General features: G+C 63.4%; 60 protein-coding genes (1 of these 60 running past the window's edge). 26 read left to right on the top strand and 34 right to left on the bottom strand.

Annotated features, from left to right (window positions below; translation table 11 throughout):
* The 9 genes from Q0U08_RS00705 to Q0U08_RS00665 all read right to left on the bottom strand — a co-directional run.
* Window positions 1–757: the 5' end (the start) of a cytochrome c biogenesis protein DipZ gene (locus Q0U08_RS00705; RefSeq protein WP_298089107.1), read on the bottom strand. 977 nt of this gene lie to the left of the window's left edge; the window shows 757 of its 1,734 coding nt (coding positions 1–757); it begins with the start codon at window positions 755–757; the stop codon falls past the left edge of the window.
* A 119-nt stretch (window positions 758–876) separates the two neighbouring features.
* Window positions 877–1,233, bottom strand: coding sequence for a response regulator (locus Q0U08_RS00700; RefSeq protein WP_298089125.1), 357 nt, complete (start codon window positions 1,231–1,233; stop codon window positions 877–879).
* A 19-nt stretch (window positions 1,234–1,252) separates the two neighbouring features.
* On the bottom strand, window positions 1,253–2,857 hold the full coding sequence (locus Q0U08_RS00695) for a GAF domain-containing protein (protein ID WP_298089105.1): 1,605 nt from the start codon (window positions 2,855–2,857) through the stop codon (window positions 1,253–1,255).
* Between the two features lie 104 nt (window positions 2,858–2,961).
* Complete coding sequence (locus Q0U08_RS00690) at window positions 2,962–4,035, bottom strand: NADP-dependent oxidoreductase (protein WP_272781586.1); 1,074 nt, start codon at window positions 4,033–4,035, stop codon at window positions 2,962–2,964.
* Between the two features lie 10 nt (window positions 4,036–4,045).
* The gene (locus tag Q0U08_RS00685; protein ID WP_298089104.1) at window positions 4,046–5,311 is read right to left on the bottom strand and encodes a thiolase family protein; all 1,266 of its coding nucleotides are present in this window, start codon (window positions 5,309–5,311) and stop codon (window positions 4,046–4,048) included.
* Window positions 5,312–5,390: 79 nt separating this feature from the next.
* Window positions 5,391–6,410 (bottom strand): NADP-dependent oxidoreductase, encoded by a 1,020-nt coding sequence (locus Q0U08_RS00680; RefSeq protein ID WP_272781588.1) that lies wholly within the window; start codon window positions 6,408–6,410, stop codon window positions 5,391–5,393.
* A gap of 72 nt (window positions 6,411–6,482) precedes the next feature.
* The gene (locus Q0U08_RS00675; RefSeq protein ID WP_272781589.1) at window positions 6,483–7,229 is read right to left on the bottom strand and encodes a ferredoxin reductase; all 747 of its coding nucleotides are present in this window, start codon (window positions 7,227–7,229) and stop codon (window positions 6,483–6,485) included.
* Window positions 7,222–7,827: a sulfite oxidase-like oxidoreductase gene (locus Q0U08_RS00670; protein WP_272781590.1), complete on the bottom strand. Its 606-nt coding sequence runs from the start codon at window positions 7,825–7,827 to the stop codon at window positions 7,222–7,224. Before Q0U08_RS00670 ends, Q0U08_RS00675 begins: the two co-directional genes overlap by 8 nt.
* 401 nt (window positions 7,828–8,228) lie before the next feature.
* Window positions 8,229–9,152: a VPGUxxT family thioredoxin-like (seleno)protein, type 2 gene (locus Q0U08_RS00665; protein WP_298089103.1), complete on the bottom strand. Its 924-nt coding sequence runs from the start codon at window positions 9,150–9,152 to the stop codon at window positions 8,229–8,231.
* 316 nt (window positions 9,153–9,468) lie between these two features.
* Between Q0U08_RS00665 and Q0U08_RS00660 the strand changes: the two genes are divergently transcribed.
* From Q0U08_RS00660 to Q0U08_RS00645, 4 genes are read left to right on the top strand one after another with little or no spacing between them, the layout of a single operon-like run.
* Window positions 9,469–9,942: a peroxiredoxin gene (locus Q0U08_RS00660; RefSeq protein ID WP_272781592.1), complete on the top strand. Its 474-nt coding sequence runs from the start codon at window positions 9,469–9,471 to the stop codon at window positions 9,940–9,942.
* A gap of 3 nt (window positions 9,943–9,945) precedes the next feature.
* Window positions 9,946–10,434, top strand: coding sequence for a DM13 domain-containing protein (locus Q0U08_RS00655; protein WP_272781593.1), 489 nt, complete (start codon window positions 9,946–9,948; stop codon window positions 10,432–10,434).
* 52 nt (window positions 10,435–10,486) lie between these two features.
* Window positions 10,487–11,491, top strand: a complete 1,005-nt coding sequence (gene gnd / locus Q0U08_RS00650) for a phosphogluconate dehydrogenase (NAD(+)-dependent, decarboxylating) (protein ID WP_298089102.1) — start codon at window positions 10,487–10,489, stop codon at window positions 11,489–11,491.
* 31 nt (window positions 11,492–11,522) lie between these two features.
* Entirely contained in the window at window positions 11,523–12,857 is a 1,335-nt protein-coding gene (locus Q0U08_RS00645; protein WP_298089101.1) for an MFS transporter, read from the top strand.
* A gap of 19 nt (window positions 12,858–12,876) precedes the next feature.
* On the opposite strand, the gene Q0U08_RS00640 is transcribed toward Q0U08_RS00645, so the two are convergent.
* The 7 genes from Q0U08_RS00640 to Q0U08_RS00610 all read right to left on the bottom strand — a co-directional run bounded on the left by Q0U08_RS00640 (window position 12,877) and on the right by Q0U08_RS00610 (window position 17,879).
* Window positions 12,877–13,326: a hypothetical protein gene (locus tag Q0U08_RS00640; RefSeq protein ID WP_298089100.1), complete on the bottom strand. Its 450-nt coding sequence runs from the start codon at window positions 13,324–13,326 to the stop codon at window positions 12,877–12,879.
* 76 nt (window positions 13,327–13,402) lie between these two features.
* Complete coding sequence (locus tag Q0U08_RS00635) at window positions 13,403–13,975, bottom strand: hypothetical protein (RefSeq protein ID WP_298089099.1); 573 nt, start codon at window positions 13,973–13,975, stop codon at window positions 13,403–13,405.
* A 94-nt stretch (window positions 13,976–14,069) separates the two neighbouring features.
* Window positions 14,070–15,038 (bottom strand): magnesium and cobalt transport protein CorA, encoded by a 969-nt coding sequence (locus tag Q0U08_RS00630; protein WP_298089098.1) that lies wholly within the window; start codon window positions 15,036–15,038, stop codon window positions 14,070–14,072.
* Entirely contained in the window at window positions 15,035–15,739 is a 705-nt protein-coding gene (locus Q0U08_RS00625; protein ID WP_298089097.1) for a glutathione S-transferase N-terminal domain-containing protein, read from the bottom strand. The genes Q0U08_RS00630 and Q0U08_RS00625 overlap by 4 nt, the downstream gene beginning before the upstream one ends.
* Window positions 15,740–15,871: 132 nt before the next feature.
* Window positions 15,872–16,411 carry a peptide-methionine (S)-S-oxide reductase MsrA gene (msrA, locus tag Q0U08_RS00620; RefSeq protein ID WP_298089096.1) on the bottom strand — a complete coding sequence of 180 codons (540 nt, stop codon included), beginning with the start codon at window positions 16,409–16,411 and terminating at the stop codon, window positions 15,872–15,874.
* A 1-nt stretch (window position 16,412) separates the two neighbouring features.
* On the bottom strand, window positions 16,413–16,856 hold the full coding sequence (gene msrB, locus Q0U08_RS00615) for a peptide-methionine (R)-S-oxide reductase MsrB (RefSeq protein ID WP_298089095.1): 444 nt from the start codon (window positions 16,854–16,856) through the stop codon (window positions 16,413–16,415).
* A 147-nt stretch (window positions 16,857–17,003) separates the two neighbouring features.
* On the bottom strand, window positions 17,004–17,879 hold the full coding sequence (locus Q0U08_RS00610; RefSeq protein WP_298089093.1) for a LysR family transcriptional regulator: 876 nt from the start codon (window positions 17,877–17,879) through the stop codon (window positions 17,004–17,006).
* A 244-nt stretch (window positions 17,880–18,123) separates the two neighbouring features.
* Here Q0U08_RS00610 and Q0U08_RS00605 point away from each other — a divergent pair, with 244 nt between their 5' ends.
* The 3 genes from Q0U08_RS00605 (at window position 18,124) to Q0U08_RS00595 (ending at window position 20,833) form a co-directional block, all read left to right on the top strand.
* Window positions 18,124–19,371: an alpha/beta fold hydrolase gene (locus Q0U08_RS00605; RefSeq protein WP_298089091.1), complete on the top strand. Its 1,248-nt coding sequence runs from the start codon at window positions 18,124–18,126 to the stop codon at window positions 19,369–19,371.
* A 98-nt stretch (window positions 19,372–19,469) separates the two neighbouring features.
* A complete protein-coding gene (msrA, locus tag Q0U08_RS00600) occupies window positions 19,470–19,952 on the top strand; it encodes a peptide-methionine (S)-S-oxide reductase MsrA (RefSeq protein WP_298089123.1) in 483 nt (160 codons plus the stop codon).
* A gap of 101 nt (window positions 19,953–20,053) precedes the next feature.
* Window positions 20,054–20,833 carry a ZIP family zinc transporter gene (locus Q0U08_RS00595; RefSeq protein WP_298089089.1) on the top strand — a complete coding sequence of 260 codons (780 nt, stop codon included), beginning with the start codon at window positions 20,054–20,056 and terminating at the stop codon, window positions 20,831–20,833.
* A 29-nt stretch (window positions 20,834–20,862) separates the two neighbouring features.
* On the opposite strand, the gene Q0U08_RS00590 is transcribed toward Q0U08_RS00595, so the two are convergent.
* Window positions 20,863–21,342 carry a MarR family transcriptional regulator gene (locus Q0U08_RS00590; RefSeq protein ID WP_298089088.1) on the bottom strand — a complete coding sequence of 160 codons (480 nt, stop codon included), beginning with the start codon at window positions 21,340–21,342 and terminating at the stop codon, window positions 20,863–20,865.
* A gap of 311 nt (window positions 21,343–21,653) precedes the next feature.
* Window positions 21,654–22,340, bottom strand: a complete 687-nt coding sequence (gene rpiA / locus Q0U08_RS00585; protein ID WP_272781514.1) for a ribose-5-phosphate isomerase RpiA — start codon at window positions 22,338–22,340, stop codon at window positions 21,654–21,656.
* Between the two features lie 255 nt (window positions 22,341–22,595).
* Here rpiA and gap point away from each other — a divergent pair, with 255 nt between their 5' ends.
* The 4 genes from gap to Q0U08_RS00565 all read left to right on the top strand — a co-directional run bounded on the left by gap (window position 22,596) and on the right by Q0U08_RS00565 (window position 25,359).
* Window positions 22,596–23,606, top strand: coding sequence for a type I glyceraldehyde-3-phosphate dehydrogenase (gene gap / locus Q0U08_RS00580; RefSeq protein ID WP_298089086.1), 1,011 nt, complete (start codon window positions 22,596–22,598; stop codon window positions 23,604–23,606).
* Between the two features lie 188 nt (window positions 23,607–23,794).
* Entirely contained in the window at window positions 23,795–24,307 is a 513-nt protein-coding gene (locus Q0U08_RS00575) for a MarR family transcriptional regulator (protein ID WP_298089085.1), read from the top strand.
* Window positions 24,308–24,355: 48 nt separating this feature from the next.
* Window positions 24,356–24,841, top strand: coding sequence for a YkgB family protein (locus tag Q0U08_RS00570; protein ID WP_272781511.1), 486 nt, complete (start codon window positions 24,356–24,358; stop codon window positions 24,839–24,841).
* A gap of 77 nt (window positions 24,842–24,918) precedes the next feature.
* Window positions 24,919–25,359, top strand: coding sequence for a DUF6314 family protein (locus Q0U08_RS00565; protein WP_272781510.1), 441 nt, complete (start codon window positions 24,919–24,921; stop codon window positions 25,357–25,359).
* Here the strand turns inward: Q0U08_RS00565 and Q0U08_RS00560 are convergent.
* Window positions 25,347–26,312: a YeeE/YedE thiosulfate transporter family protein gene (locus Q0U08_RS00560; protein ID WP_272781606.1), complete on the bottom strand. Its 966-nt coding sequence runs from the start codon at window positions 26,310–26,312 to the stop codon at window positions 25,347–25,349. The two genes, Q0U08_RS00565 and Q0U08_RS00560, sit on opposite strands and share 13 nt — an antisense overlap.
* A 432-nt stretch (window positions 26,313–26,744) precedes the next feature.
* Between Q0U08_RS00560 and Q0U08_RS00555 the strand changes: the two genes are divergently transcribed.
* Window positions 26,745–27,029: a LysR family transcriptional regulator gene (locus Q0U08_RS00555; RefSeq protein WP_272781509.1), complete on the top strand. Its 285-nt coding sequence runs from the start codon at window positions 26,745–26,747 to the stop codon at window positions 27,027–27,029.
* Between the two features lie 78 nt (window positions 27,030–27,107).
* Here the strand turns inward: Q0U08_RS00555 and Q0U08_RS00550 are convergent, their stop codons facing one another.
* From Q0U08_RS00550 to Q0U08_RS00535, 4 genes are all read right to left on the bottom strand, one after another.
* Window positions 27,108–27,638 (bottom strand): hypothetical protein, encoded by a 531-nt coding sequence (locus Q0U08_RS00550; RefSeq protein ID WP_272781508.1) that lies wholly within the window; start codon window positions 27,636–27,638, stop codon window positions 27,108–27,110.
* 53 nt (window positions 27,639–27,691) lie between these two features.
* Window positions 27,692–28,153, bottom strand: coding sequence for a hypothetical protein (locus tag Q0U08_RS00545; RefSeq protein WP_272781507.1), 462 nt, complete (start codon window positions 28,151–28,153; stop codon window positions 27,692–27,694).
* A gap of 644 nt (window positions 28,154–28,797) precedes the next feature.
* Window positions 28,798–29,058: a hypothetical protein gene (locus Q0U08_RS00540; protein WP_272781506.1), complete on the bottom strand. Its 261-nt coding sequence runs from the start codon at window positions 29,056–29,058 to the stop codon at window positions 28,798–28,800.
* A gap of 25 nt (window positions 29,059–29,083) precedes the next feature.
* Window positions 29,084–29,512: an SOS response-associated peptidase family protein gene (locus Q0U08_RS00535; protein WP_298089084.1), complete on the bottom strand. Its 429-nt coding sequence runs from the start codon at window positions 29,510–29,512 to the stop codon at window positions 29,084–29,086.
* Window positions 29,513–29,546: 34 nt separating this feature from the next.
* On the opposite strand from Q0U08_RS00535, the gene Q0U08_RS00530 reads away from it, so the two are divergent.
* From Q0U08_RS00530 to Q0U08_RS00490, 9 genes are all read left to right on the top strand, one after another.
* A complete protein-coding gene (locus Q0U08_RS00530; protein WP_367271087.1) occupies window positions 29,547–30,266 on the top strand; it encodes an SOS response-associated peptidase in 720 nt (239 codons plus the stop codon).
* 1 nt (window position 30,267) lies between these two features.
* Entirely contained in the window at window positions 30,268–30,705 is a 438-nt protein-coding gene (locus Q0U08_RS00525) for a DUF1810 domain-containing protein (protein ID WP_272781503.1), read from the top strand.
* A gap of 104 nt (window positions 30,706–30,809) precedes the next feature.
* Window positions 30,810–31,586: a protein ImuA gene (locus tag Q0U08_RS00520; protein WP_298089083.1), complete on the top strand. Its 777-nt coding sequence runs from the start codon at window positions 30,810–30,812 to the stop codon at window positions 31,584–31,586.
* Window positions 31,504–33,351: a DUF6504 family protein gene (locus tag Q0U08_RS00515; RefSeq protein ID WP_367271086.1), complete on the top strand. Its 1,848-nt coding sequence runs from the start codon at window positions 31,504–31,506 to the stop codon at window positions 33,349–33,351. The genes Q0U08_RS00520 and Q0U08_RS00515 overlap by 83 nt, the downstream gene beginning before the upstream one ends.
* The gene (locus tag Q0U08_RS00510) at window positions 33,348–36,626 is read left to right on the top strand and encodes an error-prone DNA polymerase (RefSeq protein WP_298089082.1); all 3,279 of its coding nucleotides are present in this window, start codon (window positions 33,348–33,350) and stop codon (window positions 36,624–36,626) included. Before Q0U08_RS00515 ends, Q0U08_RS00510 begins: the two co-directional genes overlap by 4 nt.
* A 461-nt stretch (window positions 36,627–37,087) precedes the next feature.
* Window positions 37,088–37,681, top strand: a complete 594-nt coding sequence (locus Q0U08_RS00505; RefSeq protein WP_298089081.1) for a S1/P1 nuclease — start codon at window positions 37,088–37,090, stop codon at window positions 37,679–37,681.
* A gap of 36 nt (window positions 37,682–37,717) precedes the next feature.
* Window positions 37,718–38,101, top strand: coding sequence for a hypothetical protein (locus Q0U08_RS00500; RefSeq protein WP_298089080.1), 384 nt, complete (start codon window positions 37,718–37,720; stop codon window positions 38,099–38,101).
* An 8-nt stretch (window positions 38,102–38,109) separates the two neighbouring features.
* Window positions 38,110–38,409 carry a hypothetical protein gene (locus tag Q0U08_RS00495; RefSeq protein ID WP_298089079.1) on the top strand — a complete coding sequence of 100 codons (300 nt, stop codon included), beginning with the start codon at window positions 38,110–38,112 and terminating at the stop codon, window positions 38,407–38,409.
* Window positions 38,406–39,830, top strand: coding sequence for a hypothetical protein (locus Q0U08_RS00490; protein ID WP_298089078.1), 1,425 nt, complete (start codon window positions 38,406–38,408; stop codon window positions 39,828–39,830). The genes Q0U08_RS00495 and Q0U08_RS00490 overlap by 4 nt, the downstream gene beginning before the upstream one ends.
* A gap of 92 nt (window positions 39,831–39,922) precedes the next feature.
* Here the strand turns inward: Q0U08_RS00490 and Q0U08_RS00485 are convergent, their stop codons facing one another.
* The 5 genes from Q0U08_RS00485 to Q0U08_RS00465 are packed head-to-tail and all read right to left on the bottom strand — an operon-like array spanning window position 39,923 to window position 46,390.
* Window positions 39,923–40,459 carry a DUF2726 domain-containing protein gene (locus Q0U08_RS00485; RefSeq protein ID WP_298089077.1) on the bottom strand — a complete coding sequence of 179 codons (537 nt, stop codon included), beginning with the start codon at window positions 40,457–40,459 and terminating at the stop codon, window positions 39,923–39,925.
* Window positions 40,460–40,487: 28 nt separating this feature from the next.
* On the bottom strand, window positions 40,488–40,688 hold the full coding sequence (locus Q0U08_RS00480; protein ID WP_126001390.1) for a hypothetical protein: 201 nt from the start codon (window positions 40,686–40,688) through the stop codon (window positions 40,488–40,490).
* Between the two features lie 43 nt (window positions 40,689–40,731).
* On the bottom strand, window positions 40,732–43,803 hold the full coding sequence (gene mobF, locus Q0U08_RS00475; RefSeq protein ID WP_298089076.1) for a MobF family relaxase: 3,072 nt from the start codon (window positions 43,801–43,803) through the stop codon (window positions 40,732–40,734).
* A 3-nt stretch (window positions 43,804–43,806) separates the two neighbouring features.
* The gene (locus Q0U08_RS00470; RefSeq protein WP_298089075.1) at window positions 43,807–46,110 is read right to left on the bottom strand and encodes a type IV secretion system DNA-binding domain-containing protein; all 2,304 of its coding nucleotides are present in this window, start codon (window positions 46,108–46,110) and stop codon (window positions 43,807–43,809) included.
* Window positions 46,100–46,390 (bottom strand): hypothetical protein, encoded by a 291-nt coding sequence (locus Q0U08_RS00465; RefSeq protein ID WP_126001387.1) that lies wholly within the window; start codon window positions 46,388–46,390, stop codon window positions 46,100–46,102. Before Q0U08_RS00465 ends, Q0U08_RS00470 begins: the two co-directional genes overlap by 11 nt.
* 691 nt (window positions 46,391–47,081) lie before the next feature.
* Here Q0U08_RS00465 and Q0U08_RS00460 point away from each other — a divergent pair.
* Window positions 47,082–47,300, top strand: a complete 219-nt coding sequence (locus tag Q0U08_RS00460) for a hypothetical protein (RefSeq protein ID WP_272781519.1) — start codon at window positions 47,082–47,084, stop codon at window positions 47,298–47,300.
* Between the two features lie 111 nt (window positions 47,301–47,411).
* Here the strand turns inward: Q0U08_RS00460 and Q0U08_RS00455 are convergent, their stop codons facing one another.
* Window positions 47,412–47,636, bottom strand: a complete 225-nt coding sequence (locus tag Q0U08_RS00455; RefSeq protein ID WP_126001385.1) for a hypothetical protein — start codon at window positions 47,634–47,636, stop codon at window positions 47,412–47,414.
* Window positions 47,637–47,979: 343 nt separating this feature from the next.
* Here Q0U08_RS00455 and Q0U08_RS00450 point away from each other — a divergent pair, with 343 nt between their 5' ends.
* Window positions 47,980–48,849, top strand: a complete 870-nt coding sequence (locus Q0U08_RS00450) for a hypothetical protein (RefSeq protein WP_298089074.1) — start codon at window positions 47,980–47,982, stop codon at window positions 48,847–48,849.
* A gap of 333 nt (window positions 48,850–49,182) precedes the next feature.
* Entirely contained in the window at window positions 49,183–49,365 is a 183-nt protein-coding gene (locus tag Q0U08_RS00445; RefSeq protein WP_298089073.1) for a hypothetical protein, read from the top strand.
* Between the two features lie 97 nt (window positions 49,366–49,462).
* On the opposite strand, the gene Q0U08_RS00440 is transcribed toward Q0U08_RS00445, so the two are convergent.
* Complete coding sequence (locus tag Q0U08_RS00440) at window positions 49,463–50,041, bottom strand: hypothetical protein (RefSeq protein WP_298089072.1); 579 nt, start codon at window positions 50,039–50,041, stop codon at window positions 49,463–49,465.
* A gap of 188 nt (window positions 50,042–50,229) precedes the next feature.
* On the bottom strand, window positions 50,230–51,207 hold the full coding sequence (locus Q0U08_RS00435; RefSeq protein ID WP_298089071.1) for a DUF2493 domain-containing protein: 978 nt from the start codon (window positions 51,205–51,207) through the stop codon (window positions 50,230–50,232).
* Window positions 51,208–51,664: 457 nt separating this feature from the next.
* Between Q0U08_RS00435 and Q0U08_RS00430 the strand changes: the two genes are divergently transcribed.
* Both Q0U08_RS00430 and Q0U08_RS00425 read left to right on the top strand, forming a co-directional pair.
* The gene (locus Q0U08_RS00430) at window positions 51,665–52,792 is read left to right on the top strand and encodes a hypothetical protein (protein ID WP_298089070.1); all 1,128 of its coding nucleotides are present in this window, start codon (window positions 51,665–51,667) and stop codon (window positions 52,790–52,792) included.
* Between the two features lie 114 nt (window positions 52,793–52,906).
* Window positions 52,907–53,080: a hypothetical protein gene (locus Q0U08_RS00425; RefSeq protein WP_272781524.1), complete on the top strand. Its 174-nt coding sequence runs from the start codon at window positions 52,907–52,909 to the stop codon at window positions 53,078–53,080.
* A 61-nt stretch (window positions 53,081–53,141) separates the two neighbouring features.
* On the opposite strand, the gene Q0U08_RS00420 is transcribed toward Q0U08_RS00425, so the two are convergent.
* The 3 genes from Q0U08_RS00420 to Q0U08_RS00410 all read right to left on the bottom strand — a co-directional run bounded on the left by Q0U08_RS00420 (window position 53,142) and on the right by Q0U08_RS00410 (window position 54,484).
* On the bottom strand, window positions 53,142–53,462 hold the full coding sequence (locus Q0U08_RS00420; protein WP_298089069.1) for a single-stranded DNA-binding protein: 321 nt from the start codon (window positions 53,460–53,462) through the stop codon (window positions 53,142–53,144).
* A 320-nt stretch (window positions 53,463–53,782) separates the two neighbouring features.
* On the bottom strand, window positions 53,783–54,220 hold the full coding sequence (locus Q0U08_RS00415; protein ID WP_298089068.1) for a hypothetical protein: 438 nt from the start codon (window positions 54,218–54,220) through the stop codon (window positions 53,783–53,785).
* A gap of 3 nt (window positions 54,221–54,223) precedes the next feature.
* On the bottom strand, window positions 54,224–54,484 hold the full coding sequence (locus Q0U08_RS00410) for a hypothetical protein (RefSeq protein WP_272781527.1): 261 nt from the start codon (window positions 54,482–54,484) through the stop codon (window positions 54,224–54,226).
* Between the last annotated feature and the right edge of the window lie 289 nt (window positions 54,485–54,773).

Genomic DNA, 54,773 nt, shown 5'->3' with positions numbered 1-54,773 from the left:
CTCCCGGCATGCTGGTCTGCGCCGAGCGATCGTCCAGCCGGAACTTGTCTAGGAGCCTCTGTTCGACGGCCGACGTGCCGGCAAGCGAGAGCCTGGTCAGCAGGCCCGTGTCGAGCCCCAGCGCGATGGCGGCCACGGCGACGAGCACCAGCGCGCCGAGCGAACGGCGGAACCAGTCGCCGACACGGATCGACCGCTTCATCGCGGCGAAAACGCGTCCGCCGAGGAGCAGCGCCAGTGCTAGCGACGTAGCGGCACCGGCGGCGTAGGCGAGCAGCAGCAGCGACGTGCCGACATTGGCGCCCTGCAAGGCGGCTCCGGTCAGGATCAGCCCCAGTATCGGTCCCGCGCAGGGAGCCCATAGAAGACCGGTGGCGAACCCAAGCAGCAGGGACGCCCAGAAGCTGCCGCCGGAACGTTCCGGGCCGGTCGCTTCTGTGAGACGGGCGCCCAGCTTGACGAGCGGTCGGGTGGCTCGATCCGCAAGCGCGGGAAAGAGCAGCAGCAGGCCGAACAATCCCAATATTAGCAGCGCCACTGCTCTCCCGAAGCTATTCGCCTGGACGGCCCAGCCGCCTCCGACGGCGGCCAGTGTCGCTACCCCGGCAAAGGTCACCGCCATCCCCAGCAGTAGCGGCAGGCCACTGCGCATGAACGGCTGGCCTGCTCGCGCGAAGACGAAGGGCAGCACCGGCAGGATGCATGGGCTGATGATCGTCAGCACGCCGGCGAGGTAGGAGAGCAGCAGCAGAAGCATCACGAGCATTCTTTCAGCGAGAAGTGGCGTAGCCGGGGTCGCCGGGGATCAGCGGCTTGTCCCGGCCGGGGGGGTGAGGCTTGCGCCAGCACTTATCCGCGGCGCCCAGGTGTGCTGCGTCATGCCGCCATCCTCCGAACAGTCTCCAGCACCCGGTCCTGACGATATGGCTTCGAGAAAAAGACCATGTCGTCAGGGATGTCCGTCCCCTCCGGCCAGGGTCTGCCGGAAGTGATGATGATCTGAATGGCGGGCCAGCGCTCCCGAATGCAGATCGCCAGCATGATGCCGTCGATCCCGCCAGGCATGTCCACATCGGTGAAGACGACACGGACATCGAGCCGACCTTCCAGCGTGACGATCGCGTCCGTGGCATCGGCCGCTTGCAGCACCTCGAAACCGGCTTCCTCGATCATGTCCGATGCGAAAAGCCGAACAAGTGGTTCGTCTTCTACGACGAGAACCACGGGCCTCATCATTATACGCATTCCTCCGTCAGCCCTTGGCCAGGTGGCGCATGGGGGCTTGCAAGTCGGCCGCGAATCCGTCCGGATCGTAGCGAAGGTCCACTCCGCCGGTGCCGGCCAAGCCTATGCTGATAAGCTTCGAGCCGAAGCCCCGGCGCGTAGGTGGAGTGACTGGAGGTCCCCCCCGCTCTCGCCATTTTATCATGAGGCGATCGTCACCATCGTTGGTCTCGATCTCCCAGGTGAGCGAGACTTCTCCGGAGTCGCCCGTGAGAGACCCGTATTTGCAGGCGTTTGTCAGAAGCTCGTGCACGATCAGCGAGAAGGAGAGCGCTGCCCGCGCCCCCAACGCCACTGGTGGGCCGTCCATCTTGACGCGATCCATGAACCCGATCGCCTCGACCACGGTCGTCGCTATTGATTTGAGGTCGGCCTGCGCCCAGCTATTTTGAAGCAGGGCGTCATGCGCGGCGCTCAGCGCCATCAGGCGGCGTTCGAAGGCATAGACTGATTCACGGTCGCTCGCTGATCGCAGTGTCTGGCTCGCGATCGCTTGAACCATCGTCAGCATGTTCTTCAGCCGGTGCGCAATCTCACCGTTTACGATGCGCTGTTGCTCGTCCGATCGATGTCGCGCAACACCGGCTTCGAGACGGTCGGTCGCGCTACGGAGAAACGCGATCTCTTCTGCCAGCCAAGGTCTAGGCTGCGCCGAATGAACGAAGAACAAGGCGATCGTCCTGCCATGTTCCCGGACCGGCATATCGACAAGCGCGCGAACCCCGATGCGCATTGCGATCGCAAGGTTCGAGACTGCGCGTTCGTCGGTGAGGGCGTCAGCGACCACCAGCGGGTCGCCATACACGAGCGGCTCCCGCAAACTCACATACTCATCGAGGCGATGACGGCCGGCGAGGCTGAGAATTCCGGGCGCAGTCCAGTCGGTCTTGATGTCGATCGTCTCGATTGCGTCGTCGACTGACCCCAGGCCTGCGCGATCTGCAGTCAGCACCCGCCCGACGATTGCTGCGGTCGCTGACGCCATCTGCCCAGCGTCTCCGCTACCGCGAATGGCCTCGCCGACCTCGACCAAGGCGGCCTGCAACTCCGTCAGACGATTGCTGGCCATGGCGGTCCGACGAAGCTCGAGGTTCTCGCTGGCGAGGCGAGCGAGAGCACGCAGCATCGCCCTTTCCAACTCACTCAACCCTTCCGGGCGTGGCTCGGTGTCGATGACGCACAGCCGGCCGACCACGACACCGGAGCGCAGGACCAGCGGTGCGCCGGCATAAGCGCGGAAGTGCTGGGCACCTGTGACGAGCGGGTTGCAGTTTGTGCGACGATCGGCGGTCAGATCCGTAATCTCGAGCATGTCGCCGCGATCTATTTCTATCCGGCATACGGAGTGCTCGATCTCCGTTTCCTGGACGTCGAGCCCGTACTTGGCCTTGAACCATTGTCGATCGACATCGAGGAGCGTGATCAGTGCGATCGGGACATCGCAGGCCTTTGCCGCGATAAAGACGAGATCGTCGAAGGTTTGCTCGTCAGGCGTGTCGAGGACCATCAGGTCCGCAAGAGCCTTGGCGCGATGGATCGCACCTACATCCGCTGTGTTAGCGTTCAGAGCCACTGATCCCCTCCCAGCGCCTGCGCGTGCCCGCTAGTCCGGTCTCGCAATGAACAGCTCCGAATCGCTGACGGGAGCACGCGAAAGGCGGGGCAAACGCTCGCACCTCAGTGGCCGATCGTGCGCGGCGGCCATGTCGTCGGCGACACGGCAGATGTACTTACAGGGCGCGGATCTGCGTCACCGACGGTGAGTACGATCTTCCCTTGGATGTGCCCGTCCGCAGCGCGCTCGTGCGCGGCGGAAGCCTGCGATAGCGGGTAGGTGCCGTCGATAGCGACACGGACGGCCCCGCTTTCGAGCAACTGCCCAAGCTCCGCGAGCTGCGCACCATTCGATCTGACCTGCGTCGCCGAGACGGTTACACCGAGCCGAGCGGCGTCGTCCTGGCCGGTGAAACCAAGCGGAAAGATCGGGAATAGCGCGCCGCCGCGTCGGATCGTGCGCAGGAAGCGGTCTGCCGTAGGACCGCCGACCGCGTCGACCACCAGATCGACGTCGCGCACGACATCTTCTGCCGCAGTCTTGGTATAGTCGATGAAATCGTCCGCACCGAGATCGTCCAGGAAATTCTCGTGCCGGCCCGAGGCGACGGCGATGACGCGTGCGCCCTGCTGTTTCGCCAACTGGACCGCGAGATGGCCGACCCCGCCGGCCGCGCCATTGACGAGGACCCATTTGCCGGCAAGCGGGACCGGCTGGTGCCGATCCGGCTGCAGCGGATTGGGCTCGTCGTGACCTAGACTGATCAGGAATTGCCAAGCGGTGAGGCCCGACATCGGGACTGCCGCGGCGTGCACGTGATCGATCGACCGCGGCTTGATGGCGAGGTCTGATGCCGGCGCGGATACATATTCGGCATATCCCAGGCTGTCGCCGTAACTCGGGAAACGGATCATGCCGAACGCTTCGTCGCCGGGCACGAAGCCCTGCACATCGTCTGCGACGGCAACGACGACACCGGACACGTCCGATCCGGGAATGACCGGGAACGCGACCTCCGGCCGCCATTCCGGCGGCAATGCCTTATACCCTTCCCGCAGATACCAGTCGGGCGGGTTGATGCCGGCGGCGATCACGCGGATCAGCACTTCTCCGTGCTTGATGTCTGGCTTTGGAGCGTCTTCGTATCGGAGCACGTCCGGGGCACCGAATTCATGGAAGCGGATTGCCTTCATCATGCTGCCCCCTTCACACGCGCTCGAGAAGCGCGACGGTCCCCTGCCCGCCATCGGCGCAGATGCTGACGATCGCGCGTGATCCCACCGGCTGCGCCCACAGCTCCTTCACCGCCTGGCTGAGGTCGCGGGCGCCGGTGGCGCCGAACGGATGCCCGATCGCCACCGAGCCGCCATTTGGGTTGACGCGGTCCCAGTCGAACTGGCCCATGTCTTGGTCGACACCCGCCTTCGTGCGGACCCAGTCACGGTCGGTGATAGCCGCGACGTTCGCCAGCACCTGGGCGGCGAAAGCTTCGTGGATTTCCCAAAGAGCAATGTCCGGGTAGCTGAGTCCATGCCGTGCAAGCAGGCGCGGGATGCCATAGGACGGGGCCATCAGCAGACCCTCGTTGTGAAGGTCGACCGCTGACACCTCGTAGTCGACCAACCGGACATATGGCGTATCGGACGGTAGCTTTGCCACGCCAACCGCATTGGCGACCCAGCAGGCGGCCGCGCCATCGGTGATCGGCGAGCTGTTGCCGGCCGTCAGGGTTCCGAAGCCGCTGTCTCGATCGAAGGCAGGCTTCAGGGCGGCGAGCCGCTCGGCGGACGTGTCTGAGCGCGGGTTAGCGTCGCGCTTCAGCTCGGTCAGCGGGATCACGAGATCATCGAAAAAGCCGGCATTCCAGCCGGCGACTGCGCGCTGGTGGCTTTTGAGCGCCCAATCGTCCTGGGCTTCGCGGGAGATGGACCAGGCCTTGGCCGTCTCCTCCATATGATCGCCCATGGTTCTGCCGGTGATGCGGTTGGCCCACCCCTTGGTCGGTAGGACATAGTCGCGCGGCGTAAGCGCCTGCAGCGCAGCCAGCGCGGCGGCGGGATCTTTCGCGAAAAGATCCGTGAGCCGCTTCGATGATTCTGGGGTCAAGGCCAGCGATGGCCGGCTCATGACCTCGCCGCCGCCGACGAGCGTCAGGTCAGTCCCGCCGCCGAGCATGCCCGCCGCTGCGAAGGTTGCTGTCATGCTGGTCGAGCACGCCAGAACGACGGAGAATGCCGGCACATTCGGATTAAGCTTGGCATCGAGCCAGACCTCGCGGGCAATATTGCTCCAGCCAAGGTTCGGGATCACGGTTCCCCAGACGACCAGGTCGGGCTTCGCATGCTCGGCCATCGCCTGCACCACTGGTACGGATAACGAAACCGTGTCGTATGCCGCCAGCGCTCCGCCTCCGCGGCCAAATGGTGTCCGAAGGCCGGCGGCCACAAAGACGGGTTCGGCGAAGCGGCTCATGCTGATCTCCCGGTATGCTGGAATTGCGCTGGAATGAGGCAGCGGGACGCTGTCGCGGTCGTGCGGCGTGGTCGTCGCATCACGATCCTCCCTGTGGATCGTCGCGCAGGTCGACCACCATCTTGCCGATGTTCTTTCCCGCAAAGAGGTCGAGGAAAGCCGCTGGCGTGCTCTCGAGGCCGTGCAGCACGGTCTCCTGCCATTTGATCTCGCCGTCCAGAATCCATCGCGCGACGTCGCGCTGGAAGTCCTCCCACACGGACATGTTGTGGATCGTGATGAAGCCCTGCAGCAGGATGCTTTTCTCGATCGCGGCGTAGATGTTGCGGGGGCCGGACGGCTCGCTGTTATATTGGTCGATCATTCCGCACAGTGCGAAGCGGGCGAAGTCGTTCGCGGCGCTCAGCGCTGCCTCGAGATGGGTCCCGCCGACATTGTCGAAATAGATGTCGATGCCTTCTGGTGCTGCCGTGTCGAGCGCCGCCGACATGTCCCCCGCCTCCTTGTAATTGATCGTGGCATCGACGCCCGCCTCATCGCGTAGCCAGCGAAGCTTTTCCTCTGAGCCGGCGGAGGCCACGACCCGGCATCCCTTGATCTTTGCGATCTGGACGGCGAGCGAACCGACCGAGCCGGCTGCGGCGGAGACGAAGACGGTTTCGCCTGATTGCGGCTTTCCGATCCGCAGGAGGCCGATATAAGCGGCGAAGCCGGGGAACCCGAGCGGCCCGAGATAGGCTTGCTCCGGGATCGCAGGATCGATCTTGGTGGCAGAAGTAGCGTCGACGACCGCATAGTCACGCCACCCGGCGAAGTGGCTGACGACATCGCCCGGCCTTAGGCCGGTGTCGTCGCTTTCGACAACGACGCCGATCGCGGCCCCATCCAGGGGCTCGCCTATCTCAAACGGCGGGATGTAGCTTTCGCGGCCGGTCATCCTTCCGCGCATGTAGGGGTCGACTGAGAGCCACAGATTGCGGACGAGAACCTGCCCGCTGTGCGGAGCCGGAAGCGATCGTTCGACGAGCTCGAAGTTGTCAGACGCGGGTAGCCCTTCCGGACGGGCCCTGAGATGAAACTGGCGCGCGACGACCGTCATTGCCTCAGCCCTCCCCGCCGATCGCCGCGGTTTCGCGTCCGCGCTCGGGAGGACGCGGCGGGATCTGCGCCGTTATCCACCGTATCGCTCGGTCTTGATTGCCGCGGCGTCCAGACCGGCGAGCAGTGCGCCATCGGCCGCTATGTTCACGAAGCCGTTCGACCCGCAGACGAAGACGTGGGCAGGCGTGCGGGGAAGCCGACTGACCACCTCCTGGACGACCGTGCTATCGATCCGCCGCGCGAAGTCTGTCGCACGCTTCGGAGCTTCACGCGTGATCGCCAGCGTCAGCACGAAGGCGGGATCATCCAGTTCGATGGCCAGCAGCTCGTCCGAGAACAGGACGTCGCGCGCCGTGCGGGCTGACAGGAGCAGCGCTGTCGGAACAGTCTGTGCCATCTCACGGCGCTGCCGGATCATGGCCATCAGCGGGACCAGACCAGAGCCTGCTCCGATCAGAAGGATCGGCTCGGCTCCCTGCCCCGGCCAGAGGAAGTGCCCGCCGAGTGGGCCGCGAAGTTCGATCTCGTCACCGACCGCTGCGACGTCGTGAAAGAAGGGGGATACCTCCCCGTCGGGCAAGCGTTCGATGGCGAGCTCAAGGACCCCTGCATCGCTGGTCGGTGAGGCAATCGAATAGCTGCGCATCGCCGTGTAGCCGTTAGGCGCCGTCAGGCGCACATCGACGTGCTGACCCGCCACATGGGTGAAAGGCGTGCGCAGCCGGAAGAAGAAGCTTTTGATGGCCGGGGTCTGTTGGACGACCTGGTCAATCACGGCCTTCTGCCACGGCGCTGCCTGCACGGCGCCTTCAGTCATGAGTGTATCGCTGCTCGCGCCACGGATCGCCGTAGATGTGATAGCCGCGAAGTTCCCAGAAGCCGGCTTCGTCGCGCGTCGTGAACTGCAGCGCTTTCACCCACTTGGCCGACTTCCAGAAGTACAGGTGCGGCACGAGCAGGCGCGCTGGGCCGCCATGATCGCGCGGAAGCGGCTGCCCGGCATATTTGAGCGCGACCATCGCCTTGTCCGAAAGCAAATCCGCCAGCGGCACGTTCGTCGAGTAACCGTCGTACGAATGCACGAGGACGAAATCGGTGGGGTGCTCGAGCCCGGCGTCTGCGAGGATGTCCTCGATGAGTACGCCGTCCCATGCCGTATCCAGCTTGGACCAGGACGTGACGCAGTGAATGTCCTTCTTCACCCTGGTTTGAGGCAGAGCGTTGAACTGGCTCCAGTTCCAGACCTTGACGGGCTTCGGCCCGATCTTGACCGTGAAATTCCATTTCGCGGTATCGAGGTCCGGGGTCGGTCCGGCGGTCAGAACCGGAAAATTCTCAACGAGATGCTGGCCAGGCGGGATCCGGCCGGACTGGTCGCTGCCCGATCCGCGACCGGTAAAACCTCTGGTGACCATGCCGGACTCCCCTTGTTCGTCGCGACAGCCCCGGCCTAGTCTTCAGCTTACTCCCCTGCGTCACAAGACTTACGCATGCGGATCGAAACGAAGATAAACTTTCTGAAACCTAGGTGCCTGAAGCTCTGTCGGTATAGACATGACTTCGTTCGTCACGATTCGTGGCGACAACGTGTTGACTATAACTTCGGAAGAGCGCCCTTTCCCAATGCCCTGTGACTATAGTTTCAATAGCCGTTAGGGCATCGGATGCGGCGCGATCGCCAGTACAAAGGCACGAGCGAGCACACGAAAAGCCTGGGAAGTGGTCCGCAGTCGCGAGCGGCGACACCCCGATCATCGCATCGGAGCGCAATCGACCGCCGTCTGATCCAATCGAGTCCCGAAATGATCACTCCACTTCATGCGGAACCGAGCTGCGTCTTTAGCACCGGCCAGCTATCGCGAATGTCTTGGCGGTAGGTCTCTCCGTCGCTCACGCGCTGCAGTAGCGGATCTGCAAGCCAAGCGGACTGCTGCGGGCTGAGCAAGTCAGGGATCGGATTGCGATACGGTACGGCCAAGTTGATCCGAGTTCGCTGCGCCGCCGACAGCGGCAGATGGCGGACGGCGTTCTTGCGCAGGTAGAATTGCGGTTCGCGGTCTAGGCGGAAGATGCCATGCGCCACCGATGCGAAGCCCTCTGCATGGGCGTAGGTGTTCAGGTCAGCCCGGCTGACGGCGCGCGGGTCAAACTGTACCTGCACAGCTTCTTCGCCATCCACCCAACCCGCATCGGTTGTGATAACGGCGGGATGTTGAGCGAGGCTCGTCTCCCCCGACCAGAAGCACGGCGTCGTGTAGACGCCCCCCTCGCTCAAGCCATGCTCGATGAGCAGATCACGCCCCAATAGGCGGAAATAGGCCGGCACGTCGCCACCGAGCGCTTCCAGAGCGGCGCTGAGCTTCTCATGAAGGGCGAGCGGATCGTAGCGATCCGCCAGACGGGGCAAAAGCTCGGTTCCGTCCGACCGAAGGAAGCGCATGACCGGGTTGTTCCAGGAGCGCTCGCCATAGAGCCGCATTATCCTGGCATCAGCACCGGGATGATTGTTGAAGATCGCCACCGGCACGAACCGCTCGGCGATCAGCTCCACCATCAAAGGATGCGTCAAAACGTCCTGCCCGAAGTGCACGCAGGTCGCGCACCCCGGAACTTCCTGAAATAGCAGCAACACGGGCTTGCCCTGAGCGGCCGCGAGCGCCGTCGCGTGATCGTAGTCGCGCAGCCATGCGACGTCGCCGAGCTCACGATGCTCGCGATGTGAAACTCGAGTGTTTGTCATGCTATCTATTTAGTGAAGCGCTACAGGAATTCACCTGATCGATTTCTGCAACATCGCATATTTGAGCTCACGTAAAGTGCCGCGAGCTTGTGAACTTACAGCGCAGCTATTGAAACTATAGCCTACCGCTATTGGAAAACAGAAAGCGCAAACTTCATAGTGTCGACGCCCGGATCGGCATCGAAGGCTGCTTAAGGTGCGGTCATGATCCCGGAGAGCAGGCAGAACATCAGCGAAGGCCCGGCAGGCTCGCCCGCTGTGGTCTGGAAAAAGTGATCCTGGATGTCGAACGGCATAACTGAGGAGGAGAGACACAGTGGCCGCTCCCGAGCAATCAGCCCCTGAGCTTCGGGTGATGCAATGGATCGGCGGGGACGGCAAGGAGCTGGACGTTCCAGTTACGCTCTCTCAGCTGGGATCAGGACCGAAGATCCTCTTTGCGTTTCAGCACTGGTGTCGCGGTTGCCACCTGCACGGCTTCCCCACGTTGCAGCGGCTCCACGCCGCCCTAGCAACCAAGGGTGTCGGCTTTGCGGTGATCCAGACGGTGTTCGAGGGCGAGCACGAAAACACCTTCGAGAAGCTGCGGACGAACCAGTTAAAGTACGAGCTGCCAGTCGTCTTCGGCCATGATCCTGCTCCGCATGGCGCGCGCCTTCCCACATTCATGGAGGATTACCGGACACGGGGCACGCCTTGGTTCAGCGTCATAAACTCCAGCGGGGCGGTCATATTCTCGGACTTCCACCTCGATGCGGACAAGCTGGTGGCGCACCTGGAACGGGCTTGATCGATGCGCCGTTGGCTTATCCTTGCCACGACTCATGTCGCGACACTGTCACTGGGGTTTGCCGCCGGCATCTACGCCCTGCCGATCCTTACGGCGCCGCCTCTGCCCGATGCGGCGGCGTTTGCTTCGACCGAAGCGGAAGCGCTCTACACCGGGCGATTCGAGCGCCGTCTTGAGGGCAGCGATTTCGTCCACTGGGGCGAAGGAGACGTGAAAGTGTCGCGCGAACGGATAGCGCACATCGGCCGCCTCTCCCCCGGTCCGGATTACAAGCTTTACCTCGCTCCGCGATTTGCGGGCACGAAAGACGCCTTCCTTGCAATCAAGAACAATTCGCGCCGCATTGGCGATGTGAAGACCTTCAATGGCTTCATCATCGCCGTCCCGGCCGACGTCGACGTTGCCGCATTTAACACGGTGGTGATCTGGTGCGAGGCGTTCGACCGCTTCATCAGCGCGGCCGAGTATCGACACCCTTCTCGAGCATCATGAAACCGGAAGGGCGCGCCGATATCGCAAAATCGATGCGGCCAACTTCACCACAATGTGTTGCAAGGCGGAGAAGAAAATGAAGATCGGCATCATTGGGCTCGGCCGCATGGGTGCAAACATAGCCCGGCGGCTGATCCGGCACGGCCATGACACCATAGTCTACAACCGCTCGCCCGAGCCTGTTGCCGAGCTCGTGCGAGAAGGAGCGGTAGGTGCCTCGGGGCTGGCCGACATGCGCAGCAAGCTCGACAAGCCGGCGATCTACTGGGTGATGCTGCCGGCCGGCAAGCCGACCGAGGCGATGATCGCCGCGATCGCCGACCTCGCTGCGCCGGGCGATATCATCATTGATGGCGGCAACGCCTTCTACAAGGACGATATCCATCGCGCCAAGGATCTCGCGGAGCGCGGCGTCCACTTTGTCGATGTCGGGACGTCGGGCGGGGTGTGGGGGCTTGATCGCGGCTACTGCATGATGATCGGCGGTGAAAAGCCGGTGATCGATCATCTCGATCCCATTTTCTCTGCTCTCGCGCCGGGTCTGGGAACGATACCGCGCACAGTCGATCGCCGCGACGGCCACGACCCGCGCGCGGAGAAGGGCTACATCCACGCAGGGTCGGCCGGGGCGGGCCATTTCGTGAAGATGGTCCATAACGGCATCGAGTACGGGCTCATGCAGGCCTATGCTGAAGGCTTCGACATACTCAAGGGTCGGTCGTCGGCGAAACTGCCCGAAGACGAGCGGTTCGACATCAACCTCACCGATGTCGCCGAGGTGTGGCGTCGCGGCAGCGTGATCTCGTCCTGGCTGCTAGACCTGTCGGCCGCTGCGCTCGCGCGGGATCAGATGCTCGAGCAGTTCTCGGGCCATGTCTCCGACTCAGGCGAGGGCCGATGGACGATCGAGGCGGCGATGGAGGAAGCGGTGCCGGTCAACGTCCTCTCGGCCGCGTTGTATGCGCGTTACAGGAGCCGCGTCGAACATACCTTCGGTGATAAACTGCTTTCGGCGATGCGCTTCGGCTTCGGCGGACATGTCGAGATGCCGCAGTGATCGTGACCCGCTTCCGCAACGAAAAGTCGCGTTGGCCGATCGCAAACCGATCACGCGGGAGCTGGTTAGTCCGGCGGAACCGAAGATGACCCCTCCGATGGAGTCGATCAAAGTGGCTGCCACGCGCGGTCTCGCACTCGCGCCTGTGGCCGCGCTGTTGCTGAGTGTCGCCTTCCTGTTGCTTGGCAATGGATTGCTGGGCACCCTGCTGATCGTCCGGGCCGGACAGGAAGAGTTCTCGAGTGGCAGTATCGGCGCGATGATGTCGGCCTACTTCTCGGGGTTTACCATCGGCGCCCTATTGCTGCCGCGCGTCATTGTATCCGTCGGTCATGTGAGGACGTTCGCCGGCTTCGCAGCCATCGCATCGATCACGGCCATTCTTCATGCCGCGCTGGTGGAGCCGTTGGCGTGGATGCCGCTTCGCATGGTCACCGGTCTTGCTTACGCCGGCATGATCCTCGCGACCGAAAGCTGGCTCAACGCGCACGCATTGCCTTCGACCCGCGGGCAGCTCCTGTCGATTTTCGGCGTCGTTTCGATGGGGTCCTGGGCCGTCGGGCAAGCGCTCCTCAACATCGCGCCGCCCGCCGGTGTGACGCTGTTCCTTATCGTATCGGTGCTCATATCGGCGGCGGTGGTGCCGATCACCCTGTTGCCCAGTCATCCTCCGGCCGAAGTTGAACAGGAGCCGGTCGCGTTTCGGGACCTTCTATCGATCTCGCCTCTCGCGACGATCGGGGCCTTCCTGACGGGCCTGGCCATCGGCGGATTCTGGGGAATGGGTCCGAGCTTCGCCCAAAAAATTGGTCTCGATGTAGCCGGGATCTCTGCCTTCATGGCCGCGGTCCTTGGAGGCACGCTGGCGTTGCAATGGCCGCTTGGCTGGCTGTCTGACCGGGTGCCCCGCAATCTGATCATCGCCGGTGCCGCCCTCGCATCTGCGGCGGCCGCCGTAGGGGTCGCGCTAACGACCGAAGCACCCCTGCCCCTGCTACTCGCCGTGGGAGCCCTTTTCGGCGGGTTCGGTATTCCGATATACTCGCTGTGCGTCGCGGTCGCGAACGACGATCTCCCAGCCGCTCGTCTTCTGGGAACCGCGCGCGGTCTTTTGCTGCTCAACGGCATTGGGACGGCCGTAGGACCGCTGGTCGCCGGGGTGGCAATGAGCCTCGCTGGTCCCGGCGGCCTTTTCCTGTACGCCGCGGCGCTGCTGACAGTCCTTTCAGCGCTCGCCATCGTCTATCGGTGTCCGGAGCACTCTCTGGCGGTGAGGGCCACCCGTTGCCCGAGCGCGCCGATGATCACGGGCGCACTCGACGCGATGATACAAAAGCAAGACCGGCGTCGACACGCCACACGTTAGGGGCCGATCTCGTCGGGGTCTACGCGATCTCTTCCACCCGAAGATCGCGGCCGTTGAATTGCACAGTCTCTCCAGGTTGCGCGCCCTCGATGGCTTCATAAATCGGCGCCATCGTTGAGATCCCCATGAGCTCTTGCCCGTGGCACATGAACTTGCTGGTCGAGACAGCGATCACGAAGTAGCGGCCCGACAGCTTTACGAGCGCGCCTTCCGCGACTGCGGTTTTCGGTCCGAAGTCGATCATCCTGAGCTTGTCGAGCTTGTCGGCGTAATCATCGAGCGTGTCGTCGAGCGCTTCCGCGAAGTCGCTCGCGACCTCGGCCTGGGCCTGTTCGTCGTTCTCGATCGGCTCGCTTCGATCGAGCCGAGCGGTGGAAACATAATCCAGATATTTCTCGCGGGCGCTCTGCAGGGCAGCCGCTTCAAGCGAGAGCATCGTTTCCCGCACGTGATCCTTATTCCAATCCATCTCACCCTCTTTGGATTCCGCTAGCATGAATTGTGAGCGCAGCGACCAAACAACGGCTGCTGCTCGCCGGACCGCGCTATTCGTCTGAGATGACACCCTCGCCCTGGTATGGGATGCGGATCAGCCGCGGGTCGCGAATGATGCTCGTGACCAGCCAAACGTACGTTTGCTCGGCGGTGTCGAAACCAAGGATGTTGAAGGCGCCGCCAAACGGACAGGCTGGAAAATCCGGAAAGCCTTCGCGCAGGACGTAGCGCTCGGGATCACTGTCGAAATCGGCTTTGTAAACCTTGCGCAGGCCGTGCTTGCTAGGGACGTCTTCATCACCGGCCGGCATCGTTTCTCGCTGCTCTGAGAGACGTTCGGCCAGGTCACGGTGGCAGATCTCATCGAAGACATCGAAGGCATCGATCAGCAGCCCCTTGTGCTGGGTTGTGGGATCGGTGATCGCGTAGATGTTCGAGGCGTCTTCGGCGTCGTCGCCGCTTTCCAGGCGCAGGGCAGCATCAACTTGGATTGCGCAGGCGTCCAGCGTGGATCCAAGCTCTAGATCGACCAGGCGCCCTTCTTTGACGCGGTACTCGCGATCATAGCCCTTTGAGACGAAGGACTGCACGGCCTCTAGAACGTCGGACACCTGGTTAGTCATGTGTACTCCTTTGCCTGTTGTACGATCAGGGCCGTTCCGGTTGAGGCAGCACTGTGAATGGCCGCGCAGATAAACAAAGAGCGAGGAGCGGCGTTCACAGCCATTTCGCCTTTTTGAAGCGCAAAAACAGGAAGAGGCAGAACAACGTCATCACCCCGAGCACGACGAAATAGCCGTAGGCGGTGTCCAGCTCGGGCATGTGCCTGAAGTTCATGCCGTATATCCCGGCGATCGCGGTGGGCACGGCGAGGATCGCGGCCCAGGCGGCGAGTTGCCGGGTGATGACGCCGGTCCGCTGCGCTTCCAGCAGGCTGCTGAACTCGAAAACGGACGACAGGACCTGCAGGAGGCCGTCGACCATTGCCTGCACGCGCGAGACATGATCCGCGACGTCGTTGAAGTACGGCCGGACCTCTGTGCTGATGCAAGGGAAGTGCCCCCGGACGAGCTTGCGCACCAGCTCGGCCATCGCTCCCAGTGTCCGCTGAAACCTCGTCAACTCGCACCTCAGGCCAAAAATGCGAGCGACCTCCTTGCGGCCGAGGAAGTCGTCGAGTGAACGGCGCTCCATCGCCAGAACATCGTCCTCGATCATCTCGAAGATCGGGAGGTACTGGTCGACGATGCGGTGCAGGATCGCATGGAGGACGTAGTCGACGCCCTTGCCGAACAGCGTCGGTGATGCCTCAAGCTGCTCCCGGAGATTCCCCAAGGCGCCCGGCGTCCCGTGTCGCACAGTGATAAGATGATTGTGGCCCATGAAGATGGCCGTCTTGCCGTAACGGATACGGTCTCCGTCCAGCTCGGCTGTTTTGGCGACCACGTAAAGCTCGTCGTTGTAGACCTCGAGCTTCGGAGGACATTGCGGGTGCATCGCGTTGTCGATGGCCAAAGGATGTAGGCCGTAGGTTTCCTGGAGCGAGCGCAGCTCCTCCGTGGTCGGCTCACTCAAACCGATCCAGCAGAAGCCTGATCGGCTTTTGTCGGGCGCGACACTCTCGTCGATCGCGACCTCTCGAACGCGCTTCCCCTCGTTGTAATAATAACTGGCAATGACGCTCATATAGTTCTGGCCGGAACGAGCAGCCCGCGCCTTACTGCCGGTCGCGCGAGACCGCGTTCGAGCCAGGCGGCTATGTTCGAGAAATCCTTCAGTCCGAGAAGGTCGCCGGCGTCATATGAGGTAACGAGCGCGTTCACCCAGCCGAGCGTAGCGATGTCGGCGATCGAATATTCGCCGGTGATCCAGTCGCGTCCATCGAGCTGACGATCGACGATCCCAAGCAGTCGCTTGGATTCATCGGCGAAGCGATGCTGGGGGCGTTTATCCTCGAAGTCCTTGCCGCCCCATCGCAGGAAGAAGCCCAACTGACCGAACATGGGCCCGATCGCCGACATCTGAAAGAATACCCAACTCAGCGTCTCGTAGCGCGCAGCCGGAGCGATCGGCATGAACTGGCCGGTCTTATCCGCCAGATAGACCAGAATAGCCCCGGATTCCCAGACGCCGATCGGCGTGCCGCCCGGACCAAGGGGGTCGATGATCGCAGGTATGCGCCCGTTCGGATTAAGCGATACGAAGGCCGGGTCCTTCGACTCGTTCTTCGAGATATCAACGAAATGCGGCTCGTAGGCGAGCCCGGTCTCTTCGAGCATGATCGACACCTTCACGCCGTTCGGCGTCGGTGCGGCGTAAAGCTGCACCCGCTCCGGATGTGCCGCTGGCCATCGTTGCGCGATCGGGAACGAGGAGAAGTCTGGCATACGGCTGCGATCCTCGGGCAGGCTTGGTCCGAATGGGTGCCTGGTCAGTCTCCAACTCGAGGACCGCATCGCATGGCGATGCGGTCACGAAGTGAGCGACCACAGTCGGCGGCGGCGCGTAAGAGTGTCGTCCTATTCAGCTCGTGCAGCGACCGCAGCTTGCGAACCGCCGGCATCCTGGCGCTTCGGAAGCACCCAGTCCTTTCGCTCGAAGTGACAGGTGTAGCCACCCGGACGCTTCTCGAGATAGTCCTGATGCTCCGGCTCGGCCTCCCAGAAATCGCCCACGGGCTTGACCTCGGTGACGACCTTGCCGTTCCACAACCCCGATGCATCCACGTCGGCGATCGTATCTTCGGCGATGCGCTTCTGCTCCTCGTCGACGTAGTAGATGCCTGACCGGTAGGAGAGACCGCGATCGTTGCCCTGACGGTCCTTCGTGGTCGGATCGTGGATCTGGAAAAAGTATTCCAGGATGTTTCGATAGCTCGTCACCTCGGGGTCGAAGATGATTTCGATGCCCTCGGCGTGGGTGCCATGATTGCGATAGGTGGCATTGGGGACGTCGCCGCCGGTATAGCCCACGCGGGTCGAGATGATGCCGGGTTTCTTGCGGATCAGATCCTGCATGCCCCAAAAGCAGCCGCCAGCGAGAACAGCGCGCTGTTGCATGTTAAGCCTCCTCTACCTGGTCGAGATATTCGCCGTAGCCTTCCGCCTCCATCTCATCGCGCGGGATGAAGCGGAGCGCTGCCGAGTTGATGCAGTAGCGCAGGCCGCCGCGGTCGGACGGACCGTCCGGAAACACGTGGCCGAGATGGCTGTCACCGTGCACCGACCGAACTTCCGTCCGGACCATCCCGTGCGAGCTGTCTCGCACCTCGTTGATATGCGCCGGGACGATTGGCTTGGTGAAACTCGGCCAGCCGGAGCGAGATTCGAACTTATCGGTCGACGCGAAAAGCGGCTCGCCCGAGACGACATCGACGTAAATGCCCGGCTCCTTGTTGTCGTTATATTCACCCGTGAACGCCCGCTCGGTGCCGTGTTCCTGGGTAATGCGACGTTGCTCTGGGGTGAGGCGGTCAATAGCCGCCTGTGTCTTCTCGAACTTCATGATTCGATCTCCAATACTAAGTTTAGAGGGCCGGGCGCACTGAGTTCAGCTTGACTGATCTGTCGTCACATCGACTATCGCAGTGGCGACGTCACTTATCCAATACGCTGTGAGCATAGTTTCCATAGCTCTGACGCTTTGTCTGACTCACTGCCATTCGTGTCGGGCCGCGAGTTGCGCTACCTTCCGGATCTCGACCGGAGCCGTCGAACCGGAAACAGTCGCGATCACCACTTCTCGTTCCAAGGTGAAACCTTCGATCGGTCGAGTTACGAGACCAGTGTCTGCCGCCGATCGCTCCGGCAAGATGCATATCGCGCGACCTTCGGCGACGATTCGATGAACCCAGTCTTCTCGCTCGGAACGGAAGCGTGGGCGCATGACCACGTCGCGCCGCGCAAAGTGTTCCACTATCTGGTCACGAAACTCGCATTTGAGTCGATCGACGACCGGATATCTCGACAAGTCCTCACCGCGCACAATATCTGCGTTCGCCAATGGGTGCTCGACCGCGCAGGCGAGTACAAAGCGCTCTCGAAAGAGAGGACGGATATCGAGCTTACGGTCCGGGCGGATTTCCCGCGGCAGGATACAAGCGTGATATTTGCCTGATAACACTTCCGACGTGTCCTCGCTCGACTGGAGCGAGTGCAGCCTGATCTCGATTGAGGGCACCTTATCCAGGGCACCTTCGAAGAAGGTCCCAAACGCTTTGGGACTGACGGTTGGCGCCACGGCGATGTCCAGCACCCGGTGCCGCCCCATCGTCCAGTTCTCGGAATGATCGCGCACGCTTTTCAGGGCGAAGAGCATTCGCCGGAACTCCGCTTCGACATCCTGGCCCAGTCCGGTGAGGCGGCTGTTCTTTCCGTCCCGATAGATCAGCGCACCGCCTAGTTCCTCTTCTAGTCGGCGGATAGCGCGGGTCAGGCTTGGCTGCGATACGCCACTCAGCCGAGCTGCCTCGGTAAAGTTCAGCGTCGCAGCCAAGTTTATGAAATAGCTGACCTGATTGAGTTCCATCACCCTTCGGCCCATGTGTCTGTCACGCACTTCCCCACGGATCAGGCGTCGATCGAGCGTTACGGAGAAGTATGCGCGACGCATATAGTTTGGCGGTAGGGGCTTGTCTATATGCGTGACGCATATAAAAAGGATGCCTGTGGAGACAGGTGCCGATGCCGATGCTGTGCGGCCCAGTGAGACGCGAGGTGGTGACGATCACCCCTCTCGCGGGCTGGCAGAGATCGTCGATCGGTGCCCATAGATGCTGGGAGGTATCGGCGTGCCGGGCACATCGTTCACGTTCCAAAACGAGGAGGGCCGGCCTCTTTCCGCCCTCCTGGAGCCGCCGGAAGGCACCCCCCGAGGATGGGCGATCTTCGCCCATTGCTTCACGTGCGGGAAAGACAGCCGAGCGGCTGTCCATATTTCCCGTGCGCTTTCGCGGGCGGGCATCGGCGTGCTGCGATTCGACTTTGCTGGAACTGGGATAGGCAGCGCCCAAGGCGAGGCAGTCAGTTTCGCCTCGGACGTTACGGATCTCAAATCAGCGGCGAACGCGATGACGGCCGCGGGAATGACCCCTTCCCTCCTTATTGGGCACAGCCTTGGTGGAACCGCCGCTTTGGTGGCTGCCGCCGATCTCCCGGATATCGTCGCCGTGGCGACTATCGGCGCTCCGGCGGAGCTCCAGCATATCCTGAAGGTCTTCAATGCCAGCGATCTCGACACGGTCAGGCGCGACGGAGAAGCATCGGTCGAAATCGCCGGGCGGCCCTTTCTCATTCGTCGCAGCTTCATCGACGCCGTTGCGGAGGTGGATGTGGAGAAGGCGGTGGCGACGCTGCGTCGTCCCTTGCTCGTCCTGCACTCCCCTATCGATCAGGTGGTCGGGATTGAGCATGCGTCGCGCATCTTCGTCGCTGCTCGCCACCCCAAGAGCTTTGTTTCGCTCGACATGGCAGATCATCTCATCGCCGATGCCGCCAACGCAAACTTCGTTTCAGCAATGGTGGCAACCTGGGCAAATCGCTACCTGCCGCCCCTTGTAGCCGATCTTCCCCAGGTTGAGGCAGCGGATGGGGTCGAGGCCATCGAGACGCTGGCAGGCAAGTTTCAGCTTAGGGTCCGCAGCGGCAAGCACACGATCTTCTCGGACGAACCGGCCTCAGTCGGCGGGTTAGGGAGCGGTCTGTCGCCATATGAACTGGTCTCGGCGGGCCTTGCTGCCTGCACGGTAATGACGATGCGCCTCTATGCTAACCGGAAGGGCTTTCCGCTCGAACGAGCGAGCACGAGGGTCGAGCACAAGAAGGTGGCGGACATGGTTCCGCCAGATAGGTTCACGCGCACGATCGTCCTTGAGGGGCCTCTCGATGAGGAACAGCGCGCACGGATTCTTGAGATCGCCGATCGCTGTCCCGTCGATCTGACGCTCATTCGCGGATCCGATGTTCAGACCGATCTCGTTGGTTCGCCCAGCCGCGAAGCCGACCCCCGGTCGGCCGCGTAAGCATGGCATCCGGTGGCGACAATCAGGATCGATCAGTAAGTGAGCGATCCGAAAGCGACAGGGTTGCCGGAGATGGGGCGAGCCGTACGGAGCGAGCGATACTCGCCGGCGGCTGCTTCTGGGGTTTGGAGGATCTGCTGCGTCGCAAGCGGGGGGTCATCTCGACGCGCGTCGGATATATCGGCGGTGAGATGGCGGCGCCGACCTACGATGATCATCATGGGCACGCGGAGGCGGTAGAAGTGGTCTTCGACCCGGCCCTTCTGAGCTATCGAACTTTGCTGGAGCTCTTCTTTCAGATCCACGATCCCACAACCTACGAGCAACAAGGTAGCGACGTCGGTCCGAGCTACCGCTCCGCTATTTTCTATACCGACAAGCGTCAGATGGAAGTTGCCTTGGCGACGATCGAGGAGATCGAAGCGTCAGGTCTATGGCCAGGGCCAGTCTTATCCGAAATCAATCCCGAAGAGCCTTTCTGGGAAGCGGAGCCGGAGCATCAGAAGTACCTCGTTCGCCACCCACGGGGTTATAGCTGCCACTTCGCGCGCCCCAATTGGCGCCTGGATCGACAGCGGTGAGGATGTGGCGATGCCGCCAGTCGCCCGCGCGTCCGGTCGTTTGTGAATGCGCAACCGAGCGATCCTGCGTGTCGACATCATCTGAAAGAGGCTGAGTGGCTATGGGCTCTCCTGCTTCCCCGATCCCTGAGTTCCTTGTTGCCGGTCTGTGGGGTCTGGTATCCGGTAGCGGGTTGCTTCTGGGCGCGATCGTTGCGGACGCTTTCTTCGGCAAGCTCAGCCACCGGATGATTGCAGCCGTCATGGGCTTTGGCGGCGGCGTCCTGTTTGCCGTGATAGCCACCGAACTCGTCGTCCGACCGGACGCGGCGGGGGCGGATATATGGCCAACCGTCGCCTTGCCAGCAGGGGCGGCGGTTTTCAGCAGCATAAACTGGTATCTGGCCCGCCGCGGCGCGAAGAACCGGAAGCGCTGCGGCGAATGCGTCGAGCAACCGAACGAGGCAGAGCATCACGGGAGTGGGTCTGCGATCGCGGTCGGCAGTGTGCTTGACGGAATACCGGAGGCCCTGGTGATCGGGATGTCAGTCGCCGGCGGCGGCGCGATCAGCTTGGCGGTGATCGCGGGCTTCTTTCTAGCTAACGTGCCTCAGGGACTGTCGAGCACCTCGGGGATGAAGCAGGCCGGCCGGTCGCGTCGGTACGTCTACACGATTTGGATCGGGATACCGCTGCTCATAGGGATCGCTGCCGCCGCCGGGAATTTTCTGCTCGGTTCAGCATCGGCGCAGGAGCCGGCGATCCTCCTGTTCGCGGCGGGGGCCGTACTAGCCATGCTGGCGGAGGCCATGATCCCAGAAGCATTCGAGAATGCGCCTCCCTTCATAGGCCTGATCACGGTTCTTGGCTTCCTCGCCGCTTACCTGATCGCGCAACACTAATCCGGCTCATACCCGGATGGATGTGGCCCTCACTCGCGGTCCCGCCCCCGCTCGTGCAGCTCGGCGTCGATAGGACAATCGGTACAGCCTTCGTAGCAGCACAGGCGGCAGATGCGGTAAGAATGCTCGAGGTTCTCCAAACGGTCGCGTAATACGCGCTCGGCAATGTCGGCCAGGAACTTCATTTCGCCCTTGTTGAGGATCGACAACCCTTCCGCGATTACCTCATCTCTAGCGGCTAGGACCGCGGCGCTGGCCGTCTGACCGGCCGATGTCAGATACAGGGAGCGGACCCGCCCGTCGGACGAACTCGCCCGGCTCTCGATCAGCCCTTGAATAGTAAGGCGATCTGCAAGGCGAACCGCCGCCGCGTGCGACAAGCCTACGCCAATCGCGAGCATTCTCACCGAAAGCCCGGGCTTGTGCGCAATCAGCGCCAACGCCGAAGCGGCAGGTCCTTCTTCAGGCGCCCGCGATGAACTAGCGCGAACGATGTCCTCGCCGATCATGAGTGCGAACGCCCCGAACACGTTACGGTCTCGAGGTCCATCCATTCGCGCCGTTATATGTGCGTGGCGCATAGACAGCAAGCTTCGGCGTGGTTTGACACGGACGGCTCGAATGCGAGTAAGTGCTGTATTATCAGCCTCTTACGCCCTGTGGGCAACCGTCTGACTCATCAGAATTTGCGACGTGCTGTCGAATAGCATGATACGCGGCGGCTATGACAGCTAGGTGAACGCTAGATCTCGTGTGGTTTCCCTCCATCTCATCGCCGACGTGACGGTGCAATCGATCGACGCAAGCGACTGGATGGACATCACGACCGCTCCGCGTGCCGGAGCTCGACCGTGCCGCCGTGGGCAATAACGACGGTGTCGATCTCAGAGAGGAAGAGGCCGTGCCCGGCGACGCCCGGAATGCCTGAAATCGCGAGCGCGGTCTGCTGGCTATCCGCAATAGATCCAAGCGCAACGTCCAGAATGTGGTTGCCCTGATCGGTCACGAACGGACGGCCGTCCTCCATTCGCAGAGACACCGGGCCTCCAAGATCAGCGAGGCGCGCCCCGACGAAAGCGGTGGCGAATGGAAAGGCCTCGATCGGTAACGGGAAGCGGCCCAGCTGCGTCACGAACTTGCTGGAATCGACCACGGCTATGACGCGAGCTGACGCGGCAGCAATGACCTTTTCCCGCAGCAAGGCCCCCCCACCGCCCTTGATCGCCTGCAAGCGGTGATCGATCTCGTCAGCGCCGTCGATCGTGAGGTCGATTGAGCTGACACCTTCCATGGATGTCAGCGGTATGGCCAGTTCGCGGGCCAAGACTTCGGTCATTCGCGACGTTGCCACCGCTGTGATGCGGAGACCGCTGGCAATCCGCTCGGCCAGGCATCTAACTGCGTAGTTAGCCGTGCTGCCAGTCCCTAATCCAACAAGCATGCCATCCTGGACTTCATCGACCGCTCGTCTGGCCGCGAGAACCTTTTCTGCTTCAAGGTCAGACACCACTCACGTCTCCCGTCTTGCCCTCGGGTCCTCACTCAGCGGGGTACCTGCTATCCTCGACGGTAGCGAATGAGCTGACGGGCACCCGCCTGCTGCGCTCGATCGCCTCACCATGTTGACCTGCCAGGAACCGACGATTAGGTCTATGCGCCGCGCATATATATTGCGTCGGCTTGAGTCTCAAACCTCTTCCAGACGGTAGCGAGCAGGTGCCCGCTGCCAGCGACCATTTCTCAGCAACTGAAGGAAATGCGCATGACGGTCAGGGTCGCGATCAACGGTTTCGGGCGCATCGGTCGTCTGACGTTGCGCTCGATGGTCGAGCTCGGCCGTCGGGATATCCAGGTGGTGGCGATCAACGACCTCGCGTCAGTCGCTACCCTGGCCCACCTTCTCAAATACGATTCGATTCACGGTCCCTTCCCGGGTGAAATCGATATCGGTACCGACTGGATCGACGTCGGCTCCGGAAAAATCGAAGTCACTACGGAGCGCGACCCTGCGGACTTGCCTCATCAGCGGTGCGGGGTCGACATAGCGCTGGAGTGCTCTGGATTCTTCACCTCGAAGGACAAGGCGAGCGCGCACCTTCGCGCCGGCGCAAAGCGCGTCCTCGTCTCCGCGCCCAGCGAGGGCGCCGACAAGACGATCGTCTTCAAGGTCAATCACGATACGCTGACGAGCGAAGATGTGATCGTTTCGAACGGCTCCTGCACGACAAACGTGCTCGCACCCGTGGCGAAGGTGCTGAACGATCTGTTCGGTATCGAGCGCGGTTACATGACGACTGTTCACGCCTACACCGGGGACCAACCGACGCTCGATGCCGTCCACTCGGACCCATATCGCGGCCGCGCGGCTGCCCTCTCGATGATCCCGACGTCGACGGGCGCGGCGAACGCCATTGGCCGCGTATTGCCGGAGTTGAAGGGCAAGCTGCACGGATCGTCGATCCGGGTTCCCACTCCCAACGTGTCGGTCATCGACCTGGCTGTGTCCGCCATGCGCGACGTCACCGTTGACGAAGTGAACGAAGCCATCCGGCAAGCTGCCGATGGATCAATGCAGGGCGTGCTGGCAGTCACCGCCGAACCGCTGGTATCGATCGATTTGAGCCATCGGACCGAGTCGTCGATCGTCGCACTCCCTCAGACCGATGTTGTCGACCGGCGAATGGTTCGCGTGCTTGCTTGGTATGACAACGAGTGGAGCTTTGCGACCCGCATGGCCGATACAGCACTCGAGATGGGCAAATTGGACAGCTGACTATACGGCGAGACGCCGGCGCTCGGAATATATCCGTCCGAGCGGCTTGTCTGCGCCGGGCTCACGATCGTCAAAGTCTCATCGACAAGAGGTGATCCGGACGACCGGCGCAACAATTCCCGGTTCTAACTCGACATAAGCCGATTGAAGGTGTATGCGTGACGCATATATTCCATCGAGTCATGCTGATGATGGACGAGCCCTCAGATCGACTGATCAACGTTTTCGGCGCGCTTTCTCAGGCCGTGTCCGATCGGGTACGGATTGCTATCGCCGAAGCGTTCACTGCGGGCGGGGAAACTGCGGCCGCGCTGATCGCAATTGGTCACGAGCCGGGGATGTCGATCGATCAGATCAGCCGAATCCTTCGCCTCTCGCACGCCGGAACGGTGCGTGTGGTCGAGCGGCTGGATGATCAAGGCCTTGTGGGAAAGTCACAGTCGCCGTCCGACCGCCGCGTCGCCCATATCACGCTCACACGGCGGGGTCAGGCCGAGCGAACCAAACTTCTCGGTCTGAGAAATGCTGCGGTCTCCGGTTTGTTGGTTCGGGTTCCTGACAACGACCGCGCAGTCTTGGAGCGGATCGCCGACACCATTCTCACTTCGCTGCTCGATGATCCGCAGAGCGCGCTGCCAACGTGCCGCTTCTGCGATCAGGCAAAATGTCTTGGCTGCCCGATGGGCGCGCGGCGCCATTGAGCCACTCGACCCTACTCAACCGACATCATCTTCATTGAGGAGTTCCAGATGCCGTTTCTGAACCGCTACCGCTTTCATGTCGCCGAGCAAGACAGAAAGGACTTGGCGCTGCTGAGATGGGCGCTCGTCTTGGTCTTTCTATGGTTCGGTGCCATGAAGTTCACGATGTACGAAGCTGACGGGATCGCTCCGTTTATCGGGCATAGCCCGCTGATGAGCTGGCTCGGCATGTTCGGAACGCAAGGGCAGAGCTACTTCATCGGGGTCATCGAGCTCTCGACGGCTGCGGCTCTCGCCATCGGCGCGTTTCGGCCGGTCTTCTCGGCGCTGGGTGCGCTGATGTCAGTTGCCACCTACCTGATCACGCTGACATTCTTCGTGACCACACCGGGCGTCGCGGAAGCCAGCGCGGGAGGATTCCCCGCGATTTCGGCGGCGCCGGGTCAGTTCCTGCTGAAGGACGCCGTCCTCCTCGCAGCGTCGCTCGTTCTGTTCTTCAATTCGGTCGAGCGGCGACCGGCGCATCTGGCGTAACGGACGCGTGCTCGCGCTTCAGGAGATATTCCTGCGGCGCGTCAGCGCGTGTACAGCACGCAGGATGACGGTTCGCCGTGCTTGAAGGGGCTAACCTCCTTCGAAGCCTGAGCGGCGCCTGGCAGCTTGATCGAGAGATTAGAGGTGCCGGCGCTCAGCTCCACGGCAAGGCGACCTTCGAGCCTGGACTCGGCGGCATTTTCGCATACCGGGAATGCGGTACGCTTAGATTGCGAGACGGCCGCGAGTTGTCGTCTCACCGGCGCTACACCTATCGGCCCTCCGAAAGAGGCTTCACGGTCGCGTTTGCGGATGGGCCGACGATAGGCAATGACTTCGTGCGCCTGACGTTCGATGCCTCCGACGGCGAACGCCTGGTAGCTGACGACGTCCACCACTGTGGTGACGACCTGTACGAGGTTCGTTACGCTCTTGCGCTGCCGGGCGCATTCGAGATCATCATCGACGTGACGGGTCCGGCCAAGGCCTATAGTTTGATCAGCAGCTATGTTCGGTGAGGATCGATGCGCCCGCCGCGGGTCAGTCGGCGGCGTCCGATCAGACCAAGCAGAATAGTAGCGATCATCGTAAGGACAGCCGCGAAGCCGGCTGGCGACAGCGCGGGTATCGCCGACAGGATCAAACCGTCGTTTCCGCCGGGGATGAGTGCGATCCCGACCCCCATGAGGAGGCCGCCGCCAAAGGTCCGAAAGAGGTCACGGGTGGAAGGGGTTTGAAGGCGCATATTGCCTTGCCACATCGACGCAGCGAATGCGCCGACAACCGATGCTGCAACGGCCGGGAGTGCGACAATTCCGGTGCGCATATCTCCGGCTAGAAGGCTGTGCTGCAACAGGTGCGCGAGTGTCCAGGTTGGTGACAGCGCAAAAAGCGCGCCGCCGGTCGCTCCAAGGATCAGCATTGACAATACCAGTGGCCATCTTCCCCTAGGTAGCGGAGGCTCGGTGGCCGTTAGCTTGATGGATGCCAGCGTCAGGACGATCAAAAAGCTCAACAGGCAAACCGCACCCAGCAGGCTTGGCGTCGAAAGCGGGCTCGGCCACGTAGCGACAGAAGCAAGTCGCGCGTGGTCAATGAGCAGCATGCCGGCCGCTAATCCGAAGGGCAGTGCCAAGAGCCGCATTTCGCCGTCCCCTAAACGAGCCAGCGACCCCAACAGGCACGTGTCGTTGACGAGGGCTCCGATACCGAACGCAACGGCACCTACCATGAGCGGAACATGGATGCTGGCTGCGGTGATCGATAGTCCGTCGATCACCGCAGCCCAAGCGAGCGGCACGGCTATAAGGCCGGCAGCCGCAGATGCTGCGACAAGTCCGATGAGAGTTTTGGGAGGGCGTCGTCTGACTAGCTCGTCAGCGACCGCGACCAGACAGGTGCCCCCCTGATTAGCGGAGAAACCGAAGCCGAAGGATAGCATACTCAGAACGACATCGAGCCACGACAGCATCGTGCTCAACCCCGCAGTTCAGGCGGCGCATTTTGCACCGTGGGAAGCCGGTAAGCGTGATTGCCTGAGGCGCGGACACACCCGTTGCGCGCAGGGCCGTTGCAACGACGCGCATCAGTTCTGCTATTATATGCGTGACGCATAGACATCCGCGTTCCCGAACTGTATGCGTGACGCATATAGATTGAGATCCGCGACATGGCTATTTGTCAGTGCGGGGCATTCACCTGTCCCGGTGAACGAAGGCGGCGCGCCTCTGCCAACCTGCTCGCGAGTGAGCGTGCTGGATGTCAGGCCTTAAGAAGATGGACCGTCGCGACGCAGGAGACGCGCTCGCTTCTGCCTATGAGCAGCGACTGGCTGCTCAGCACAGGAAGGCAGAGGACAGTGGACAGCTTGGCGCGCTCCTCTCCCGTCGGCGGGTTCTAGCGTATGTCCAGAGACGACCTAGCCGATCTGGTGGCCTTCGCCGCAGTGGCTGAAATGGGCAGCTTCACGAAAGCCGCATCGCGGCTTGGCGTTTCGCAATCGGCGCTGACGCGGGCCGTTCAGCAATTGGAAGGCCGGCACAAGGTTATGCTGCTTGAGCGGACCACCCGACGGCTATCTCTCACTCCTGCCGGGGCGGCACTGCTGGACGTCGTTCGACCCGCGCTGCACACCATTCAGACCCAGCTCGCGCTTCTCGAAAGTCAGCGGGAGTTGCCTTCCTCTTGAGACTGCGCTCGCGCTGGCTACGCCCGCGCATCGAAGGGCGCCGCGGCCGCAGGCAATCTATGCTAAATGGCGGGTCGATTATCTGCGTAGGGCCGCGAGTGCGTCAGGTACGATCGTATAGACGGCCTCACGCTGTGCTCCACGGTTTTCATGATCGACGCGATAGCCTTGATAATGGCGCCGCAACAGCCCAGCCCGAACAAGGTCCGAGACTGCACGGCTGACGTTGCAACGGCCAGAGCGGCGGACGCGCTCACGCACCTTCTGCTCGATGAGAAGATCGGCTTTGGTAGCGTCAACAGGGAGCGCGTTCGACTTCTCGAGGTCCTCGCGCACCGCTTGGACCGTGGAGCGTCGGCGTGCGTCTCGCTGCGCCATGGGGACTAGGCCGTCGCAAAGCCAATCCCGCACCGGCATCGCCGCGCCGTCGACGGCAACGCTCGGGCCTGCCCGCCCCTTTTCATCGGCAATCTCGGCGATCAGTTGAAGGAGCATGTAGGCGAACTTGGGTCTCTGCGAGGCGCCGGCGATCGTCGCCAAAAGCGTCGGCGTATCCATGGCGCGTCTTGAAGTGCGCGGCTGGTCAAACAGGTCTGCCTGATGGAACATAGCAGGAATCTACGCGACGCCGAGTCGCGTGTGAATCCCCTTTGTCGCCTTGCTCAGACTTTCTTGCGCGCCTTCGTACGAGTGAGCCGGCGAGCGTTGCCGGTGGCGCTGCGGTGGACGGGGGCAAGCGCCCTCCCCGCCGCCGTCGCGCTCCGTTCGATCATCGTCGCGGTGCGAGACGTCATGATCCCGATCTCGGCCGGCGTAGCAGCACGGCCTTTCAGCGCTATGCCCACCATCATCTGCCAGTTTGCAATCGCCTGCGCTTGGACAGCCTGAAGATCGTCGAACGCGGAAGCCCCTGCCCTTGCGAATGCTGCGACTTTCTCCGGCACCATCCGATTGAGCTCAGCATAGTCGCCATTCAATGGATCGCGAGACGCCGCTAGCATCGCTAGTGATCGGCTTTCGATAACGGTGCGCGACGCATCGGTCACCTCCGCCATCTTCATACCAGCGTTGGCCATCGCCTGCCCCGTACGCCACATGCCGGTCCAGAAGTCGAACGGGGTCAAAGCCATGCTCCGCTAGTGCTGCTCTCTTAACGACTGACACTGTCGGATGGCTTCAAGCTGGCTCCAACAGAGCACAAGACCCGATCGACCAACGCCTTTCTTCAAGCGCGACGATGCTGTGTTCTCACATATGACCGGCCTCACCAATCAGATGGCAGATCGAGCACGACAAGAGGCGCGAGTTGATCAGGTCAGGCTGCATTGGCTTGCGAGTTAGCGGCCGCCTTCGCGACCGCCGCGGTCGCGTAATAGATTGCCGAGCGGACGCTCATCTAACCTGCAATGCGCCACAATCCGGTCATAGCTACGTCGGCCAGCGCGGCAGGTGAGAGAGCGGCCCATGACGATGCTTGCGAGCAATCGCTTCGCACGCTGGCCACCTGGCTCACTTAGCTCCGGGGCGTCGAAGTCGGCGAGGCGCACCTCGATCCACCGGTCCGGCCGTCTCGCAGGTCCGATGCAGAGGCCGTCGCCATCGCCGACATAGCGAACGACACCCGAGAAGACGGCACCGCGAGCGGGCAGAACTCCCTCGCAAGGATCTGCCGATGCGGGTGTCGCCCAAGAAAACGATGTGACGACTGCGCCAAGCACCAAATATGGACGCGGATTCGCGGAGGCCAGTTCGAACCGTCTCGGAGCCGTCACCACGGTATGTCGTCGCCCGTAATTGCATCGGCCGCCTCCGGCTCGGAGGGCTGGCCAGGCCAAAAGCGTACGCCCGCGCCGGCGCGGTGCCTCAGCTCGGCAATGATGGCCACAGCCATGTCCCGATCGCCGTCATAGCTGGCTATCGTCCGCTCGAACGACGTGGCGAGGTCCGCAGGCGATGTTCGAGGATATTCGAGTAGGATCTCGTCGGCCTCTTGGGTCAGCCAACTTGCTGCGTCCGCTAGCACGTCCATGCTGCTGCTCCTTGTTTCTCGGTGGTCACAGGGCGAGCACCGCTTGGCTGGTCCCGCCCCCTACGAGCCGCTCGACGAGAAAGGTCCGCTCTGGCGGCGTCTGCAGCAGGTCGATCTCCGGAACGGTAGCGTCGAGCCACTGCATCCGGTGCCGTCGTTCGATGATCGCGCCATGCCGGTCCTGGTAGCGGGCAACCTCAGCGTTCGCCGCGACTGTGATGACACGGAAGCTGAGCGGCCACCCGCCAATTGCCGGCTCCCAGATGGCGGCAAGATAGAAGAAGTTGCCGCTGTCGAGAGTCGCGCGGTAGCGGTTGTCTCCCACGCGCATGTGGAATTCGCTGGCTGGAATCAGGCAACGGTTGTTCGGGAATGGGCGGCCTTCCGAGCGAACGAACCGCAACGAGGCGCCATCACTGAACCGCGGGTTGGACCCCCAGGCCGCCTCGACCATCTCGATTTCGCTGGCATCATCCGGATTTCGCCTGATGATGGCACGTCTGCCCCCCGGCGGGGCGTCGGTATCAAATGGTATAGGCGACTCCATCCCGCAGGAACATAGTGGGAACGACGGCAGGTCGCAAGAAAGGCTGGGGCGTGTGTGCAATGACTATCGGCTGGAGGTGGACATCGCCTCGATCATGGAAGACTTTGAAGACCTCAAGATCAAGATCAAGACCCCCGAAGGCACGCCCAACGTGGCAGCTCGAGAGGATATCAAGATAAGCGATTCAGCCCCGATAGTACGCGGTGTCGAGGGCGAACGTGGCGTGGGCGAGCTGGTCAGTCGTAGATGGAGCTGGCCAGGGCAAGGCGGCAGGCCCGTCTACAACTACCGCAGCGAAGGTCGCGAATTTGCCTCCGGGCGTTGCTTGATCCTGGCCGATGGCTTCTATGAGTTTACCGAACCGCAGCCAGGTCAGAAGCGCAAGACAAAGTGGCTGTTCACGCTGAAGGGACACGACTGGTTCTGCATCGCGGGCATCTGGCGGGCGGTGCCATCCGGCGAAGCTTGGACCATGCTGACCATGGAGCCGGGTGAAGATGTCGCGCCCTATCATCATCGTCAGATCATCCCGCTGACCCGCGATCAATGGGCTGACTGGCTTGATCCGTCGGTGCCGCCGAAGGATGTGCTGCGGGCGTTACCGAAAGGCAGTTTGCCGGTCACGCGCGTGTTCCCGGCCGCAGAACCGGCGCTGCTCTGACATGCCGGACGTTAACTCGCTCGATCGTTTCGTCGAGGCTCAGACCCTCAACTACAAGACCGCGCTCGCGGAAATCCGGCGTGGGGCCAAGCGCTCGCACTGGATGTGGTATGTCTTCCCACAGTTCACCGGGCTCGGGCGCAGTTCGACCGCGCAGCATTTCGCCGTCCGGTCGCTCGAAGAGGCACGCGCCTATCTCGACCACGCCGTATTGGGTCCACGCTATCTCGAATGCGTCGCCGCCCTGCAGGATCTCGCGACGAGCAATGCCGAGGCTGTATTCGGCGACATCGATGCCACGAAGCTGCGCTCGTCGCTGACCCTGTTCGAGGCAGTTCGTCCCAATGCGCTCATCGCCGCGGCGCTTGACCGCTGGTTTGGCGGCAAGCGCGACCCGATGACGCTACGCCTCATCGGAGATGCGGCGCCGGCGGGGTGAGCCACTGCATCTTCACGTCCGAGAAACGGATAACTCATCATCCGGCTTGACGAACCCCACGAGTAGGCGGAACATAGAAGGAACAAGTGAGTCGATGTTGCCCGATGCTCCTACCTTCGTCGTCCCCCGATCGGCCCGATGCCGATCAACTAGCCGCGCTTCGCGCGCAGCTTGCGCAAGCCCAGAGCCAGCGCGGGCCGGTACTGGCGTTTGGACTGGAGGCGGTCGATAGCAAGGTTGCCGGCGGCGGGCTCGACGGCGCCGGGCTCCATGAGATCGCTGCCGCCACCGCCTCGCTGAACGACGACGCGGCCGCCACGCTATTTGCAGCCGGCATCGCCGCCAGGTTCGCCTCACAACCAGGATTTACGGTGCTGTGGGCACTGAGCCGCTACGACCTTTATGCGCCGGGGCTCGATCAGGTCGGGCTCGGTCCAGAGCGCATTTTCCACGCCGAAGCGGGCAAGGATGCCGAGGTGCTGGCGCTGGCCGAGGATGCGTTGCGATTCGGCTCGCTCGCCTGCGTGGTCGCCGAGGTGAAGTTGGCCGATCAGACCGCGACCCGCCGCCTCCAGCTTGCCGCATCGGATGGCGGGACGCCGATGCTGCTCTACCGCCGGCATCGCTCGTGCGACCGTTGTCCGCTCGGTCAGCCCTCGTCGGCGATGACCCGCTGGCGGATCGGCTGCGTGTCGTCAGCCAGGCTACCTTATCCTGGCGTCGGCCGTCCACGCTGGTCGGTCGAGTTGGTCAGACAGCGCAACGGCAATCCTTTCTCCCTCGAACTTGATGCGTGTGATGACCAGGGTCGCCTCGCTCTACCTGCCCCAGCTCGCCATCGAGCGGCTGCGGCGGTTGGAGCGGCCAGCCAAGCTGCCTGAGGCGCTGCCGGCCCCCACACGCTTGAGGTTCGCACCGCCGATCGACGACGATCCTGGCGCCTGCTCGGTGCCACGCGGCGGCGGCTGGCGGCCGGGCGCGCGCTGGGCGCTCGCCGATCATGGCTCCGCGGCATGGCCACGCGATGGCGCATCGCCGCACGCTTCGGTCGAGCAAGCGATCGCAACGCTGCCGGCGCATCAGCAACCGCCCAGGCGTATGCTTGGCCGCCGCAGCGAACCAGCCGATCATCCGTTCAAGGCGATGCCGCCAGACGAAGGTACGCCGGGGCGCGGACGTGCTGTGCCAGCCCCGCTTGATCGGATATGGGGTCGCCCGACCGTATTGATCGAACGGGTCGGCCAGAAGGACGTGTTGACCGCTGCTTGCCCGGCTGCGCTCGAGCTAGGCCTGCGCCCCGGCATGGCTGCGGCCTATGCCCGCGCCCTCGTCGCCGGTCTCGACGTACGCGACGCTGAGCACGACAAGGATCGCGCTTGGCTCGACCGGCTGGCGCTCCATGCGGTCGGCCATTGGACGCCTTCCGCCAGTGTCGCCGGACCGGATGGCTTGTGGCTCGATCTAACCGGCACCACCCATCTGTTCGGTGGCGAGCCGCACTTCTGCCGCCGCTTACTGCGCTTCCTCCAGCGTGTCGGCTTCACCGCCAGCATTGCGATCGCCGGCACACCGGGCGCAGCGCATGCGCTGGCGCGCTACGGCGGCAAGCCGGCCACTATCGTGCCACCTGGCTCAGAAACGGAGATTCTCGCCGATCTGCCGCTTGCCTCGCTGCGGCTGACGCCAGAGGCGTTGCATGCGGCCGCCAGATTCGGGCTGGAGCGGGTTTCCGACCTCTATTCGATGCCGCGCGGTCCGCTCGCGCGCCGGCTCGGCATGGCGACGGTCACTCGCCTCGACCAGGCCCGCGGGATGGTCGCCGAGCCGATCATTCCGGTGGTGCCCTTCGAAGAGCCGCGCGTGATGCGCCGGCTGCTGGAACCGATCGGTACAGCCGAGGCGATCACCCAGGTGATTGGCGATCTCGTCGACGACATGGTGGCGGTGCTGCAAGCGCGGGGGCTCGGTGTTCGCGCCGCGGTGCTGACCTGCTTGCGCGTCGACGGCGACGAGCAGCGTATCGGTCTTGGAACCGCGCGGGCGACGCGCGACGCGAAGCATCTCACGCGTATGCTGGCGATGCGGGTCGAACGGATCGATCCGGGGCTGGGTATCGAGGCGGTGGCGCTTGCCGCCCCGAGGATCGAGGATCTTGCACCGGTGTCGCTCGGTGCGGTGCTGGTCGGCGACGATCTCCCCGCCGACCTCTCGCCGCTGGTCGACCAGCTTGCCGGACGCGTCGGCGAGGCCGCGTTGTTCCGGGTTGGCGCGGAAGAGAGCGACGTGCCTGAGCGTGCTATCCGACGGACAGACGTGCTCGCGGCACCGGCTGGCTGGCCGACGTGGAAGCGGCCGGTGCGGTTGCTGCGTCGGCCCGAGGCGCTCAGCAACGTCGTGGCGCTGTTGCCGGATCACCCGCCGCGGCGGTTCGCGTGGCGCGGCCGCATCTATCGCGTCGTCGCCGGCGATGGCCCGGAACGCATCCATGGCGAGTGGTGGCGCAACGAGCGCGAGATGTGGGCGGTGCGGGACTATTTCCGGGTGGAGGCCGAGGGTGGCGAGCGCTTCTGGCTGTTTCGCCGCGGGGACGGCGTCGAGGCGCCGACCGGCGACCTCAGCTGGTACATGCACGGGCTGTTCGGATGACGGACGCGCCCGCAACGATCTACGTCGAGCTCCAGGTGACGAGCCACTTCTCGTTCCTGCGTGGCAGCAGCTCGCCCGAGGAACTGTTTTCTGCAGCCGCTCTGCTCGGTCATCATACGCTGGGTCTGGCCGATCGGGGTAGCGTCGCTGGCGTGGTCCGCGGCTGGGATGGGCAAAAGGCTACCGGCGTGCGCATGATGCCCGGCGCCCGGGTTGATCTGACCGACGGCCGAGCGGTGCTGCTTTATCCAACCGACCGCACCGCCTGGTCGCGACTGACGCGCCTCCTGTCGGTCGGCAAGGCGCGTGGCGGCAAGGGCCTCTGCATCCTCGACTGGAGCGACGTCGCGGCGCATGCCGACGGGCTGGTGGCGATCCTCGTGCCGGATATGCCGGACGAGACCACAGCCGCTCGCCTCGATGAGCTGCGTGCCGTGTTCGGATCTCGCGGCTATCTGGCGCTGTCGCTGCGCCGCCGCCCCGATGATGCCGAACGCCTCTACGGGCTGGATGCGATGGCGCGTGCCGCGGGCGTGCGGAGCGTCGCTACCGGAGATGTGCTCTATCACACCGGCGAGGCGCGGCCCTTGCAGGACGTGATGACGGCCATCCGCGAAGGGACGACGATCGATGCGCTCGGGTTCCGGCGCGAGCGCTACATGGACCGGAACCTGAAGTCTCCGGCCGAGATGGAGCGGCGGTTCGCTGACTTCCCGGATGCCGTCCGGGCCAGCGCCGACATTGCGGCGCAGTGCCGATTCGACCTTGGCGAGATCCAGTATCAGTATCCATACGAGCAGGTCATCGCTGGGCGGACGGCGCAGGAGGCGCTGGCGGCGCTGACCGAGGAGGCGGCAGCGCGCATGTTCCCCGGGGGCGTACCGCAGGCATATCGTTCCCAAATCGACCACGAGCTCAGGTTGATCGACCAGCTAGGTTATGCGCCCTACTTCCTGACGGTGCATTCGATCGTCGGCGAGAGCCGCCGCCGCGGCATCTTGTGTCAGGGTCGCGGAAGCGCGGCCAACAGCTGCGTCTGCTTTCTGCTCGGCATCACGTCGATCGACCCCATCAAGCACGAATTGCTGTTCGAACGCTTCGTAAGCGGCGAGCGAAAGGAGCCGCCCGATATCGACGTCGATTTTGAACATGAGCGACGCGAAGAGATCATCCAATGGATTTACGAGACCTACGGACGTCACCGCTCCGCCCTCACCGCCGTGGTAACCCGCTACCGCACTCGCGGCGCAGTCGCTGAGGTCGGCAAGGCGCTGGGCCTGCCACGCGACCTAACGAAAATGCTGACCGGGCTCGTGTGGGGCTGGTCGGTCGACGGGATCAGCGACGAGCAGATCGAAAGCCTCAACCTCAATGCCGGGGATCACCGGCTGAAGCTGACGCTTCAGCTCGCCCGCCAGCTGATCGGGCACCCGCGACACCTGTCGCAGCACCCCGGCGGTTTCGTGCTGACCCAGGACCGGCTCGACGATCTCGTGCCGATCGAGCCTGCACGGATGGAGGATCGCCAGATCATTGAGTGGGACAAGGACGATATCGACGCCCTCAAATTCATGAAAGTCGACGTGCTGGGCTTGGGCATGCTCGGTTGCCTTAACCGCGCGTTCAACCTCTTGGAGCAGGACAAGGGCATCAGGGTCGGCATGGCCGACCTGCAGGACGATGACCCTGATGTCTACGCGATGATCCAGAAGGCCGACACGCTCGGCGTCTTCCAGATCGAGTCCCGCGCGCAGATGAACATGCTGCCACGCATGAAGCCCAAGGAATTCTACGATCTCACCATCGAGGTCGCGATCGTGCGGCCGGGACCGATCCAGGGTGACATGGTCCACCCCTATCTCCGGCGCCGGGAGGGCAAAGAGAAGCCCGAATATCCTAAACCCGAGCTGCGCGCCGTCCTCGAGAAGACTCTCGGCGTGCCGCTCTTTCAAGAGCAGGCCATGAAGGTCGCCATCGTCGGCGCCGGGTTCACTCCCCAAGAGGCCGATCAGCTCCGTCGCGCAATGGCCACCTTCAAGCTCACGGGCGGGGTCAGCCACTTCTATGACAAGTTGGTCAGCGGGATGGTGGCGCGCGGCTATCCGAAGGACTTTGCTGAGAGGACGTTCAAGCAAATCGAGGGATTCGGCTCGTACGGGTTTCCCGAGAGCCATGCCGCCAGCTTCGCCAAGATCGCCTATGCGTCGTGCTGGATGAAGCACCATCATCCCGACGTGTTCTGCGCAGCGCTGCTCAACGCGCAACCAATGGGCTTCTATGCCCCCGCCCAGATCGTCGACGACGCGCGCAAGCATGATGTCGAAGTACGGTCGGTGTCGATCAATCGCAGCCATTGGGACTGTACGCTGGAACCAACCGGCGGCCGCTACATGGCGGTACGGCTCGGGTTCCGGCAAGTTCGCGGGCTCGCGAACGTCCATGGCGCCGCGATCGCAGCGGCACGCGGGCCAGCGCCCTACGAGAGCATTGAGGAGGTGTGGCGCCGCGCCGGTGTGCCGCGCGCCGCGATCGAGCGGTTGGCTGAAGCCGACGCCTTCCACTGCCTCGCTGAAAACCGCCGCCAGGGCCTGTGGAAAGTGAAAGGGCTCGGCGAAGCGCCGCTGCCGCTGTTCGCTGCCGCCGACGCGCGCGAGGAGAAGTTCTCGCCCGAGGGCTTGGAGCCGTCGGTTCCGCTCCGCACGATGACCGATGGGCGCGAGGTGGTCGAGGACTATCGCTCGCTCCAGCTATCGCTGCGCGGCCACCCGATGAGCTTTCTTCGCGGCCAGCTCGATATGATGCGTATTACCCGATGCGCCGATCTCGCCTCGGTACGCGACGGCCCCAACGTGGAGGTCGCCGGCGTGATCCTCGTCCGCCAGCGTCCAGGCTCCGCCAAAGGAGTGCTGTTCATCACGATCGAAGACGAGACCGGCATCGCCAACGGCATCCTGTGGCCCGACCGGTTCGAGATTTATCGCCGCCAGGTCATGTCCGCCTCGATGATAGCCATGCGCGGCAGGGTCCAGAAGGAGGGTGAGGTCATCCACATCATCTGCGACCGCGTCACGGACCATGACGACATGCTGCGATCGATCGGGAAGATGGATTTCACTGTTGCGCCGGGACGCGGTGATGGTGCGAAGAACGGCGCCGGTCCCGATCCGCGTGACCCGACCTGGCCACCGCGTGGGCGAACGCTGGCCTATCCGCCCTTCAACGCCGTTCCCGACGAAGAAGAGTTGCTGCGCATCCGCAGCCATGATTTTCACTGACCCTGCCAAATCCCGCACGCGAGGCTATCAGCGTCCACAAGGCTGTCATCAATGACACTTTACCATCCACCCTCCGGGTAAAGTGTCATGGATGACATCGCCCAGTTCTTATTCGCGCGGCGATCTGTGCCTCACGAATGAGCCGATCGCGTGAGGCGCCGTCGATCCAGATGTTCTCGTACCCACGACTGGCCCATGCGCGGCAAGCGACTTGGGTGTGGCGTTGCAATGTGCGAAGCCTCACGCGCTCGCCGCTTCCATGCAACCGTGATCCGTGATGCCGCTCCCCTTGGGCCGCGCATTTGATCGGGCCCGCGATTCTAGTCTGTCGCTGAGCGAACCGGAAACTCGAAAGCTGCAATGCGGAGCAGTCACAGGACTCGACTACTTGCCAAAGTCCGATCAGACGTTCTTTATTGCACGATGAGGTAAAGGAGTCGGCAAGACCCAGGAGGCTGGTCATGGCGCGTTTTTCATTAGCGTTGCTCACGACAGCATTGGCCGCAAGCGGCGTCGTGATGCCGCAGGAAAGCAAGGCATGGGGCGAATTCGGTCATTTGACCGTCTGTGATCTCGCGTATCGCAATTTCACGCCGGCAACCCGACAGGCAGTCAAGGACCTGTTCGCCGGTGGCGTGACTATCACAGCGCACGGCGAAACGCGGACCTACACCTCGCTCAATGTCGGCTGCCTGGAGGAAGACGAGCGGCCGCGTAGAAATCCGAAAGACCATTTTATAAATGTTGCGCGCTCGCTGCCTGCGATCGCCAACGACATTTGCCCTTTGAGCGAAACGACCGGGCAACCGCTCAAATGCATCCTATCTGGGATCAGGCGCGACATCGCCATTCTCGGGGACGCATCACGATCGAAGCAAGACCGAGTCGTAGCGCTGCTTGCGCTGGGCCATTGGGTCGGAGACATCCATCAGCCGCTGCATATTTCCTATGAGGACGATGTCGGCGGCAACTCGATAAGCGTTTCGTTCTCTGGCAAATGCGGTGTCGGCTCGACCGGCAATCCCTATAGACCTGGCAGCTTTCACGCTGTCTGAGATAATTGCCTGCTCGAGAACGGCATTTTTCAGCGCGTGCGCGAACGCACAGATTACCGGCCCAATTGGAGCCGGCGCACGATCACCTATCGCGCTGTCGACACGCTCGACGCGAACACGAGCATCGCCGAGAAGCAACAGTTCGTCGCGACCGCGCCATGGCAATGGGCCGCCGAGTCTTACGAGATAGCAAGGCGACCAGCTGTGCAATATTGCGTGATGGCTGCCGGATCGTGCCGATATTCTGCTGAGTTCGCAGCCCTGCCAGACGGCGGACAGCCGAAGAAGGTGCGTGTCGATGCCGCCTATCTAAACGCGTTCAAGGACGTGGCGGGGGAACGCGTGCGCCGTGCGGGTATCCGGCTTGCGCATCTTGTAAACGATGCGCTCGATCCCGCCTACACGAAGCCAGTCGACTGATTGTCTGAATGACGGCGGTTGAAACGACCGCGACGAACTATGGCAAGTTTCATCGAGAGGGGGTGCTCGTGGATCAAGTCTTCGTTTTGATGTCGGACTGGAACAGTCCGAAGGACCCAGTACCCTACTACGGCGCACCGCCGGGCCAATGTCTCGACTTCAACAATCGTCGCGCCAAACCCCGCGTGCTCCTCGTCGCCGTGGAGGAGCTAGTACTGCCGGACTGCGAATACGGCATGGGCTACGATGTCGTCCGTTGCGAGGTCCACGGGCAGGATCAGCGGCTGTGGCGCGGAGATATCTCATGAAAGCGATATTCCTGATCGCTCCGCTCGTGCTCGCCGCGTGTGCGAGTCCGGAAGAACGTCGCTGGGCGAAGGGCCACACCCCAGTGCTTGATCCGTTGCCTGCCCGGCCTGCTGGCTCTGAGTTTGAGTGGAACAAGCCCTCGGTGGCGCTCTATAGCTTTCCGACAGCGACGCCGCCAAGCTCACCGGCTTCGCTGAAGGACTTGTCCGATCATGGTCAGGCCGCGCTCATCGCGGCAATGACCGCCTCCGGCGCAAAGACAGATGAAATTCGCGACGCATTGGCTCGCCCGCTCGCGCAGAAGGCCGCGCAGCCGGAAGGGACAGCGGCAGTCGAAGGCAGTTACAAACAAACTTTAGTCGCGACCGTGAGCCGCGGCTGGGATGCAGGACCGGCCGATCGGCTCGTCCGCACGTGGATCGAGGTCATGCCGCGCAATTTCGTGTTCGATGGTTACACGGTCATCGCGACTGACAACCAGCTCCTCAACATCGCGCAGATCACTGACACTGCGAGCGCGAGCCTTCAGGCCCAGCTCGGCCGCACAACGTCCGATACGAACGCATCCACCACGGCCGCGCCCCCTGTGACCGATGTTCTGACCGATGTGCTAGGAACCAGCGCGGGCGTCAGCGGCAACTTGAGCAACACGCGGGTCGCCAACGCGACGATCAATCAGCAGTATTTGAAGCTCGGTGCCGACATCCTGCCGACTGAGCTGCGCATTCTGCGCGAAAGCGAGCGCAATCTGGACATATCCGGGAACACGCTGATCGCCCTCACCATGCGCATTGATCCACGCCGCTGGCGCCGCGACCTTGGGGCAGCGAGCGATCCGCTTGAGGAGCGGACACAGCGGGTCACCAAGTTGAGGCTCGCCAACGAGGCGGGCGCGCTGCAGGCGCCCGGCGAGATCACGCTCGAAGTGACGCTGCAGAAGTCGCCGCCATCGTGTCCGCTGATCGCCGACGTCTATCTATATTACGAGCTGCGCAAGGTCACGGCGAACGCGGGCACCTATATCGAGGGCAAGCAGAAGGCAGATTATCAACGCGGCGTTTACAGCAAGAAGCGGGTCGAACTGGTTCCGGCGACAAGTGTTCGCCGTCCGAGTTGGCGCCTCTACGCTCCAAGCAACAACGAGCTGACGCTGCTCGACGTGTTCGGCCAGAATTTGCCGCTCGACTTCCTCAGCTATGAGCAGGCCCGCAACTTCGCCGAGTGGCTCAACCGCAGCCGCTCGTTAATCAAGGGCTCGGGGCTGCCGCTCGGCAAAGCCGGGCTGATGCTATATTCGGGTGACGATGCGGTACCGTTTCCGAAGGGGCCGTATCAGGCGCGAGCGTATGAGCCGCGACCGAAAACCGACATATGTCGTTGGATCGAGCACCAGCCGCCAGCAACCGAGCCTGAGGGCTGACCGCGACAGCGTCCTGGCAAGTGCGCCACCATGTTCGGTTACTGCGGGCGGGGTTAGCTGCCGCGTCTCATGACTGAACCGATCTTTGTCATTTAGGTCGCCGCCCGCGGCTCTGTGATCTGGCTCTCGTCGGAATGAGCCATATCACGAAGATGGCCGACTGCTGCGATCGCCGTCGCGACCGTCGGACGAGCGGAGCTGGGGATCCGGATCGTTTTGTACCCTGCGCCCGCCGTCGTCGCGTCTCGTACCCGATCCTTGACGGCATTATGCGATCGATCATCCAGTTCGACCAAAGCGACGACATTCCAAACGGTCGGATCGACGACGACAAAGTCGACGATCTTCTGTGAGAATGCGTTGCGATCTGCGGGATTGAATCGGCTCCCCGGCCGACGAGGAGCTGCCAGCAGTGCGCCCATCGAGACCTGAGCATGGATGCGATACATGGGTAGAACATGCTCGAGCGCCACAAGCATCGCCTGCTCACGGGCGGTGAGGAACCGTTTCGCTATCGGGGCCAGCGATCCATCGGCGCCCTTGATAAGCGCGAAGAGCATGACGATGCAGGCCAGGAGGATGACGGCGGCGAACGGCGCGCGACCGAGCTGATCGATCAATTCAGGCATAGCTTTATCTCCTTTCCGCAGGCGCGCCTCAGAACCATCCGTCTTTGCGCCCCTCGTTGCTGTCGCGCAGGCTTCGGCCATCCACGGCGGAGCGGCGGATCTCGAGTTCGACGCCGTCACCCTTCCGCCGGGTCCGAAAGTCGGCATTGCTCAACCCGTTGCGCCGGGCATAATCCTCGGCTGCCTTCTCACTGCCGAACTTGCCGCCTTCATCGAACTCCCATCCCATCGGTCGTCTCCTTCATCTGCCGACACCGCGCCGGCTGTTCGCTTCACAAATCGAGCCCGAGGCTGCGCTCCGGCAGCGGCGGCAGCAGGTCGCCCTTGTCGGCTTTAAGGTCTGCAGGGGCCTTGAGTTCGCCGCTCTTCGATGCGGCTGCGGGCGCAGCGGCCGGCGTGAGGGGTCCGTCCGGGAGGGGCGGCAAGTCGGCGAGGAGGTCGGGCTCGCCGGCCAGATTGATGCCGTCGATCGGGCCGGGATCGAACTTCACCGGCGCGGCGGGCCCCTTCCTTCCGTCGATGTCGATGCGCCCGAGCGTCTCGAGCGCCGAGGTCTTGTTGCCCGGATTGAGGTCGAGCTGGCGCTCCAGCTTCCCCTTGTCATCCACCACCATGACGAGCTCGTCGCGCACGCGGGTGACACCGACATTGAAGAGCCGCTGGTTGGACAGGTTGCGCTCGTGGCTGTCCATCACCGTGATAGCTTTGTCGGTCGTGATGCCTTGCGCCATGTGCATGTTGAGCGCGTAGGCGAGATCGAGCCGCGACAGCATCGGATCGCCGAGATCGAGCGTGAGCGTCTGCTTGCCCGCGGTTTCGACCGTCACCCCCGCGCTGTCCACCGACACCACACGCGCGAGCGCGGCGTTATGGAGGTCGCGGGGCTTGTCGTTGGCGGTCCAGCGGATGCGGTCGCCCTCGTGGACGTGGAGGTCCTTTTTCTGGGTAAGTTCGAGCCGATCCCGCTTTTCGGTGGGCGACAGGCTTTGGGGATCGAAGCGGATATGCCGCCGCCCATCGCTGAGCTCGATCTTGCCGCTCGGCAGCACGCGCGTGACATCGTAGCGCCCCTGCTTGAGACCGATGTCCTGCGCGCCCCCGCGGCCGACGTCGAGCGTCTGGCCGACCTGATAGGTCGAGGCGTAGCGCAGCTCCTCGCGCGTGAGGTTGACGCGCTCGAAGACCGTGAGATGGATACCCTGCCCTCGCACCGTTCCTTCGGCCGCAAGGCCGTCCTGGATACGTTGATTGATGATCGCGCGCGATGCGCGGCCCGACGCGAACACGGCTGTGGCATCGCGGTCCTCGGCCGATAGTGCGAGCCACATGCCCGCCGCCGTCTCGGGTGGACTCGCGCTCTCATGGACATTGTCGCCCAGCACCTTCATCGCCTCGCCCGCCCGGCCGACATTGGCGAGCGCGGCGACCGTCCGCAGCGTGTCGGTGCGCTGACGGATGTTCTCGTCCATCCGCGCCATCGTCCCTCCGGCCGCCTGGATCATCGCAAACGATTTGCCGGCGTCGATCGAGGAGAGCTGCTGGCGATCGCCGACCAGCACCAGCTTGTCGACGCCGAGCGCCCCGGTGATCCGGTGCAGCATCAGCAGGTCGCTGCTCGAGACCATCGAGGTCTCGTCGACCACCAGCAAGGCGCCTGCCAGCCGGGCCTGCGCTTCCTCGAATCGGTTCGTATCGCGCTCGGTGACAAACCGTTCGTTCGCGAGGACGAAGGACGCGATCGTCTGGCTCTTGATGCCGGCACCCTCGGCCAAGTCCGCGACCATCTTGTTCTGAAAGGCGAGGCCGAGCACTGTGCGGCCCTCGGCTTCTGCGATCCGGGCCACGGCCTGCAGCATCGTCGACTTGCCGGCACCGGCGACACCCTGAATGGTGACGGTGCGGTCGGGCGACGACAGGATCAGGGTCGCGGCAGCAAGCTGGCCGGCGTTGAGCGGCCGATCGGCGACACTCTGCAGGCGCTCGGGCGCCGCACTCGCCGCTACGACCGGATCTGCCGTGCCGGCCCCTGCCTCAACGCTTTTCAGGATCGCTTCTTCGGTGCGCAGCGCTTCCTGCGTGGTTACCATCTGGACGCCCCTGTCGCCGGCTCTCGCGACCCCGGGGAGGAGCTGGCGGGTCTCGAGGAGCTGGCCGATCCGGTGCTCGACCGTGTCGATCGTGACGCCTTGCAAGCCGAGGTCCAACGCGGTCCTTGCGAGCAGATGGACGTTGAACGCCGCCTCGCGCTCCGCCAGGATCCGGACTGCCGACGCGACCGCGAGCTGCGAGCGCGCAATCGCCGGTGACTGGGTAGCGCGAGCGAGCCCGCTGTCGACGAGAGGATCGCGTGGGCGCAGGAACCCGCCGAGCGACGTGCGAGCGCTCGCGATCGCATCGCTTACCGCGCGATATCCGCGCTCGATCGGCCCCGCCCCGAGACGCTGACCGGCGCGGGCTGTGGCTGCGGCGATTAGGCTATTGCCGTCGAAGCCGAGCCCCGACGCCTTGTCGATCCAGCCTTTAACGAGCCCGTCGCGGTCCTCGACGTTAAGCTTGGGATCGCGGGTCGTGGTAGTGACGCCGTCGCGACCCTTGGCTGAGACGATCCCGAGCGCGGCAGCCTTTTCAAGGATCGCCTCGCGCCGCTGGCTGAAGGCATCGATCACCGCTTTCGGCACGCCCGATATCTCGAAGGTGCCGTGCTTGCCCTTCAACTCGACCTGATAACCCAGCTTCTCAAGCCCGGCCCGCAGATAGGCGTGGTAGATGGCGCCGATCGTCGCGTTGTGGCTCCAGATCTTGTCGGCATGAAGTGCCTGCCATTTGCCGTCCGGCATCTGCGTCAGGTTGGCGACCACGGCATGGACGTGGGCCTGCGGATCGAGCGCGCGGCTGGTGTCGTGCTGGAAGAGCGCATAGACAAGATTGCCGGTCTGGACCGGCACCTTGCGCCCTTCGACATCCTTGCGCCCCTCGGCGAGATTCCTCTCGACCCACGCCATGGTTTTCTGGACGGCCGCCATGTTGGCGGCGAGCACGCGCTTGTCGCCGGCGACATAGGCCATGACCGAAACGGACTTCGGCGCCGAGAAGGTGAGATCAAGCCCGTGACGGCGATTCTCGACCTGCGCCACGCCCTCGCCGCTCGGCAGTATCCCGCTCAGGACCGCCTCGAATGATTCCCGCGAGACCTCGCCTTCCAGGCCGAGCGTCTCGGCCCCTTTCCCGCCCCAGCTATTGACCTCCGAGGCTCCGTCAGCGGTGTAGTAATCGTCCTGGAAGTCGTCCTTCGCGAAATAGCTCGCGGCACCCGATGCGGAGCGGACCGAGGCGATCGAGTGCATCGATCAAATGCCCATGTCGAGATCGCTGTCGTCGCGGCCGACAGCGATACCGTGGCGCAATTCAACGAGCGTCTGGTTCTCGACCTGGCTATTCTGTGGCGGCGCGGCGCGGCCGTCGCGGCGCTCGTCCGACGAGCGGTTCGCAGGCTGATGTCCCTCGGACTTCTCGCGTGCCGCCTGGGCCTTGTGGGCAGCGTGGCTGGCGGGAGTCGATTGTTCGTTCTTGTCGTCGGCACGCTGCGCCGCCCGGTCGGCTTCTATGACATGCTCCGCGGCAGGCATCTGCAGGATCCTCGCCGCCATCTCCTTGGCGAGATTTGTTGTATCGACCACCTCGTCGACGATCTGGACGGCGCCGTCGCGACCGCCCGCCTCACCCCCCTCGTCCGCGAATGCCTCCTCGCCGCGGCGAGAGCGGACAGGCTGCATCGAGGGTCTGGCGACGAACCCCGGGGCGACCTGGGGATAGTCCTTCCACTCGAGCAGGATGCGCGCGGCCGGGAAGCCGTCCGGGAACTTCACGAAGCCATGCATCGAAGGGAGGTTGGTGATGTCGTCGGCGATGACGAGCGGCTCGACCTGTTTCCTGGGTGTCAGCGTCGAGGCGTCGCGATTGTTGTTGTAGCCGTAGCTATAGGCCTCATCCATCTGGCGGACTTCGCGGTTGCCGATGTAGCGCGCGCACTGCTCGGCGGTGTCGAGGTCAGCGGTCGCGAGAATGAGCTTCGAGCGCGCCAGCGACGCGAGATTGCGGGCGCCCTGCTCGCCATAGACCTCGACCAGCTTCTCGAAGCTGTGAATGCCCAGGATCATAGCGCCGCCGAACGCGCGGGCGGTCTGCAGGCCGTTCTCGATGGCGGGTAGTTTGTGGAGCGCGCCGAGCTCGTCGAACATGAACCACATGCGCAGCGAGCGGGTGCGCGGCATGGTCATCAGGCGATTGATGCACAGGTCCATCCAGAGCGTCAGCAGCGCCCGGTTCATCGGCAGATCGACGTAATTGGAGGTGATGAAGAGGATCGCGCCGGGCTGCTTTTCGCCCGTGATCCAGTCGCGGATCGAGAACTGCTCGCCCTCGTCGGGGAGGAAGCGCAGGACCTGCGCATTGGTATTGAACACGGCGCGGATCGACTCCGCCATGCGGGCGGCTTCCGGGGCGGTCAGTGGATCCGCGATCGTGTTGGCGAGGAAGCGGTGGACCCGCTTGAGATCCGCGGTCATCAGGTTCTCGGACAGCGCCAGATTGGTGGTCTGACCCCGTTCCTGAAGCCGGATGCACATCTCGATGAACAGTGTGCGGGCGGCCAGCGCCCAGAAGGGTTCGGAGGACCCGCCGTCGGAGGGAATCAACGCGGCCGCGGCGGCGGTGAATTCGCTGTGCGTAAGGCAGTCGTTGAAGATCGACCAGGCCGGGCAGCGCTGGTCCATCGGGTTCAGGATCGTGTCGCGGGCAGGGTCGAAAAAGGCTTCGACATAGGCCCCGGTCAGGTCGAAGATGACGGCATTGTCCCGGCGCTCGCGCATTTGGGCGACGAGGCTGCGAAGCTCCGTGGTTTTGCCCGATCCCGTCGTCCCGATCAGCATCGTGTGGGATTGCTCCATGCGGTGCGGGTAAGGCACGCCGGCGAGCGAATAGGGGTGGTGGATGCCGCCCGCCTTCCGCTCCTGGAACGTCAGCCTCAGCACGGCCTTCGGCGAGAGCGCGGGAAAGAATTTGCGCGCATCGTCTTCGAAGCTGGCGAGGTTGTGCCGGGCGATTTCGGACTGAAGCACGGCGTTTTCGACGAGCATGGCGCCACGTTCGTGTCGCTCCTGAAGGATCGTCTTGCCACGCCGGCGCGAGAGATCGATGAACCAGATCGCTAACGGCACCACCACGAAAAGCGAGACCAGCAGAGATCCGACCAGGGCCCGCATCGTCGTCGCCCAAGCCTGCTGAACCTCGGGAATGAACGGCACTGCCGGCATGATCGTGCGCATGATCTCGCCGTTGGGCAGCGTGACGTTGACGCGCTTGTTCGGGTTGAGCTCGATCCAGTTCCAGAGCGTCGCGTAGAGCTTCATGCAGACGAGCTGGAAACCATGCTCGTCGAGGCGGAATGACAGGATCGCGAACCAGGCGAGGAGGAAGGCAAAGAACCATGCGATGACGGGCAGCCGCGCACCCGAAAACCACATGAGCATTTCGTGGGTCAGGAGCTGGGAGCCGCGGGTGAAATTGCCGGAGTTGCGCTGCACGCGACCACGCGCGGAGTGGTGGGTGAGCGGGATGTTCTGCCCGTTCGAGCGGATGTCCTCACGCGCCATGATATTGCACCAGGCGCTTGTCGGTTTCGGCCACCAGACGGTCGCGCAATTCGGGGTATTGCTCGCGGATGATGACATCGAGTGCGAGCTGCTGAAACTCGCTGATGCGGGCCAGGCGCCGCTGGCTGGCGGTCAGCAAATCGGAGGAGGAAAGGAAGACGTCGAGCGCCGACCGGATGATGTCGGCGACGGTCAGCTTCTGATCGGCCGCGATCGCGCTGAGGCGATCCCATTGGGAGCGCTCCAGGCGAATATTGTAGTGCCGGTAATTGGTAGCCAAGACCAACCTCCTAGCAGGGAGGCTGGTGGGGACTGAAGAATGGCGACGCTTATACCTCGGCGGCAGGGAAGCGACAAGCTGGTCTTATTATACGCCTGCGCCGTAGTCTGGCGTAGTACCAGAGAATGGCGGAAATCTGCGCCTTTCACGCTCCACCGTTAACGTACTACGGCGTACTCCCCTTCTCTTCCGCGCTAAGCCGTTGTGCAGCAACGAAAACCCTGCACCTTCAGGTGCGTAGGGTGTGCATATCCTATGGGGCCGATCCTTGGTCCCGGTCTCGATCCAGTGAGGTCGGGAAGTGCCCGCTACCGGTTCCGGCGGGGCATGGGTCCGCCGCCAGGCGGAAGTGCTGGTGGGGCAGCATGGCACCTCGGGAAGACCTGCCAATCATGCGGGTCGGCGAAGACTACGGCCCCGTTTCCGGGCGTCGCAGGTACAATGGCGGCCGAAGGCGCCATTGAGCAGGCGAGGATCGTGACCCGCACGGGCGGAGACAAGGCGTCGGCCTTGGCTCCGTGAGGTTAGGTCGCTTGCCGGCCTGCAGGGTCGGCAGGGGACCTTAGCGAATAGAGCCGTGTTCGGGCGGCAGCCCGACCCGCCCAAGCTTCCTGAAACGCCTTTCGAGCCGCGACCGTCCTCGATATAGCGGACCGGTTCATAGCCCGATTAGCCTTCACAAGAGGCAACTATGGCAAAGACCTTGGAACAGGAGCGTTTGGCGCTCGAGGAAGATGAGCGCCGGCTGGATGAGCGGCGACGAAGGCTGGAGGAACGCGAACGCGAGCAGGCGATCGCGACGGTCGAGAAGTCGGGCCTGCTCAAGCTCGAGGCCAAGCGACTGGCGGACCTCGCCGATCGCATCAAGCGACTTGGTATCGAGGAAGTCGAGAAGCGATTGGCGGCCTGAATCCGCACCTGCCGCGGCATCGCCGCGGCGCGGTCATGGGGGGTTCGATGCCCCCCATGACTGCTCATCTCCAGGCAAAAAAAGGGAGAGGCCGCAGCCCCTCCCCGACCCTCAGAATTCGTCGGACATGCGTCCCGGAACCGTGTGGACGACCCGGTCGATGAGCGTCATCGGCAGCGCATCATAGTCGCCCTCGTCGATGGCGACGTAGCGTCCGTCCCCCTCCTCAATGACGTGCTGGTCGAAGAAGCTGTGAAGTGCTCGGCGCTCTGCGAATGCGAGGGCGGCGAGGTAGTTTGCGGCGTCGGCGTGGGCGGCGGTCGAGATGGTCTGCATGGAAGCCTCCTGTCGTCTTGAATGACAGGGGAATGGCCGTCGTTGAGGGAGCCGCCGGGTCAGGGACGCCGGCAACGCCGGCGCCGCGCAGCGGCGGTGGGGGTCACGATTTTCTTCGGCGGCCACTGTCGCCGAAGGCTGGGAACCGGCCTCGATCCGCCGAAGAAAATGGTGGGGCCCCGCCGTCCTTGACGCGGCGGCTCCCTCAACGACATCCTTGGAAGTCTGTGAGAGATTTTACCCTCTTATTGGGGGCGACCGCGGGGGTGGATGGATGAAGGACGTTGGCCATCTGCCCGGGCGCCGCCGGTTTGGATGGTATGTCCCGAAGCCCGGCGGGGCGATGGACCTCAAGATCGATGCCCGGCCGATCGACGCGACAATCTGGTCCGAATTCCGGCAGTACACGCGCGTCGTGGAACTGCTGCGACCGTACATGGTCGACTATCTTGCATTGTCGGAAGATTACGCGGCTTTCGAACGCACGGAGGTCGAGATCGGTGAGGCTTTGTCGCGACAATTGGCGACCGCGATGATCACGATCCCCGCAGGTGTGGATGCCAATGCCGAGGCGCAGCGCCGGATCGGCAATTTTCTGGGCGCAGCCAGCGCATTTCGTGATCGGTCGAAGACCAGGCTGCTGGGCCAGTTCGGCAAGCAGGGCGTCGAGCCTGCGGCGTTTGAGGCAGCGACAAACCACTGGTTCGACACGAGCTTCGCGTATCGCTGCCTGTGTCAGCTGCGCAATTTCGCGCAGCACCACGAACTGCCGATTTCCTTCGTGCCGATCAATGCGGATCGCATGGCGGATGGGGTAATGGCGGCCCGCATTGGCCTTCAGCTTTACCCTGCGACCCTTGCGGCCAGCAGCAGGGTCAACAAGAAGGTCCGCACCGAACTGCTGACCCTCGGCTCCGGCCCGCTCGACCTAACCGCACTGGCTGTTGACTACCGGAAAGCTCATGACGGGCTAATGGCCCTAGTGCTCGGATTCTACACTCCAGCGCTTAAACAAATGGCCCACTATGCCGCCGCTGTTTTTCAGCGGTTCGAGATCCCAGAGGGCGCGGTTCCCGTGATCTGGGAGGGAGACGACCCGGCAGGTGGGCCAGGTACCCAGCGGCGGGCGATAATGATGGGTTTCGACGAGATGCTGCGCGCATTCGCACTGCGGGAAAAGCTTAACCAGACTACGTCAAAGAGCGAGAACTAGTTCTCCGAGGTCGCCGTGGCCGGTGGCCTCGGCAGGCCGTCGCCTGAGCCTTCGATCCACAAATTTATGGTTCGATGTCCAGCCACATGTTAGTCCGCTCGGGCGCTGCGAAACGGGCGGCGCCGGGACTGGTAATCCCGTCGAGAACGGCAACTCGGGGTGAGTGATCACGCCGGGGTGCCTGCGCATATGTCCAGGTGCCTCGGCACTAAAAGCGTAGGCGCATGTCTCGACGTGTTACCAGCCCCGGCTCCCGCGCCTAGCGCGCGGGAGTTGTTGGCTGGGCGCTCCGCCGACTGCCGCTGGGATCACCTTCGCGCTCGGGATCGGGACATGGATGCGAACCCATCAGAGCAGGTCGTCGCGCGCGCGCTGGCGCTGGCGCTGCTACGTCAGACGCTGGTCTATCTCGGGACCGCGGGAGAGGTCGCGGCTGCCAGCCATACGCAGCGGGCGATCGACGCTTTGCTTCGCCAGCCGGTGAGCGAGAGCGACCGAGCACCGCCGCACAATTGAGGGCCGGCTGCGACCGGGATCTCGGGTCCGGCAAGCAAAAAAATGGGCGCGCCGCCGGAGCGACGCGCCCTGCGCTGTGGCGTAGATTGGACGGAGGCTATGCCCATTCCAACCGCGGCGCATCATCGGGATCGGCGGTGGCCAGAAGCCGATCAAGTCGATCGAGATAGGTACTGGTGCCTTCCGCCATGGCGCGGCGGCGAACGGCCGGATGTGAGAGGCGGGCGAGCACTGCATGCACCGGAATTTCGCCGACGCTGTCCGGTCGGAGGCCGAGGCTTTCGAGCAGCGCGAAAGCGTTGTTCGATGCGAGATCGAGTTCGTGACCGAGGTCGGATGTGAGTGCGATGCCCATGGCTAGCGTGCTGGCCTGGTCGACAGGATAGACGCTGATGCGGCGGCGCCGGAACTGGGCTTCCTCGACCACGGTGATGACCGCCTCGTCATAGTCGAACAGCCTGGCGATCGTGGCCAGCGCCACCGGGCAGACCCTCGCTTCGAGATGATTGGGGAGGAAGCCGCGTTCGTCCGGATCGGGGTCAGCGAGGACGATGCCATAGCGTTCGCCCTGTTCGCGAAGAAACGTGCGAAACGCGGCGAGTTGACAGGTGGTAATGGCGGCGGTCGGGCCGTCGCGATCGTCGGCGGCAGTGGCGATGCGGAACGTGACGGACATCTTGACCTCCCTGCTGATCTGCAACCGCCCCTCCCCCTCCCCTCTGCCGCCCCCGGCGGGGCTTCAGAGCGTGCGCGCGCGCGCTCAATCGCGCAGCGCGAAGGGGCTCGACGCCCCTGAGCGCCGCCCGACGACGCAAGAAAGGAAGAGAGGCCCCAGCGGTCGCCGGAGCCTCTCGGACAAGCGCATCACGCGGCGCGCTGGCTGCGCTGCTGGGCGAGGCGGACGATGTGCAGCGGGACACCTGCCTGCCGCAGCTTCTGGGCGAGGTTCTGCTGAATGCCCGAGCCCTCGCAGATGACCGCTTCGACCGGCTTGAGGTTGAGGATGCGGTCGTTGCGCACGAACGCCGCCCGGTTGCCCTGGCTGCGATCGAGCCGGAACTGGATCACCTTCACGCCGCGCGAGGCGGCCCATGCGTGCGCCGCGGCATCGCACCCCTTGGCCTGTGCGGTCGTCGCGAGGATCATCTCGGGGATGCGCGCCTTGATGCTGTCGAGGCCCTTCCAGAGCAGGTCGCCGTCTTCCCAAACCTGACCGCCGGAGAAGGCCACCACGGGTCCCTCAGGCGCGAACTGTTCGCGGCGTTCCCGGGCGCGTGAGGCGAGATAGTCGCGGGCATCGATCATCGAGGCGTTGAGCGCGCTCGACACCCGGCTTCCCCGGACCGGCGAGAAGGGCTTGCCGGTCTCGACGCGATAGACTTCGGCGGCATGGTCGCGCATGCACTCCATCGCCTCCCGGCACCCCTGCAGCGTCTGGCAGAGGAGCTGCGTGTCCTCCAGTTCGGTCGCGTAGATCTCGGAGGGGTCGTAGGCGCGGGCGAGGTCGCCGAGCTTCTTGGCCGCGTCATCCTCCCGGCCTTCGATCCGCTTCGCCACCACGTGGAAGCTGTTCGCGAAACCCCAGGCGAGATCGGTCGCGAAGGCCTCCATGCGCGTGTCGCGCAGCACATCGAACATCGTCTGCATCATCATCTCGACGGCGGCTCGGACCTGCTCGGGATCGGGCATGTCCAGCGCTTCCGGCGCCTCGACAATGCTGAGCTTCGCCATTTCGTTATGCTCGATGAAGGCGCCTTCGTAGGTCTGCGTCAGGTCCTCGTTTTCGCGTGCGGCGGCAATGTGGCTGGCGAGGTCGGCGAAGTTGGTGAAACTGGTCTGCATGATAGCCTCCTTGGAAACTCATCCATTCGATGAGGCTTTTCAATCGACGTGCGGTGGTCGTGCCGGTCAGGGACGTTAACCGGGAAGCCGGCGCCAGCCGGACCCCGGTTAACGCCGCGAAGCGGGGAGCGGGGGAGCCGATTTTCTCGTGCCCGGAGCGAAGCGGAGGGTTCGTGAAAATTGGGGGGACCGCTCATCCTTGACGGGCTCGGATCCCCGCACGTCACAACTAGGAATTCAGAGAGAGAGATTTTTTCCTTGACCTCTCCCCACGCACCCGCAAGGTGATCGTCACCCGGAGGGCGGAGACCCGACGGAGACGGGGCTCCGGGAGCCGCAGGCGAGTAGAGCGCCGGTCCCGCCCGCAGGGTGGGATGCGTCGAGCCCTGGTGATGGTGAATGTCGGTTCTCGAAATGTTGGTCGCACCGGGCGTGTCGATCTGACAGGATTGCCTTCATGAGGACCAACCCTTTTGGCCTGCCCGAGAGCGCCACCGACCGATTCCTTCGCGAGGAACGCGAACGCGCTGCCCTGTACCGCAATGCGCTCGGCGGCAGCGCAGTCGCCGACGCGATGAAACACGCGAAGACCGCCAGCGAGATGCTGCGCGGATTTGATTTCGACGCGCCTTATCGCGGAATCCTCGACACGCTTGAGCGGGATCGCAAACAACGCGAGAGCCTCAAGCATCTGACCAGCAATGCCTGGGCGCTGTCGGTGACCGAAACGGCGCGCCGGCTCGCCGGACAGGACAGGTCGTTGCTTGACCAGCAGCGGCATCTGGCCTCGTCGGTGCTCGATACGGTGCGTGCGTTCGGAGCGAGCCAGTCGCTGGTTGCATCGGCGATCGCTTCCGCCAGTGTTGGCGAGACCTACAGGCGTGTGATCGCCGAGGCGCTACCGCGGTTCACGACCTTCAGCGCGATCGCCGAGCGAATGCTCGTGATCGATACGCTAACCCTGCGCGCCAGCGACGAGGAGCGGGAAACCGCGACCGCGTTCGCGGCGCGCACCGTGATCGAGATGCAGCAGGTGGCTGCGGCGATCGTCACTGCGGAAACGGATGAAGAGACAGCCCGGCTGCAGGGCTCGTTGTTCGATCTCGTCCAGAGCTTCTTCCAGGGTCTTGGTCCCAACACGTTGCCGGAGTTGCAACGCATGGGCCTGGTCGGTTTCATCAGCTTCATTCTGACTATTTTGGGCGCCTATGCGCTGATACCGCAGCAGCAGACGATGAGCCCTGATGAGAAGGCCGCCTTCAGCTCGTTGCACGAGAAGATCGATCGGGCGCAGGCAGAGCATCACAGGTACCACGAAGCCGCAGCCCAGTCCGAAGCGGCCCTCCTGGCGAAGCATCAGCGCGGCTATCTGGCGCGGGCTGCGACATTGCGAGATGCGCCGTCGCGCAGCGGAGCCGTCGTGTGGAAGGCGCCGCAGGATACCGAGATTGCGGTGGAAGAGAGAAAGGGCCGTTGGCACAAGGTCCTGTTCCGAGACCCGCTCTCCGGCCAGCTTGCACGAGCCTGGGTTTATGCGACCGCGGTGACCCCGCTCGCAGCGCCGCTCCCCGCAGAAGGAGAATAGGGCGGGTCTGCTCGTGCCGTGAACCATGCTATGGCCTGACGACGACGGGTAGCAGTGCGACATGAGTCCCGCGCCTGCCCGTAAAGCACCGGCATCAACGACGCGGGGCGCGAGATGGATGAAGCATTGATCAAGGAAGCCGCCTTGGCACTAGCGGCCCGGCTCAAGAATTTGCTCGACGCGAGCATGGCGAACGAGATCATATTGACGCGAGAAGAGGCGCTGCTGGCGCAGGGATTTGCACAGAGCGTAGCGGATCTGCTCGTCGTTCCGCCGCGTCACGGCTGAAGGTCTCTAGCTCGGGTCCGCTGTGGTGACGAGGCGGCGCCAAGGCGCCGCCCGCCGCGTCTCAGAAGAAGTCGATCTTGTCGGCCCAGATCTCGCATCCGTAGCGAGTGACACCATCGCGGTCGTCCCAGCTCGAATAATGGAGGCTTCCGGTGATCGCGACGACGTCGCCCTTCTTGCGTGATGCACCCGATCGCGCGAGCCCGTTAAAGCAGGTCACCCTGTGGAACTCGGTATCCTTGGCGGTATAGCCGGTCACCTCGTCGACATAGGTCTTGCCGTCCTTGAGCTTCAAGCGATCCGTCGCGACGATGAGGGTGGTGACGGTGCCGCGTGTCTCGGGGTCTTTGGCGACGCGGCCGGCGATGTTGACGTTGTTCATGGGGATACTCCTCTCTGGGACCAGCAGCCTTTCCGCCGGTGACACCGAAAAGCGGCGTGCGGAGGCGCTCCACACCGGCGCGCACAGCGTGCCGGGGAACCCCTGGAGGGAGCTGGTGCGGGCAGCCGCGTAGCGGCAACACGGGTGAGCGGATGGGGTTGTGGGGGGCGTCCGTCTTGCCGCAGGTGTCAGGAACCGGCGACGAAAGGCGCTAATCCGAGGGATGAACGCTATCCGCAACGGCGATGCTGGCCGGTTGGGCGACCGACCGAGCCTGCGGCGCTCGTTGGAGAAGGCGCTGCGCCTCGCGGCGCGGCAGTTCAGGACGTGCGTTTCACCTGGGCGATCTTGCCGGCGTCATAGGCGGCGAGCCAGCGCGTGCGGATGGTCTCGTACAGGCTCGCCGGCAGCAGACCGTAGGCGATGTCGCCCTCCGGATCCCCGGGCGTTGGTCGCAGGTCGGGGCCGGGCCACTGGAAGTGATTGAGCTCGGTCAGGATCACCCATGATCGCTCATCATCGAGCCCAAGGCGTGCCTTCGTCGCCGCCGGAATCTCCACCGCGAGTTTCGGGTCAGCCGGAGGACTGTGCGTCACCGGCAGGACGGTAACCATTTTGGCGCCCGCCTTGGTAATTGCCGTCAGCAGGATGGCGCAGGGACGATCCTTGCTGCCCTCTTCGTGGCCGGCCTTGGCTTCGTGACTCCAGAGATAGGCGTAGCGGATAACGAGACCTGGAACCGGTTCAGGAATTGCCACGCGTCAGGACCCGACCTCGTTATCGAAGGCGGCGGCCTCGGCCGGCGCCCGCGCGGCGCGCACGCCCTCCACGATATCGCCAGGTACGTCATCAAGCGTGTAGACCTGACGATCCCGGCTCTTGAGCCGCTGATATTCGGCATGCGACAGCAGCACGAGGCTCTCGTGACCATGATGCGTAATTGTAAGCGGGCTTTCGAGGGCCTGGCGACTAAAGCGGCCGAATGACTTCGAAACCTCGACGGAACTGGCGGTCTGGGGCACAGCGATTCTCCTATCCGGAATGTACGGAGTTTCCGGACAGATTTCAAGATCGCTCGGTCAGCGGGAACAAGAACAGGGCCCGCTTCGCCCGGGAAAGCGAAGCGAGCCCAGTAAGACACCGCGCGCCCGGTGGACGCGCGGCGGGGAGCGGTCAGTCGGCCATCTCGGGCTGACGGCGGCGACGGCCACCAGATGCGGGCTCGCCAGCGGGTGCGGACTCGCCGCCGAACGCACGATCGGCCGAAGACTCGCCCAGCCCGTCGCTGCCCGCCGGCGCCGCAGGCTCGCC

This window comes from uncultured Sphingomonas sp. (assembly GCF_946477935.1).
Classification (GTDB): Bacteria; Pseudomonadota; Alphaproteobacteria; order Sphingomonadales; family Sphingomonadaceae; genus Sphingomonas.
This window is presented reverse-complemented; position numbering and strand designations above follow the sequence as displayed.

Excerpts from the sequence above, each read along its gene's own strand:
- Q0U08_RS00505 (WP_298089081.1), top strand. The coding sequence starts at position 37,088 with ATGGCGCGTTTTTCATTAGCGTTGCTCACGACAGCATTGGCCGCAAGC.
- Q0U08_RS00420 (WP_298089069.1), bottom strand. The coding sequence starts at position 53,462 with ATGAACAACGTCAACATCGCCGGCCGCGTCGCCAAAGACCCCGAGACA.
- Q0U08_RS00430 (WP_298089070.1), top strand. The coding sequence starts at position 51,665 with ATGAGGACCAACCCTTTTGGCCTGCCCGAGAGCGCCACCGACCGATTC.
- Q0U08_RS00630 (WP_298089098.1), bottom strand. The coding sequence starts at position 15,038 with ATGAGCGTCATTGCCAGTTATTATTACAACGAGGGGAAGCGCGTTCGA.
- Q0U08_RS00535 (WP_298089084.1), bottom strand. The coding sequence starts at position 29,512 with ATGGTCGAGGCGGCCTGGGGGTCCAACCCGCGGTTCAGTGATGGCGCC.
- Q0U08_RS00520 (WP_298089083.1), top strand. The coding sequence starts at position 30,810 with ATGCTCCTACCTTCGTCGTCCCCCGATCGGCCCGATGCCGATCAACTA.
- Q0U08_RS00640 (WP_298089100.1), bottom strand. The coding sequence starts at position 13,326 with ATGGATTGGAATAAGGATCACGTGCGGGAAACGATGCTCTCGCTTGAA.
- mobF (WP_298089076.1), bottom strand. The coding sequence starts at position 43,803 with ATGCACTCGATCGCCTCGGTCCGCTCCGCATCGGGTGCCGCGAGCTAT.
- Q0U08_RS00435 (WP_298089071.1), bottom strand. The coding sequence starts at position 51,207 with ATGCAGACCAGTTTCACCAACTTCGCCGACCTCGCCAGCCACATTGCC.
- Q0U08_RS00625 (WP_298089097.1), bottom strand. The coding sequence starts at position 15,739 with ATGCCAGACTTCTCCTCGTTCCCGATCGCGCAACGATGGCCAGCGGCA.
- Q0U08_RS00455 (WP_126001385.1), bottom strand. The coding sequence starts at position 47,636 with ATGCAGACCATCTCGACCGCCGCCCACGCCGACGCCGCAAACTACCTC.
- gap (WP_298089086.1), top strand. The coding sequence starts at position 22,596 with ATGACGGTCAGGGTCGCGATCAACGGTTTCGGGCGCATCGGTCGTCTG.
- Q0U08_RS00605 (WP_298089091.1), top strand. The coding sequence starts at position 18,124 with ATGCTGGGAGGTATCGGCGTGCCGGGCACATCGTTCACGTTCCAAAAC.
- Q0U08_RS00575 (WP_298089085.1), top strand. The coding sequence starts at position 23,795 with ATGATGGACGAGCCCTCAGATCGACTGATCAACGTTTTCGGCGCGCTT.
- Q0U08_RS00700 (WP_298089125.1), bottom strand. The coding sequence starts at position 1,233 with ATGAGGCCCGTGGTTCTCGTCGTAGAAGACGAACCACTTGTTCGGCTT.
- msrA (WP_298089096.1), bottom strand. The coding sequence starts at position 16,411 with ATGCAACAGCGCGCTGTTCTCGCTGGCGGCTGCTTTTGGGGCATGCAG.
- Q0U08_RS00530 (WP_367271087.1), top strand. The coding sequence starts at position 29,547 with ATGATGGCACGTCTGCCCCCCGGCGGGGCGTCGGTATCAAATGGTATA.
- Q0U08_RS00495 (WP_298089079.1), top strand. The coding sequence starts at position 38,110 with ATGACGGCGGTTGAAACGACCGCGACGAACTATGGCAAGTTTCATCGA.
- Q0U08_RS00560 (WP_272781606.1), bottom strand. The coding sequence starts at position 26,312 with ATGCTGTCGTGGCTCGATGTCGTTCTGAGTATGCTATCCTTCGGCTTC.
- Q0U08_RS00555 (WP_272781509.1), top strand. The coding sequence starts at position 26,745 with ATGTCCAGAGACGACCTAGCCGATCTGGTGGCCTTCGCCGCAGTGGCT.
- Q0U08_RS00425 (WP_272781524.1), top strand. The coding sequence starts at position 52,907 with ATGGATGAAGCATTGATCAAGGAAGCCGCCTTGGCACTAGCGGCCCGG.
- Q0U08_RS00450 (WP_298089074.1), top strand. The coding sequence starts at position 47,980 with ATGGACCTCAAGATCGATGCCCGGCCGATCGACGCGACAATCTGGTCC.
- Q0U08_RS00690 (WP_272781586.1), bottom strand. The coding sequence starts at position 4,035 with ATGATGAAGGCAATCCGCTTCCATGAATTCGGTGCCCCGGACGTGCTC.
- Q0U08_RS00675 (WP_272781589.1), bottom strand. The coding sequence starts at position 7,229 with ATGACTGAAGGCGCCGTGCAGGCAGCGCCGTGGCAGAAGGCCGTGATT.
- Q0U08_RS00460 (WP_272781519.1), top strand. The coding sequence starts at position 47,082 with ATGGCAAAGACCTTGGAACAGGAGCGTTTGGCGCTCGAGGAAGATGAG.
- Q0U08_RS00590 (WP_298089088.1), bottom strand. The coding sequence starts at position 21,342 with ATGATCGGCGAGGACATCGTTCGCGCTAGTTCATCGCGGGCGCCTGAA.
- Q0U08_RS00440 (WP_298089072.1), bottom strand. The coding sequence starts at position 50,041 with ATGTCCGTCACGTTCCGCATCGCCACTGCCGCCGACGATCGCGACGGC.
- Q0U08_RS00595 (WP_298089089.1), top strand. The coding sequence starts at position 20,054 with ATGGGCTCTCCTGCTTCCCCGATCCCTGAGTTCCTTGTTGCCGGTCTG.
- Q0U08_RS00490 (WP_298089078.1), top strand. The coding sequence starts at position 38,406 with ATGAAAGCGATATTCCTGATCGCTCCGCTCGTGCTCGCCGCGTGTGCG.
- Q0U08_RS00525 (WP_272781503.1), top strand. The coding sequence starts at position 30,268 with ATGCCGGACGTTAACTCGCTCGATCGTTTCGTCGAGGCTCAGACCCTC.
- Q0U08_RS00470 (WP_298089075.1), bottom strand. The coding sequence starts at position 46,110 with ATGGCGCGTGAGGACATCCGCTCGAACGGGCAGAACATCCCGCTCACC.
- Q0U08_RS00445 (WP_298089073.1), top strand. The coding sequence starts at position 49,183 with ATGGATGCGAACCCATCAGAGCAGGTCGTCGCGCGCGCGCTGGCGCTG.
- Q0U08_RS00635 (WP_298089099.1), bottom strand. The coding sequence starts at position 13,975 with ATGACTAACCAGGTGTCCGACGTTCTAGAGGCCGTGCAGTCCTTCGTC.
- Q0U08_RS00570 (WP_272781511.1), top strand. The coding sequence starts at position 24,356 with ATGCCGTTTCTGAACCGCTACCGCTTTCATGTCGCCGAGCAAGACAGA.
- Q0U08_RS00550 (WP_272781508.1), bottom strand. The coding sequence starts at position 27,638 with ATGTTCCATCAGGCAGACCTGTTTGACCAGCCGCGCACTTCAAGACGC.
- Q0U08_RS00680 (WP_272781588.1), bottom strand. The coding sequence starts at position 6,410 with ATGACGGTCGTCGCGCGCCAGTTTCATCTCAGGGCCCGTCCGGAAGGG.
- Q0U08_RS00655 (WP_272781593.1), top strand. The coding sequence starts at position 9,946 with ATGCGCCGTTGGCTTATCCTTGCCACGACTCATGTCGCGACACTGTCA.
- Q0U08_RS00485 (WP_298089077.1), bottom strand. The coding sequence starts at position 40,459 with ATGCCTGAATTGATCGATCAGCTCGGTCGCGCGCCGTTCGCCGCCGTC.
- Q0U08_RS00670 (WP_272781590.1), bottom strand. The coding sequence starts at position 7,827 with ATGGTCACCAGAGGTTTTACCGGTCGCGGATCGGGCAGCGACCAGTCC.
- gnd (WP_298089102.1), top strand. The coding sequence starts at position 10,487 with ATGTGTTGCAAGGCGGAGAAGAAAATGAAGATCGGCATCATTGGGCTC.
- Q0U08_RS00540 (WP_272781506.1), bottom strand. The coding sequence starts at position 29,058 with ATGGACGTGCTAGCGGACGCAGCAAGTTGGCTGACCCAAGAGGCCGAC.
- Q0U08_RS00610 (WP_298089093.1), bottom strand. The coding sequence starts at position 17,879 with ATGGAACTCAATCAGGTCAGCTATTTCATAAACTTGGCTGCGACGCTG.
- Q0U08_RS00510 (WP_298089082.1), top strand. The coding sequence starts at position 33,348 with ATGACGGACGCGCCCGCAACGATCTACGTCGAGCTCCAGGTGACGAGC.
- Q0U08_RS00515 (WP_367271086.1), top strand. The coding sequence starts at position 31,504 with ATGACCAGGGTCGCCTCGCTCTACCTGCCCCAGCTCGCCATCGAGCGG.
- Q0U08_RS00480 (WP_126001390.1), bottom strand. The coding sequence starts at position 40,688 with ATGGGATGGGAGTTCGATGAAGGCGGCAAGTTCGGCAGTGAGAAGGCA.
- Q0U08_RS00665 (WP_298089103.1), bottom strand. The coding sequence starts at position 9,152 with ATGACAAACACTCGAGTTTCACATCGCGAGCATCGTGAGCTCGGCGAC.
- Q0U08_RS00685 (WP_298089104.1), bottom strand. The coding sequence starts at position 5,311 with ATGAGCCGCTTCGCCGAACCCGTCTTTGTGGCCGCCGGCCTTCGGACA.
- msrB (WP_298089095.1), bottom strand. The coding sequence starts at position 16,856 with ATGAAGTTCGAGAAGACACAGGCGGCTATTGACCGCCTCACCCCAGAG.